The organism is Limnothrix sp. FACHB-1083 (assembly GCF_014696485.1).
Taxonomy (GTDB): Bacteria; Cyanobacteriota; Cyanobacteriia; order CACIAM-69d; family CACIAM-69d; genus CACIAM-69d.
In genome coordinates this window covers 1-47,733 of sequence record NZ_JACJQD010000020.1, presented here as the reverse complement: position 1 = coordinate 47,733, position 47,733 = coordinate 1, and the positions used below count along the sequence as shown (strand labels likewise).

The window sequence follows — 47,733 nt, the reverse complement described above, 5'->3', positions numbered from 1 at the left end:
GAGAATAGGTTTGACGATTTGAGAGAATGAGCGTAACATTGGTGTATTACTTTTTGATTGTTTGGGGTAAGAATTACATCTTCTTACCCCTTTTTTATAACCTGAATCTGTCATTCAACACTTCTGCCCCACGGCCTCTTCTTCCTCATTGGTGAACGCCGCCACGGTTTTGCCCGCCACCAAATAAGTGCCGTTGGAAAGTTTCACATTCACCAAGGCCGCCGGGCCATGGCAAACAGCGCCCACCACGGCACCTTGTTCATACATTTTGGCCGTCAGTTGCGCCATGGCTGAATCATTGGGCAAATCCCACATCACGCCATGACCCCCCGCAAAGAAAATGGCTTGATAGTCGCCGGGGTTCACTTCAGCAGGCGACAGGGAATCTTGCACCTTGGCCATCACCGCTGCGTTGTCCACAAATTGCCGGTTTAAGGGATCGCTCAGATCCAGACTTTTGGGGTCGATCGGAGCAGCATTGCCCGTCGGACTCACGAAGTCCACTTGATAGCCTGCTTGGGTGAAAACCGCGTAGGGATGGGATGCTTCGGACAGATAAAATCCCGTGAGTTGACCCGTATTTCCGAGTTGAGCATGGTTGGTCAACACAATCAAAACTTTGCGATCGCTCGCTTTAGGAGCACTCAATTCTTGACGGCTCGCCACAGCATCATGAAAGCCAAAATGACTCGAAACTTGTGCTTCAGCACCCAGGGAGCCCAGGATTAATGCTCCACCGATCGCGCCCAGGGTGCTGATTAAACCAACGTTAGCGATCGTCACGATGAACCTCCATGTTGTAGACCTAGCACGATGTCAAACTCGTGCGAAATTGCTGCAACGGTTGACCGGCTAAACGGTTTGGATGCGGTCTACTTCATGCTAAAAGCAACGTATCTAAAATACAAATCATAAATATTGGCATTTGCCATAATTTTATTTATGGCTTATTGATGAAACCATAGCGATCGGCAGCTTTGATGGTGAATTTGGAGTGGTACCGCAGCTTTGTGGAGATCTATCGCGTGGGCACGGTTTCCGGGGCTGCCACCCTGTTGCATTTGACGCAACCTGCCGTGAGTCAGCATTTAGCCGGGCTGGAATCGACCCTGGGCACAACGCTATTTGAGCGCCAACCTCGCCGCATGGTGCCCACGGAAGCGGGCAAGCGCCTCTACACCCGTGTGGTGGCGGCGATCGAAACCCTCGAAGCTATTCCCGCCAAAGCCACCAGCGATCGCCCCTGGCCCATTCGCTTGGGCACGCCACCGGAATTTTTTAGCGAATATCTGTTGGCGCAATTTACTCCGGGCGATCTCGCTTTGATCACGGTGCAATTTGGGTTGGCACCCGCCCTAATTGATCGCCTATTAGCCAATCATTTGGACTGCGTAATTGCCACCCAAAAAATCATTCATCCCCAGGTGGCTTACCAATTACTGTTTGAAGAATATTTTTGGTTAATCGGCCCGCCGGGTCACACCGTTCCAGCAGCGATCGCGCGCGATCGACCCCACTCATCCCTAGATGTGGCAGCGTTGGACTCTTTGGCAGCCTGGCTGAAAGAGCAACCCTGGATTGCCTATGGCGAAGATTTACCGATTATTCGGCGATTTTGGCGAGTGGTGTTTGGGCAGCGATTGGATGTGAATCCGCAATGGATTATTCCCGATTTACGCAGCATTCGCAGTGCGATCGCCCAGGGGTTAGGCTATAGCATTTTGCCCAATTATTTATGTGCGGATTGGCTCGATCGCCAGCAATTAACCTTGGTGTTGCAGCCCGAAACGCTCCAGCCCGATCGCGCTGTCACCAATGCCATTTGGCTGGCCTACCGCCAAGCCGATCGCCAAGCGCCTTTTGTGCAGCAAATCCTGGCCGGATGGGGGCGATCGTCAACTGGGCGATCGTCATTGGATTTTGACTGATTCCAGCCGTTGTTCATCCGACGGCAGTGCCTTAATTCAGCAATGATGAGTGGGTGAGAGCCTTACAGCGCAAACAGTGGTTAGCCAACAATCATCGCCTCCCAGACACTACCGGATGTTGCCAGTGATTTACACTGATCTGAAGAGATTGAAGCAATTACAAGAAAAATCTTATTAGGTTTTCTTCTATGTGACAAGATATTTAGAGGGCAAATTTGTCAAAACTAAAGTAGCGTAACTTGCCACATCCCCACCCCTCTTTATGACTGATCTGAATCAAAACCCAGAGCAGCAGGCACGAGATCAAATTGATGCCCAGCTTCGGCAGGCTGGGTGGGATGTGCAGAGCAAGAATAGGATTAATTTGAATGCAGCTTTAGGAGTGGCAATTAGAGAGTACCCTACCGATGTTGGCCCTGCTGACTATGTGCTGTTTGTCGATCGCCAACCAGTGGGCATTATTGAAGCCAAGCGGGAACATGAAGGTCACCGCCTCACGGTGGCGGAAAATCAAACCCAGGGCTATGCCACAGCCAAACTCAAGCATATTAGTAATAATGAGTCGCTTCCCTTTCTGTATGAAAGTACAGGGGTGTTGACTCGTTTTACCGATCGCCGTGATCCTAAACCCCGATCGCGCCCAGTCTTTTCCTTTCACCGCCCCGAAACGTTTCAAACATGGCTTAAAACCGATCGATCCTTAAGGGCGCGGTTACTCGATCTGCCTGGACTGGATACAACCGGATTGCGGGACTGTCAAACACGGGCGATCCAAAATCTAGAGCATTCTTTTAAGGACAATCGCCCCCGCGCTCTGGTTCAGATGGCGACTGGCTCCGGTAAAACGTTTACCGCCATCACCGCTGTATATCGATTGCTCAAGTTTGCCAAGGCGGAACGGGTGTTGTTCCTGGTGGATACCAAAAATCTGGGGGAGCAGGCTGAGCAGGAGTTCATGGCTTTTTCCCCAGTGGACGATAACCGCAAGTTCACGGAACTCTACAACGTGCAGCGGTTGAAGTCGCGCTATGTGGCAACTGATAGCCAGGTTTGTATCTCTACGATTCAGCGGCTCTACTCGATTTTGAAGGGGGAAGAGTTGGATGAGAAAGCTGAAGAAGTGAACCCGAATGAGTTGATACAGCCCAAGGCTCCGATGCCCGTGGTGTATAACCCCAAAATCCCGATCGAGTTTTTCGATTTCATCATTATCGATGAGTGTCACCGCTCAATCTACAAACTGTGGCGGCAGGTGTTGGAGTACTTTGATGGTTTCTTAATTGGTTTGACGGCGACTCCGGATCAGCGTACTTTTGGCTTTTTTAACGAGAATATCGTCAGTGAGTATACCCACGAGGAAGCGGTCACGGATGGGGTGAATGTGGGTTTTGATGTCTACACGATCGAAACTGAGATTACCAAACAGGGGAGTCGTTTGGTTGCTAAGGAATTTGTGGATAAGCGGGATAAGCTCACCCGGAAGCGTCGCTGGGAACAGCTTGATGAGGATTTGACTTATTCGGGCAAGCAACTGGATCGGGATGTGGTTAATCCCAGTCAGATTCGCAATATCATTCGTACTTTTCGGGATAAGTTGCCAGAGATTTTTCCGAATCGGCAGGAAGTCCCCAAGACGCTGATTTTTGCCAAAACGGACAGTCACGCCGATGACATTATTCAGACTGTGCGGGAGGAGTTTGGGGAGGAGAATGCGTTTTGTAAAAAGGTGACGTACCAATCTACGGAAGATCCGAAATCGGTGCTGGCTCAATTCCGGAATGACTACTATCCCCGCATTGCGGTGACGGTGGACATGATCGCTACGGGAACGGATGTCAAACCGTTGGAGTGTTTGTTGTTTATGCGGGATGTGAAGTCTCGGAACTATTTTGAGCAGATGAAGGGACGGGGGACGCGCACGTTGGGGGAGGATGACCTCAAAAAGGTGACTCCTTCGGTGCGTTCGCGTAAGACCCATTTCGTCATTGTGGACGCGATCGGGGTGACGAAATCCCTCAAAACCGATAGCCGCCCGCTGGAGCGTAAGCAGGGTGTGTCTCTTCGGGACTTAATGATGGGTGTGATGATGGGCGCTCAGGATGAGGATTCGTTTACGTCCCTGGCGGGCCGCCTTGCGCGCTTAGAGCAACAGATGAACCCCCAAGAGCGGGAACAACTTGTGGAGATGACCGGGGGCTTAAATGCTGGAGAGATGGCCAAAGCCCTGCTCCGTGCCTATGATCTGGATGTTATTGCGGATCAAGCTCGAACGGATGGTGGTTTACCGAGTACGGCAGAGCCATCGGCGGCGGCGATGCAAGCTGCCCAGCGGGGTTTGATTCGCGTTGCTGCCAGTGCTTTTACGGGTGAGGCGATCGACTTTATTGAGAATGTTCGCCGGGTGCATGAGCAGATTATTGATGTTGTCAATCTCGATCGCGTCACTGCTGTGGGGTGGGATGTCCAGGCTACAGAGCGGGCGATGCACCTGATTGAGGATTTCACGGCTTTTATCGAGCACCATAAGGATGAGATTACCGCGCTGAAGATTTACTACAATCAGCCCTACCAACGGCGTGACCTAACGTTTCAGATGATTCGTGAGGTGTTGGAAATCCTGAAAGCCGAAAAACCGATGCTGGCTCCTTTGTCGGTGTGGCAAGCTTATGAGCAGGTGGAGGGCAGGAAAGCGGGTACGCCGATCAGTGAGTTGACGGCGTTGGTGGCGTTGATTCGTAAGGTGGTGGGGCTGGATCAGGAGTTGACTCCCTATCAGGAAACGGTGAATCGCAATTTTAAGCGGTGGGTGTTTCAGAAGCAGGCGGGGGCTGCCCCAAAGTTTACGGAGGTGCAGATGGAGTGGTTACGGATGGTGAAGGATCACATGATTAGCTCGTTCCATCTTGAGCGGGATGACCTGGACTATGCGCCGTTTGATGCTCAGGGTGGTTTGGCGATGATGTATCAGCTTTTTGGGGATGAGATGGATGAGATTATTGATGAGATGAATGAGGTGTTGGCGGCGTAATGTCAAGGCGAGATGGTTTACATTTTTCCCTCCGATCTACTCTAGAAGCGGATGGATGGATAATCACAGATGATCCGTTAGTTCTGGTTTTGGAGCGAACCCTTATAAAATTAACTTATTGGTTTATGAGCCACTTCAGGAGGTTGTTTTGCAATGGATCACGCCGTAAAGTTGGGCTATGCTGACATTCTCAGAAAGACTGTGCGAGTTGCGACGGTGAATCAACCACGTCTCCAAGCGATTAGGCTTTATCCTGTTTGCGATCTTGAGTCGGGTCACTTTCTGGTTTTGGCGACGGGGTGGGATAAACAGCGATGGATGGATGCGATTTTATTTCATGCCCGTTTGGTTGGTCATCAGGTTGTGATTGAGGAGGATAATTTTGAGGAGGGTCTAACCCAAGTGCTGATTGATGAGGGTATTGATAAGGCGGATATTGTGAATAGTCGCCAACCTGGTTCTCTATCTTCAAAACTAGAGAAAGAGGACTTTGGGTAGGAGATGGATGAGATTATTGATGAGATGAATGAGGCGTTATCAGCTTAATCAAAAGATATGGAAACTAATAAACTTGATTTGCAAAAAATACCAAAGGGATGGGAAGTTCTTGATTTTAAAGAGGCTGTAATCAAGATTTCAACAAATAAAAAGAAAATTAAACAAAAAGAATACTTAGAGCGTGGAGCTATTCCAGTTATTGATCAAGGTCAAGAACTGATAGGAGGTTTTACTAACGACAGGAAAAGTGCAATTGATTGTGAGTTGCCTGTACTAGTTTTTGGTGACCATACAAAAGCAATAAAGCTAGTTACTTTCCCATTCGCACCTGGAGCTGATGGAATTAAAGTAATAAAGCCGCTCAGTATTTTTCTTCCGAAGCTTTTCGCTTCATTTGTTAGAGTCATAGTCCATAAAATTCCAGATAAGGGATATGCACGCCATTTTCAGCATTTAGAGAAAACCAATCTTCCTCTCCCTCCCCTCGCTGAACAGCATCGGATTGTAGACAAGATTGAGGAATTGTTTTCCGATTTGGATGATGGAATCGCGTCCCTGAAGAAGGCACAGCAACAGCTAAAGGTGTATCGTCAGGCGGTGCTGAAATGGGCGTTTGAGGGCAAGCTTACCGCCCAATGGCGCGAGGAACAGAAACGGCAAGGAAAGCTAGAATCTGCCGAAACTCTACTAGAGCAAATCAAGGCGGATCGGGAGCGGCGCTATCAGGAAAAACTCGCCCAGTGGCAAGCTGATGTTAAAGCTTGGGAAGCAAATGGGAAGGCAGGGAAAAAGCCGGGTAAACCGAAGGCATATAAGGTAGCAACACTACTTTTAGACAATGAGCTTGCCGCCATAGGAAATATCCCCAGAGATTGGCAGCTTACCAGGATAGGTGACATAACGCTATGTCTTGATAACATGCGTATCCCAATCAACAAGAAAGATAGATCCAATCGTGAAGGCAGCATTCCATACTACGGTGCAAATGGGCAAGTTGGATGGATTGATGACTATTTGTTTGATGAACCTCTAGTACTAGTAGTTGAAGATGAAACCTTTGTAGGAAGAGAAAAACCTTTTTCCTACAGAATCAAGGGAAAATCTTGGGTTAATAATCATGCTCACATTCTCAGACCTGAAAATAAACTCAATATAGACTTCTTAAATTATCAACTTCAATACTATCCATTCACTCCGCTAACAACAGGAACTACTGGTAGACGCAAGCTGACCCAGGCTGCTTTGATAGAAGCATCTTTCAAAATTTGCTCGTTAGCCGAACAAAACAAAATCGTTGAAGAAATCGAATCCCGCCTCTCCATCTGCGACAGCCTAGAAACCACGATCACCGAAAACCTCCAACAAGCCGAAGCCCTGCGCCAAAGCATCCTTAAACAAGCCTTTGAAGGCAAACTCGTCCCCCAAGACCCCAACGACGAACCCGCCTCCGTCCTACTAGAACGCATCCGCCAAACACGAAATAAACAAGGGCAATTGAACCTCAAAAATCTCTAACCCCTCCCAACCAACCCAACCCATCTAGTAACCCTAAAGCAAAATTTCTATGAGTAACGCTACAAGCATCATTTCCAAAGTCTGGAGCTTCTGCGATGTCCTACGAGACGACGGTGTAGGCTATGGCGACTACCTAGAACAATTAACCTATCTGCTCTTCCTGAAAATGGCAGATGAGTACAGCAAACCCCCCTACAAACGCCAAACCGGAATTCCCGCCGGGTACGACTGGGAAAGCCTACGCACCCTACGCGGCGCAGAACTAGAAACCCACTACCTCGAAACCTTGCGAACCCTCGGCCAGCAAAAAGGAATGCTCGGCCAAATCTTCACCAAAGCCCAAAATAAAATCCAAGACCCAGCCAAACTCTCTCGAATTATCGACATGGTAGATAAAGAGAACTGGGTGATTATGGGAGCCGATGTCAAAGGCGACATTTACGAAGGACTTTTAGAGAAAAACGCCGAAGACACCAAAAGCGGAGCTGGTCAATACTTCACCCCACGAGCACTAATTTGGGCAATGGTCGAATGTATCCGACCCGAACCGCAACGGGCGATCGCCGATCCTGCTTGTGGGACTGGGGGCTTTTTCCTCGCCGCCTACGATTTCCTCGTGAAAAATTATCAGCTCGATCGCGATCAAAAAGAATTCCTCAAATTTCACACCTTCCGAGGCAACGAAATCGTCGCCAATACCCGCCGCCTCGCCCTGATGAATATGTTCCTCCACAACATCGGCGACATCAGCAGCGATAGCATGATCTCCTCTCAAGATGCGCTCATCGCCGATAGTGGCGATCGGTTTGACTACGTTCTCGCCAATCCCCCCTTTGGCAAAAAAAGTAGCATGACCTTCACCAATGAAGAAGGGGAGCAGGAAGAAGAAGATCTGACCTATAACCGCCAAGACTTCTGGGCAACCACCTCAAACAAACAGCTTAATTTTGTTCAACACATCCGCACCATTCTTAAGACCACAGGAAAAGCCGCGATCGTCGTGCCTGATAACGTCCTGTTTGAAGGCGGAGCCGGAGAAAAAGTCAGACAAAAACTGCTCCGCGACACCGATTTTCATACCATTCTTCGGCTTCCGACTGGCGTATTTTATAAACAAGGCGTAAAAGCCAACGTTATCTTTTTTGATAACAAACCTGCCGCCAAAGATCCCTGGACAAAAGAAATTTGGTACTACGATTTCCGCACCAATATTCACTTCACCCTCAAAAAGAACCCCTTAAGGCGAGAAGACCTCAGAGAATTTATCGAGTGCTATAACCCCACAAACCGCTATCACCGAGAAGAAACCTGGTCAGAAACAAATCCTGAAGGGCGCTGGCGTAAATTTACCTACGAAGAACTCATCGCCCGCGACAAAACCAGCTTGGATATTTTCTGGCTCAGAGATAAAAGCCTCACCGATTTGGACAACCTGCCCGATCCAGATATTTTAGCTCTAGAAATTATCGAGAACTTGGAAGCCGGACTAGAGAGCTTCCGGGCGATCGCCAGCAGTTTCCAGATGGATTAACAGTTATCTCAACTAGTTCAATCTTTGAGGTTGTTACCAGTCTGCTAGCTTCACCATCATGTGGATTAGGACTGGTCAATCCAGGTTTGGCGGTGCTGACTTAGTTGCCAGGAACCGGGCCAATAGCCGGGAGCCACCACCAACGGCGGCCGACCGTGGGCAGCCAACACCGCTTGCACCCGATCGCAGGACTCTGGGAGGCGATCGAACGGGATCTTAGAAAAAGCGTGATGCACCGCAGCCTGTGAAGCGTCAACCCGTGGTCTAGTCGAGTAACTTCGGTTGTTCGGTTAGGGCCGGAATCCCTAAGCCTTTAGGCTGGGGAGGATGTCAAGCAGGTTCCGCACCAAAATCCCGATCTCCCCCAACCCAAACAGGTTGATCTTCCATACGATGGCGAAAATACCAGCGCCGCCAGTCCCTAACGATGCCAGAGGTCTCAGGGATCGTCCAGCCAAAGTGCCGCGTCGCCGGCCAGGGCTAATAGGATCGATCGATGGGGTGTGCCGATCGGGCGCATCTGTTGCAAACGGGGCGACCAACATTCTCCCGCTTCCAAATCGGCGATCGTGCCCCAAGCCAAATCCTGCCCTTCGTTTAATTCCAACTCCGTGAGCGGCACAGTGAGCAATCCGTGAAAGAAAAAATGCTGGCGGCCGCTGTCTTGCAAGGTCGATCGAAACGGACTTAACCGGGGCGGCACAAAGCCAATTTCCTCTTGTAGTTCCCGCCGCAGACCTGCTTCGGGCGCTTCGCCGGCCTCCAGGTGTCCACCAAACAGGCCCCAGTGACCGGGATAGAGAATGTGGGGAAAATCATCCCGCAGTTGCAACAGGAATCGATCGCGCGAGGGAGGATAGAGCAAAGCAAGGGCCACGGCTTCCATTCCTGATCTCGTTCCTGTTTCGGCCTCTGGGGATGAACTGTCCCTGTTTGACTCAGATCCTGATTGGGATCTGGGGCTTGAGCCGGGGTCTGATGGACACATGGCTAATTTAAGGCTCCTCGATCGCGTAAATTTCGCCCATCTCCTGCTGTCCCACTTGGATCGGTTGATAGCGAAGGGAGGTCTTGAGTTTCACCACTTGCCCTAGCTCAAGCTCGGTTCGATCGCCCTGAGACAGCACCCAAATCCAGCCCGTTGGATCTTCAATTCGGTAAATGCGGCCGTCGAGCAGGGGCACTCGTTCGACGGCTTTGCCTTGGATATAGACCGATCGCCCATTGAGCGATGCAGCCGGTTGTTGTTTTAACTCCCCGATCGCAACGGTTGGCGTGCAGCCCACCATTAACCAGGTGAACCCCAGAACTACCCCATGCCACCCCTTGTTTTTTTGTCCTTTTGGCCGTGGTGGGACGGGTGAAGCCAAACGCCGCAACATCTGAGACATGAGCTGCTGAGACATTGCCGGTATGGTGATTTTCAATCAGATCCTGTTGCTCGTTATGGTTGCGCAATCGGGCCCTCAGTGACCACGATTCTTAACTTTAACTTTTGCATTGGCTGCTTCATGGGTTTTCACATGGGTTGACGAAATCGTTGAGGTGCGGAAAATCCTTTAGATTTTGACGCTGAAATGGTCAAAACGCATGATCAATTCTTTACAGTTTGAAGCGTTCCCTCTAGTCAATATAAATGCAGCGAGTCATCGCAGCACCAACATCCAGACACAGCAAAGCGATCGCCCGTAAATACGAGCGATCGCTTGGGGTCACAAAATTACTGAGAACACGGCCTATGTAATAAGGGATGCAACCAGCTCGAAAAATAACAACCGGGCAGCGTAGCCAGCGCACCTGGAGCGAGCAAGCCTAATGGGCTTAGTTGACTTCTCTTGATCGAGCCGATCGCCCAGCAGCTTTCCAATTTGATTTTTCGGCCGGGCCCGCTCAGGTTCGATCCGAGTGAAGATCCACTGCCAAAGAGCACGACGGCATAAATCAGATCCACCAACGACCTGGACGCGCTTCATGTCGCCTGATTCTTCACGCCCAGGAGCACAGCCCAAGGCCTTGGTAAATCGCCTCAAACTGAGATGACGTTTGGTTGGGTTACCAGACTTGCGACCCTTGCGAATTTTGATTTCTGGTTTCCCATCGGGCCCCAAGTAATTTTCCAGCGGATAAATCTGCGAAATCAGCAAGGCTTCTATCCTCATGCCAAACCCAAATCGGGCGAAAACCTTACGGTAGGGCGCAAAATCGGGATGTTGCAGGAATTGATAGAGCTGACGTTCGATCGCGCATTCTTCAGCATGAAGATTGCAGAGTCGCGCGGCATGGTTGCGCGACAGCTCATCCAATCCCAGCCCGCAGGTCGCCGCGTACAGGCGATCATACTTATCCGATTTCCGCAGCCCAGCCATCCAGCTCCATAGAAGCGGCGGCAAATCTGAGAGCAAAACCCGCCTTGATTTGACATGGGCCACCTCTGGGAATTGCCACGCGAGATCCTGACGCAATCGGTTAATGATCGGAGACTGCACCCGGTTGAGGTGGCAAAGTCTCAGCACCAATCGCCTGATTTGCACGATCGCCTCAGTGCGATCGGACACAAACCGCCGTGGTGAGTCGCAATAGTCCCAGTAGTAGCAGGCCAGGGCCAGAGAGTCGGCATCGTCATCTTTATCGGGCAATCCGAGATGGCCCGCACGATAACCCCGAAGTTCCTTATGCCCCACCAGCACCACCCGCACACCGGCACGGGCGAGCTGAGTTCCCCACAGTTTTGAATAGTTCACCCCCGTGGGTTCCATGACGGCCACATCGGCCCCCAGGTCGATTAAGGCCCTGATGCCGGCCGCGTTGGCAGGCAAACTTAGGAATTTTGCATCGTAATAAAATTGTCGAGGTTCAGCCGGTCTAGAGTCTGTGACGCAAGCTGTGACCGAGGACTTACTTACGTCAAGGCCAACAATTCTCATGGCATGATTGGGTGTTAATTTATCCCACGCGCCGAGCCTATGAATCACCCAAAAGCCAGGGACTATGCCCAGCTCAATTCCCTCTTGAGGCATTTACCGGCTTTTGGTTATGGGCCGGTTGCGTGGGTTAAACCGTCAATTGATCGCGCCGAGCCTATGAACGCTTAAGAGCGCGAAAGCTCGATTCTTCCTTCAAGCCCTAAGCGCGATCGCCAGACGGTTGGAGCAGGTTTGGACGCTGCCCCAAGCTTGCCCGGTGAGTCAGACCGAGCAAGTTTGGGGCATGTCTAAAACTCAAGTTCGTCTAGGATGTTGTTTTCCAACTCCACTGGCTCCGGATACTGACCTACGCCCCAAAGCTCCTGAAACCAGTCGGGTAGAGCGGTGTGCAAATCTTGCATCACTTCCACCGCCAGGTTTTTCCCCTCACACCGTTCCTTGAGCGCATTGAACAAGCCCACGGCCATCGTGCCACTGAGGTTCAGGGTGTCCCCATCGGCCCAAACGATGGTCAGCTCGCCAGTTTTTGCTTCAGCATGGATCTGCCGGATCCAGTCGAGATTCAAAAAGCGATCGCCCACCCAAATCACTGAATTCATGAAACGGTGACCTCCGATACCTCAAGTGGATACATCACGATCGTTTGGATGGCCCCGCTAACTTCGATCTGGACAAAATCGATCTCGGCAACGGGCACGGGGAAACCGCGATCGAGCCTGCTTAGTGTTGCCTCGCGGTCAAGTCCTTCCCGCTCCATTGACCTGACCAAGATTGATTTTTGCCAATCGGTCAGCTCTTGGTCAGATAGTTCATAACACCAGCACTCGGCCTCACCTCCAATTGGCACATCCAGCCGAGGCCGCACCGATCGGATCGGTACGCCAGGATGCAGCGGCGATAGTCGGCCAGAAGGTCTCAAGGCATGAAGCCACGTGCGGCGACCAATCTTAGGCACGGCCAGCAATCTGATCATCAGATGACCTCCCTTGAGTGTTTTCAACCGTTAACCAGAACGCCATGTCGGGATTGAGTTTGACCCAGGCCCGGACGAAGAGTTGAGCGTGAACGTAGCTCGTAAATGCGGCCTGACGGATCCGCAACCGCTGGCCATTGCGGTTGAGACGGCCCAACCGGTAGACGACCCACGGCAGGGACGGACTGCGATCAATTAGCTCGCAATTGTCTAGACTGTCGAGATCTCGCTTCATAGTTTTCAACAGCAGCAACAAACCGCTGAATAGTTGAAGAAATCGTGAGCTTATCGGATGTATCGGCCGGCCCCTCAACGTGCCACCCGTCACCCGGCGAATAGACCAGGAGCGCCCATTTTTTGCTAGGCGCGATGATCTGCCACTCAGGCCGCTGATTCCGCTTGCGCATCTGGTAGCCAAGCTCTTTCAATGCCTTACGCACCTTGGCCACCAACCGAGACATTTGATCGGCACTGAGAATCACGGCCTCAGTGCGGTCGTCGTAGATAGATTTCTGCATAGGCAATTTTCCGAAGTTTGGGGGGAAGGAAAGTGGGCGATCGTCCGTGTGGTGAATCGCCCGCCGCAAACCAATCTCTCAACACCAATCAGGGACGCAAATTCACGCGGTGATCTCGGGTGCAAGGTGGCCGGCCGCCGTTTGTGCCGGTCTCCCCCAAATCCCGCGCTGGTCATAGACCGCGCCATCAGGGGCGCTTTGCTCAATTTCAATTTATCCCTGATACAATTCAAATAGTAAATCAATCCGGGATTAAAAATCAAGCATTATCCCGGATAAAATTGGGGGATAGTTATGGGGGACTCTTTCAATGCGAGCAGGACGAAAACCAACCTACGGCGAGCAAAAAAAGGTTTACGAACTGACCCTGACTCCCACTGCCCGCAAATTGCTGACAGTGAAAGCCAAGGCGCTACGAACCAGCGCCAGCGAGCTAGTAGAACGCTTTGCACGGGATCTTCTGGGCAACGACCTAAGCCGCGAACTCACGGGAAAACCCTGAGCTACTTGATTGCGGAATTGCGAGATCAGATTGAGGATTGCCAATTAGACAGAGAGCGCCTGGAGCAGAGGGAGCAGCGCCTCAAGGATCGTCTGAGCAATTTAGAGCAAGTTCTCGCGGAGTGGCAGGAAACTGTAGAAACGCTCGCACCTGAAGATCCGCCGACCCCAACCGAGTAGCGCCCAAAAAAAACGAGCGATCGCCCGACACGATCGCTCGTTTTGCTTAGTTGTGAAAAGGCTCTGTGGTTTGGTAATTCTACCCCGGGAGAAATGAGAGAGCAGCTCGCATTAGGTTTTGGGAACATCCCAATTTCGGCAGAATTGAAGCCCGATCGCAAAAGCAGGGAGCTTGACCCCAGTTGGGGGCCTGCACCACCCGCACCACCTGCACCACCGGAAGCCGATCGAAAGATCGATCGGTTGTCGATCGCCATCCAGGCCGCCGCCAAACTATCCCCCTCGGAGCTGCTGTTATTGCAGGACGCGATCGCGGGATTGTCCCAAGCTCTTAGGGAGCAAGCCCCCGCCGAAACCCAAGAAAACCGCTCCCTAAGTTGTGGAAAAGCCGAAAAATCGGCACAACCGAGCGGTGGATATTTCGAGCTAAAAAAAATTGGCCGCCATGGGCCATATCTGTATCTGCGATGGCGATCGGCAGGCAAACTGCGATCAACCTATCTAGGCAAAATTACAGACAGTTGAGCCGCGAAGGTCAAAACAGCCGGTGAGCGATCGCCCGCAGCAGTTCCCCCCAGCCCAACAGATCCACCAGTAAATCAACCGCGATCGCACTCACCAAAATCAGGAAGCCCCAACCGCGCCAACCCCCGGGCATGGCTTGGGCCGCCCGGGCCGCCCGGGCCGCCAACACCAGTCCGGTTTCACCGGCCCGGGCCAACAACTGTTCGATCGCGTTCACCCGGCCATCGATGTCGTTCACCTGATCCGTTAGGCCAGTGACACCCCCCAACTTTTCACGGATTTCACCCAGCTCGAGCAAAATCGCGCGATCGCCCTGATTCACCGTTTCTTCTAAATGCTTTAGCCGATCGCTCAAGAAACCCACAGCATCCATCGCCTGTTACTCCGTGTAAATTTCAACCTGGATCGTGAATTTCGATCGCTCAGTGTCATACCACCAGGGATATCGAGTGACTTGCTCGCCTGTGGAAGTAAGGATCGTGACCGGCTTAACCCCGCGTTTTTTGGGCACGGCCTTAACCCCGATCCAGGTTTCTACCGCCGTCCGCAGCTCGAGATTACCCGCCGCGTCACGTTGCCAAATCGTAGACCCCTCAACGGTTTGGCCCGTTGTGTGGTCGTAAGTATTGCCCTGCGGCCCGAAGTTAAAAACGATCGATTCATCCTGCGAATAAGACAACCGATGCGTTGCAACTTGATAGGCCTCACCCGGGCCCGGATCTTTTAAAAATTGCCCCAACAATCCCGTGATGGTAGGGTATCGCTGCTTACCGGCAACCATCACGACCCCATCGGTATAGGTCACCCGCACCGCAAAGTGATCGATCGGCGACAACGGCAACACCAGGAATGGAAATTCCCAAGCATTGCTGGTCATCAGATCCAGCTCATGCAACCCCAGAAAAGTCCAGCCCATAATGACCGCGCCCCTAAGTTAAATCCAGCCCGATCAATTCTGTGTTGGCGATCGCGATCGCCAGGTAATCATCCATCTGTTGGCCATTGGCCTCCAAAATGTCGCAAAAATCACTTTCGCTCAGATTGCCGTACAGAAATTGATCGAGCGCCTGATTGATCGTCCAGAGCTGCTGGCAGGCTGCCAAAATGTCGCTGTCCTCCAACTCGGGGAGACAGACCAGCTCAGGCCGAAAGCAGTCTTCCAGCGGCTCCAGATAACGCATCGTTACGAGTACATTCGCTCAGGCTTAAAGCTGACCGATTTGATGTTGGTTGGGGAAGATGCAGCCGTCACGGCAGCGACGATAACGGCCTGACGCTCAAACTCACCCTCCCCCGTGACCTGACCAAAAGGCAACGTGAAGGAATCGCTGCTGGTCGGCTTCTTGTAAGATAGCCCCGTGATGCCGCTGACTTTAGGAGCCGATCCAGATGATCGATCAGTCAGAACAGCCTTTGCAGGCAAAAAGCCCCGATTTTTGACCGTTGAAGCGTCAACATCATCAAGAGCCAGGATGGTATCAGTAACCCCGAATCCCGCTTGAGCCGCGGCCGCTCGGCCCGTAAAAGACACCAGTAGAGACACCGGCACAGTAGCAGCGTCACCAAAAGGATTTAGAGCCTTCTTGATCGTGCCGTTGCGATTCACCACCTTGGTAATCGTGATTGGACTGGCCCCGGACTGATAACTGAGGTACTTAGTTAGGTATCCGCCAGTAGCCCCGTTTTTAATTGCTTGCTTGATCCGATTAAACCGTCGCTTGCGCATTGTCTTGCCCTACCACTTAAAAAAAACAGTCATAGAGCGGGTTTGATGCCGTCAAACCCACTCAATCCTTAAGACCGAACCGCTTCGACTTGCTGCATTTCAACCGGCTGCACCACTCGGATCGTGGCTTGGTTGATCACACCCCGAACGCCTGGCGCAATTTGTTGCAAGGACGTAGATTCAACCACCGATAGGGAGTTGACCTTTTTAGTGCCAGCAGGCGGAACCCATGCATCTTCGGCCTTGGAGACCACCTCCATCAGGCGATACAAGAGACCCATCAAAAGGTCATCTCCAATGGCCTCCGCCGAAGTAGGTACGGTTACGGGGCCCAGCAGATCAGCAACCTTGACACCGATCCATTCGCCGTCTGCGAAGATCAGTCCCGGTTTATCCTCAAGCATCTTTTGAACGAGCGAGTTAGCCATTACCTAAGCCCTGAAAGCAGGTGCGTGATTGAATTCTGCTCTCAGCCTGGCACGGCTCGGAACTCAAGAAAACTCCCGGATACCTATTAGGTCTCCTAGTAAACTCCGGCCGATCGGCCTTGGGTACAGGCGATCGCCGAGTCATCGAAACTAATCCCTGACCAGTGCAGCCCCAAAGCGCCCCGTTGTGTCGTAAATCGGAATGGGGGTCGAGATAGACCAAAGATGCGCCACGGCATATTGGAGCTTCACCCTGGCCAGCGGGCGGCGGCGTGGCAGTTTCCGAGATCGCCCCAACACCGTATCGGAGCCAGGAACCACCGGGTAAGCCGTCCCTTCCTGTTCGTTTTGACTAAAGTGAGCCTTAGACCAATCGGGGGCTTCCCCCAAAACTCGAAAAATCGCCTCCACCATGTCGCGCCCAGCAGCTTTTGAGGCGCAAAGGATTTTGAGCTGAATGGGTGGGTTGCGTTCCAAGTCACGGTAGGCCATACAGTCACGGCCCTTTTGCCAGTGACTTTCCGCCCGAGGTGGAAATTCAGACTTAATCCTGCGGCCGATCGCCTCTAAAGCCGATTCCGAGAGCGACTCACCCGATTTCAATCGAAACGAAACCTCACCCGTAATCGGGGTCTGACCAGGTTCAAGATCCTGACGGCTTTCCCGAAAAAACAGGGAGATTTGGGGCAAAAATTTAACCGACTGCTGAAACCCAGGGATTGGCAAACCGTAGATCGGTGGATTCACAAGCTCATCACGTCTGGTCACCAGGTAAAACAAAATCAACCGCCCGATCGTTAGGTCGATCGTGTCGGGTTCGAGATGGGAGCAAGCCAGTCGGATCGACGCTCTAGGACTCTTTGACAGATCGCCTGCTTGTCCAGGAGTCCAAGACTCATCGCCAACGTCGCGAAAATAACGAGCCACTTCGGGATTAACTAACCGCTTCACTTGATCCTGAAAGTGTTCAGTCGGGGAAAAATTCTTAGGTAATTGGTCTGAGGGGAAACGGTTAGGTGTTGGCATAATTAATCTCCAAAATCTAAATCATCTGAACTTAAATCACTCGCCTTGCTAGCTTCTTTTTCAACCTCTGATTTTATTGTTTGAGATACATTATCCCCTGCTGCTGTTTTGCCAATTGGTCGTGGCAAGTTTGGATCGTAGTTTTCATCTTTAATCGTCTCTTCAGCGTTAGCAATTTGCGCTCTGAAATTTTGCTGATTTTGAGCCAGCAACAAGGTCTCTTCATCAATCGATAACGGTTTTTTGCCAAATAGAGTTGTTAAATCTGGCAGTTCTATAACACCACTACCCGTTAGAGCACCAAAGAGCAAAAGTGATCGACCAATCAAGCCCGTAATACCGACAGGCATCCATTTATAGTCATTTTCACCAACAATTCTTGATTTCTTTAAGGCATTCCCGATTCGACTAACATTATTGGTTAGCACCTCAGCAACAGCATTAGTGCCCTGAAAATTGGTAGAGAGGCTACTGAATAAGTTGGCAGAACTGGTAACAATCCGATTCTGATTCAGTAGTTTTGATAGAAAGTTAGCCCAATTCTCTTGACCAATCAACGCATTGACAAAGCTTGTGAAACTTTGCTGGATAGTTTCTGCAAAATCGGGTGGCGCGATTGGGTCATCAGTAGCAGTTAAACTAAATTCACTGAGGAAGTTACTTAGAAAACCAGAAAATGTATTGGTTACTGATTCAAGAAAGTCAGAAGACTGAATCAAACCATTGTGAATTTCGAGTAAATTGACGAAAGAAAATTGCGCTTGCTGAATTTCAAACCGCCGCCTAATGGTCTCGATCCGCTTGGTTAGGGTCATCCCCTGCATGGGCCCAACCAGCTCAATACTGCCGATTGCGGCCAAGGCCCGATCGTTGGTGCGCAGAATCTCAGAGAGGTCGATCGCCTGAAAGCGACAGACGATCGCCGCGCTGGGGCCGTAACCAGCTTTAGGCCCATCGGACGCGATCGGCGGTGAACTAATTGCCGGGAAAGGCGAGCCGATCAACGGCAGGCCCGGAAGGGTAGGAATGCCCGGAGTGCCCGCGAGTCCAGGTGCAAAGGGCGTATCAAGGGCGGCCGGTTTGTCTACCGGAATATTGGCCGGGAGCGGGATCTCAATCGGGGGGTTCGCCGCCCCTGGAACTGGGGTGGGCAGGGCTGGCACATCGGGGCGATCGTCCGGTTGGGGGATAGCTGGCTGTGGCAGCGCGGCCGGGCGACCAAGCACAGGTGCTGGATTCCGAGAGGGGTAGGGGTCTACTCCTGGCTGAGGTGGTTTGGGTTGCCGATCGGGTAACCATGGTTCCGGCAACCCGTCCACCGCCGTGATCGCCCATGAGGCCGTGGCGAAATAAGACCCGTCAGCCAGGTAATGAGTTTTCCCGGCTCCATCCCTAACGTAAATATCCATCCACTCGCTGGGCAGCGCGTCTGGATCGTAGTTGGCCCTGATTGATGGCAGGATCGGAACCTGAACCACGGTGAGCGGCCCTTGCAACGTCAAAACCGAGTTGCCGCCGTTGAGCCACCGTTGGAACCGATAGCGACCGGTGGCCGGGTTCCAAACGCTTTGGGCCACCGTCGCCCATTGATAGGCAACCCAGTAGGGCCGAGCCGATGAGCCGATCGGCGCTCTCTCTCCCGGCTCGCCTGGAATGTCGGCCGGTTTTGCGGCCGAGGGTGAGGCCCCTGTTGGCTTGGGCCGCACATCACTAGGCGGCCGGATGCCAGGTTTAGGCCAGCCCATGGGCACAGCCGGCGGCCCGGGCCAGGCTGGCCAATCCGGGAGGGGTGGCAATTGCGGTAGGGCGATCGACGGCAGCGCCGGGGGCGATCGCAGCCAATCGGGCAAATAATCCCACGGGTTTGTGGGCGGTGGTGCGGGTGCGGCTGGTGGCGGCGGGATATCTTCCGGCCTGGGCGGGGCCGGATCCAAATCATCGTTAGCCCTGGACGGATCCGGATCCAAATCATCACCGCCGCGGCCACCGCCCGATGGGATGGGCACGGGTGGTAGGGGGATTTTGATCGGCTCCCCGATCGGTCTGGCTTGGGCCCCCGATCGGATGATCGGATCGTTTAGGACTCTGTAGCCTTCAGGGCTGTCGAGAGAAGATAAACCCATGGTCGGCTTACCCCTTAGGCGGTGGATCGCCTAGAAACTCCCAAGGTGCGTCGTCGCTAAAAAGGTCAAGAGTGGAGATGTCGCTTGCCTCACTGGCTTTTTTGGCCGACTCAGCAATTAGAGTCTGTGGCACGTTTTCTGGATTGAAACCAGAGCCAACAGGTCGGATCTCGCCTTCAGGCAAGTCCTCTTTATTTAAAATTTCTTGCGCACCTGAAAGCTGCTTGGTTAGTTCCGCCTGAGCTTTGGCCAACTCGCGCGATTCGTCGCTAATGTTAACGACCTCACCCGCAATTCCTGTTAGCACATCGGTCAATTCAGTTGCGTTATTAATTGTGTCATACAGCTTTTGAATCCTACCTGAGTTTGCATTGATACCCGTTGGCATCCATTTATAATCATTCTCACCAACAATTCTTGATTTCTTTAAAGCATTGCCAATGCGACTAACATTATTAGTCGCAATTTCAATCAGCCCTCTAGTCCCATCAAAAATTGATTGAACATTGAAATAAACGTTGCTGGCACTTTGCAAAATGCGATTAGCAGCATCGATTTTGGCTTGAATCAAAATCCATTGCTCTTTTCCGAACACATCAATCATCAAAGCTTGCCAACCTTTGCTGATCAGGTCTGCTACATCAATTTGAGCATCTTCATCGGGATCCGATAGCCGAAAAACTCTCATAAACGCTTGCAAACCAACGTCCAACAATCCCGTTACCGATTCAGTCAGATTACGAGATAACATCAAAGCGTTATGCAGGCTAAAAAATACGCTCAAAACGTTTAGTGTTTGGTTGAGCCATTGCATCTTCTGAACGTTTTGAACTGCACCAGACAGCCCGTATTCACCGCCCTTCTTACTTTTGATTTCAGGCCCGAGACGTTTCAGAATATCGTCTTGGTTTTTCAAAATCTTATCGAGATTAGCCTTTTCAAATCGGCATTGCGACACGGATCCACCCCCTGGAAAACGACCGGTAGAACCGGGAGGAACAGCAAGCGGAGGCCAGCCCCGATCGGGTGGCTTACGGATCGGCGGGTTATTGATGTCGAGGCCCCCACCGCCAGGGAAATCAGGAAAATCAGGAACCGGGGTGCTATCGGGATCCTCGCTGGAGACGATCTCGATCGCCGCAATGCAGCCCCAGGAGGCAAACCCAAGCCGGATGGTGCGAGCTTCAGGGTCTAACGGCACGGCTTCATAAAGCCGTTTTGCACCGCTTGGGGGCGATCGGTAACGGCCAGCATATTCCGGTTCAATCGGTAAGATCCGAAAGCGATAGGGCCCGGCTGGTAGATCTGTCACACGGCTGGAGTAAAAAACCCAGCCCCCAAAGTCGTAAAGCTGCGATTTTGGGTCATAGATTGCCTCAGCCGTCCAAAAAGTGAACTTAATCTTGGATTTTCGATAAGGAATCGCAAATTCTTCAGGCCCATCGCCCGGCCCTGTACCTGGATCCTCACCCGGCGATCCACCGGTTGGGGCCGGTAACCGATCGCCTGGATGACGGCCGCTTGGGGATGATGGTGAACCGCCCCCAACTGGATTAATCGGGCCCCCCGATAGCGCCGGGGGCAACGCAGGGACGATCGGCTTAAGCACTGGAGCCAGCGACGGAGCCTCCCACGGCCGGCCCCGTGACCATGCATCATCGATCTGCCGCTGCAAGTCCTGGGCGCTGGATTGAGTTGCAGCCTCGTTAGCAGTCGGGTAAATCGAACCGGGTAATGGTATTTCTGGCATGGCGATCGCCTGACAGATTAGCGATCGTTAATCAACTCGGAATCCCAACGGAACTTCCGCCGTGCTCAAGGCACGGGCGAACATCCAAAGTTTTTTGCTTTGATCAGCGACATAGGCAGGATCCAGCTCGATCGACTGCCTGATGATGCAGCGCACCGTTTCATCGGCCGCCCGAAAAACTTGAAATTGAGCCGCGTAAACCAGCAGTGAATTTTCTTGCTCTTTGATTTGTTTTGTGCCGGTCACGTTATCCAACAGAGTGCCAGTCCAAACGGCCAACTGTTCCACTGTTGCAATCGAAGGTGGGATCTGAGTGCGGTCTAAGAGCATTTTTAATGCCAAACTCTGATCAGTAATCTAATGCGTTTTTAAACAATGCAAAAATTGCCTCAACTATACAAAAGAGGCTATCTTAAAAAGAGCTGAGATCCTTATGAGGCAAGCCTTAGAAGCTTTGAAAACTGAAAGGATCTTATCAAGATACCTAATTAGTTGAGCAGAGCGAAAAAGAGGCATGAAAATCAACCGATCGGGACGTTCTACACCCTTAACAGATCAATTATTTCTTAAGATTTTGGAGTCGTTTGTTGAAAAATCACATCGACTTTATTGGGCGATCGCTTGGTATACAGGCGAGCGACCCACGGCAATCTTGCGGTTACCCCAAGCGAGCGTTTATGGCAGTGGTGGCCAGCCGCTGAGGGCGATCGTCTTCAGCGGGCGATCTCGAAAATGTGGCAGAACACGCGAAGTGCCGATCGCTCGCAAACTACACCCCTACCTGCTGGCCTACCGGCCAGACCCAGGGCTGCTCATGTTCCCCGCTGCCCGATCGCCCGATCAGCCGGTCAGTCGTCGCACCATGGATGCAGCCTTTAGGCGAGCATTGGGCCGGGCCAAGTTAACCGGCTTGGGCCTATCGCTCTATTCAGCGCGGCGAGGATTTTGCTCTGGATTAGCCGCCAAAGGCGTTGGCTTGTCCACAATCCAGACGTTAACCGGCCATCAATCTCTATCGGTGCTGTCCAGATACATAGAGACAGACCCCATGGATGAGCGGTCGATCGCGGCGATCAATTTGCTCTAAAACAGACCCGTCGATCACGGCAGCTCGATCGCCCCAGCAGTGAAGGCCCGCCGATCGAGTTGCTGCGATCGCACCGGCGATGATAAAAGGTTGGGGATTCTTCCTAGAATTTCTCCCCTCATGACTGCGCGCCTGCTGGACGGAAAAGCCCTTGCCGAGAAAATTCAAGATCGCCTGAAGGTGGAAATTGCGGAACTCCAGCCCGATCGGGGCCGTGCGCCTGGCCTAGCCGTGTTGATGGTCGGGGACAATCCCGCCAGCGCCGCCTATGTCCGCAACAAAGAACGGGCCTGCGAACGTTTGGGCATGGTCTCCTTTGGTCAGCACCTGCCCGCCACGGCCACCCAAGCGGAACTAACCGCCATCATTCATCAGCTCAACGCCGATCCGAACGTGGATGGCATTTTGGTGCAACTGCCTTTGCCGGACGGGCTGGATGGCAACGCCCTGCTGTTGGAAATTGACCCTGACAAGGATGCCGATGGGTTGCACCCGGCCAATTTGGGGCGGTTGGTGCGGGGTGAGCCTTGTCTGCGCAGTTGCACCCCGGCCGGCGTGATGGAAATTTTGCGAGATGGGGGCATTGATCCGGCTGGCAAAAAGGCCGTGGTGGTGGGGCGCAGCATTTTGGTGGGCAAGCCGATCGCCCTGATGCTGCTGGAAGCCAATGCCACGGTGACGATCGCCCATTCGCGCACCCCGGACTTGGCGGCCGTTTGCCGAGAAGCCGATATTTTAGTGGCGGCGGTGGGACGGCCCCTGATGATTGGCCCGGACTACATCAAGCCGGGCGCGACGGTGATTGATGTGGGAATTAATCGAATTACCGATCAGACCGGCAAGAGCAAGCTGGTGGGGGATGTGGATTTCGATCGCCTGTTGGATGTGGCCGGCGCAATCACGCCGGTTCCGGGTGGCGTGGGGCCAATGACGGTGACCATGCTGTTGGCCAACACCGTGGAGAGCTATCGTCGCCGCCTGGCCTAGCTGTCCTGACTAATCATCCCGACCAATTGTCCCGATCGCACTCAGGGAATCTTCTGCATCTGAATGCTCTGGATCGGGGCTTTCTTCATCCAACCGGCTGGATTGAGATTTCCTTTGTCCAACCGGCTGGATTGAACCAACTGAGGATTTTGGGGAATAGGTCAGAGATCCTCTCGATCGCTGCGGTGGATCCAGCCGGAATAGGTTGATGAGTATCAGTTCAAGGATGGTTTGCAAAGGTTCACAAAACCTCTGAAATTGACTGGACATTCGCTCGAAATCAGCCCTAAATTCACGCAAAATCTGACTAAATCTGATCAGAATCCGGTTTGTCCCCTCGGGGCGATCCCCTCAGGCGGTACAATGCCCCTCAAACCAACTTCTGACGGTGGTGGTTGTGGTTCAGCGGTTGTTTTGCTAGGCCAAAAGCGCACCGTAACCAGGCCGGATTCCGCCTGTGGCGGCGATCGGGTTCGGTAAGGAAGATTTCTTGCTGTTCTGTTGTGCTTGTCCCATGACCGCTAGCGCGCCTACTGCTCCCTCGACGGGCTTTGATCTCAAAGGCTATCTTCGCGAACGCCAAGCTTTGGTTGAGGCCGCCCTCGATCGATCGATCTCGGTGGTCTATCCCGAAACCGTTTATGAGTCGATGCGCTATTCCCTGATGGCGGGGGGCAAGCGGTTGCGACCGATTCTGTGTCTGGCGGCCTGTGAGCTGGTGGGTGGGACGATCGAATCGGCCATGCCCACGGCCTGTGCCCTGGAAATGGTTCACACCATGTCGCTGATTCATGACGATTTGCCGTCCATGGATAACGACGATTTTCGGCGCGGCAAACCCACGAACCACAAGGTTTATGGGGAACCGGTGGCGATTTTGGCCGGGGATGGGCTGTTGGCCTATGCCTTTGAATTTGTGGCAACCCAAACCCAAGGCGTGCCGGCCGATCGAGTGGTGCGGGCGATCGCCCTGTTAGGAAAATCCGTTGGGGCCGCCGGCCTGGTGGGTGGTCAAGTGGTAGACCTGGCCAGCGAAGGCAACCCGAACATTTCCCTCGACACCCTGCACTTTATCCATCGCCACAAAACCGCAGCCCTGTTGGAAGCCTGTGTGACCACCGGGGCCACGATTGCCGGAGCCGATGAAGCCACCGTGGGCAAACTGGCGCAATATGCCCAGGACATTGGTTTAGCTTTTCAGATTGTGGATGACATCCTCGATGTGACTGCCACCACGGAGGAGCTGGGCAAAACCGCCGGTAAGGATTCCGCCGTGGAAAAAGCCACTTTCCCGAAACTCTATGGCTTGGATCGATCGCGCGAAATGGCCAAGGAATTGATCGATCGCGCCAAGGCCAGCTTGAACGAATTCGGCGCGGCCGCGGCCCCTTTGCAAGCCCTGGCCGACTACATCGTCAGCCGCAAAAACTAGCAACCACGAGGGCGATTGACTCTGGGTATCCCGCCCGATCTCGGTAGACAAGGTGCTCAAGCATCTTGCCCCCCCGCTGCCGGGTTAGCTCCCCGCGATCGCTTACTCACCCACCGTCCCCAACTCGATCGCCCCCCGCTCGACCCATGGACGACTTTAGTCACATTCTCGATAACCGCATTCTCCTGGTTTCCTTGGGGTCTTGCATCCTGGCCCAGGCCATCAAGCTGGTGGTGGAACTTGCTCGCCAGCGTAAGTTTGACGTTCGCACCCTGGTGACCACGGGTGGAATGCCCAGCGCCCACTCCGCCCTCGTGGCCGCCCTGGCCACGGGCATTGGCCAAACCGTTGGCTGGAGCAGCATTGAATTTGCCATGGCTACCATCTTCGCGATCATCGTCATGTACGATGCCGCCGGGGTGCGCCGGGCCGCGGGCAAACAGGCCGCCGTCTTGAACCAAATCATTGATGAGTTTTTTGAAGGCGACCACCAACTCAGCGAAGAACGCCTGAAGGAACTGCTGGGCCACACACCGTTTCAGGTGATTGTGGGTTGTGGCCTCGGGATTGCCTGTTCCCTGCTGCTGGTTCCGAGTATCGCGATCGGGAGCTAAACGGGAGCTAATCGGGGCGATCGCTCCGGGAATCCCATTCGGGCGCGATCGCCAAAACCCGGTACAATGACTCGGTTAATCTCTTCACGGTGTTCTGGAAACATCGACAAGACAGGCATGATCGACCGCTACACGCTGCCTGAGATGGGCAATCTCTGGACGGACGCATATAAGCTGCAAACCTGGCTGCAAGTGGAAATTGCGGTTTGCGAAGCCCAAGCAGAACTGGGATATATCCCTGCCGAAGCCGTCGAAGAGATCAAAGCGAAAGCTAACTTTGACCCCCAGCGCGTTCTGGAAATTGAAGCGGAAGTGCATCATGACATGATCGCCTTCCTGACCAATGTGAATGAGTACGTGGGCGACGCGGGTCGCTACATTCACCTGGGCTTGACCAGTTCCGATGTGTTGGACACGGCATTGGCCCTGCAATTGGTGGCCAGCATCGATACGCTGCTCAAGCGGGTGGAATCGCTGATCCAAGCCCTGCGCTACCAAGCCCAGGAACACCGCAACACGATTTGTATTGGCCGCAGCCACGGCATCCACGCGGAGCCGATGACCTTTGGTTTCAAGCTGGCGGGCTGGCTGGCGGAAATGTTGCGCAACCGCGATCGGCTCGTGCAACTGCGCGATCGGGTGGCTGTGGGCAAAATTTCCGGCGCAGTGGGAACCTATGCCAACATCGATCCGCGCGTGGAATCTTTGGCCTGTAAGCTGCTGAACCTGGAACCGGACACGGCTTCCACTCAGGTGATTTCGCGCGATCGCCATGCGGAATACGTGCAGACCTTCGCGCTGGTGGCCGCTTCCTTGGAGCGATTCGCCGTGGAAATCCGCAACCTGCAACGTACCGACGTTCTGGAAGTGGAGGAATTTTTCGCCAAGGGTCAAAAAGGCTCCTCGGCCATGCCCCACAAGCGCAACCCGGTGCGATCGGAACGGATTACCGGGATGGCACGGGTGATTCGCGGCCATGCCGTGGCGGCCCTGGAAAACGTGGCCCTCTGGCATGAGCGGGACATTTCCCACAGTTCCGTGGAGCGGACAATTCTGCCCGACTCGTCAATTCTGCTGCATTTTATGGTGGTGGAAATGACCAACTTGGTGAAGAACCTGTTGGTTTATCCCGAAAACATGAAGCGCAACATGAACTGCTATGGCGGTGTGGTGTTCAGCCAAAAGGTGCTGCTGGCCCTGGTGAAAAAAGGCTTGACTCGCGAGGATGCCTACGCGGCCGTGCAAGGCTGTGCGCACCAAGCTTGGAACAATGAAAGTGGCGATTTCTATAAGCTCATTTGCCAAGATGCCACGGTGAAATCCCTCCTATCCCAAGAGGAAATTGATGAGTGCTTTGATCCGCAACAGCACTTGCGCAACCTGGATGTGATTTATCAACGTTTGGGCATCTAAATTCCCCGTTTGGAAACGTTGAATCCAATCGATCGAGACCGGAGCCGGTGGGCAATGGTCTCGATTTTGGTTTGGGCAATTTTGAGCTTGATCGCCCATGATGGAAGCGATCGCGTTGAGGTTGGGGGGCGCAATGGATCTGGAAAGCTGGTTAACCTACGGAGCCATGGGATTAGCAGCGGCGATCGCCCCGGTTTGGTGGTGGGTGGCCACCTCGGCGGGCAGTCAGGCGGCCGCGATTGTGGCGGCGGGTTTCGGCGGGGCGATCGCGCTGTTGGTGTTGCTGTGGTGGTGGCTGCGACAGCGGCGATCGGCTAGCTACGGGTCGTATCCTTTGAATTACCGTTCGAGTTCTTCTGGATCGAGTCGATCGACCCTTCACAACCCGATCGATTCCCTGCCCATTAATCAGGATCAGGTGATTGATGCGGTGGGCGAAGCGGCTGAGATTGTGGTGAATGAGGCGATCGAAGAGTTAGCTGAAATTGCGAGCCAACAAATGCAGGATTGGATTGAGGAGCAGACCGCCGAACCAGAGCCGATCGCGGCGGAGTCGGGTAATTTTGCAGATATTTTTGAGGCAGCAGAATCAGCGGCTGATCATGGCGGGGCGATCGAGTCTGACAGCTCCAGCGACTATTCCAGCAGTGATTCCGGCAGTGATTCTAGTTGGAGTTCCAGCAACTATTCAAGTGATAGTTCCAGCGATTATTCCAGCAGTTCCAGTGACTATTCCAGCAGCGATTATTCTAGTACCTCCAGCGACTATTCCAGCAGCGATTCCAGTAGCGATTCTGGCTGGAGTTCCAGCGATTAATGCTGGTCTAAATTGATCGACTTTCCCAAAATTCGTGATGAAAAATTGCGAGAACCCATAACGATCCTCACCTACAAAAAATGATTTCCAGGTAGGGGCGCAACGCCTTGCGCCCTCCGAGAACGTTGATTCGTTGATGCCCCATCAAAAACCCCCGCGATCGAACTAGGCGATCGCGGGGGTGATGAGTCTGACGAGAAACTGGCTCTATTGCTTGGTCAACTGGGTCAGCACTTGGTTTGATCGCGACACAAACGACTTCATGCCATCCGCATCAAAGCCCTTTTGCGCCATCAACGCCAGGTCATAGATGTGGTTGCAAAGCATTTTGCCCAGCTCGGCGGCCGGTGATTGGCTGCCATCGGCCAGGGCGATCGAACCGCCACTCAAGCTCAACAGGTTTTCCACCAGCGGGTGCGACGAATTCACCAGCAGCACATGGGTATCGGGGAAGCTAGCAGCCTTGCCCTCAAACATCGCCGTCATGTCTTGAATTCGGCGCATTGCTTCCGGCAACAACACCATGGCCGGCGGTGCAGATTCCTCCGCTTTCAGGGCTTCCACGCGCACGGTAACGCTTGGTTTGCCCAGGGCTTCTTCAAACAACTTCTTGATTCGATCGCTGCGGGTTTCGTTGGTGTTGGGGTCAACAATTTCCGCCTCTTTCTTGGAGGAATCCAGCAGCGCTTCATCGAGTTCCGAATCCACTCGCGAGAACTTCACCTCGGAATATTCCCGCTCCAAGAAACTGACGAAATGCGTGTCAATGAACGAATCCAGGAACAGCACTTCTAAACCCTGGCTCTTGTGCAATTCCACATAGGTAGCTTGGGAGGCCGGATCGGTGCAATAGAACACGCGATTTTCGTGTTTTTCTTTGTTCCGCTCCAGATATTCCTTCAGGGTGGTGTAGTAGAACCCGTTAGCATCCTTGGCTTCTTGGGTTTCGGCGGGGTTCGACCAAGCATCACCCTCTTCCGTTTGCACTTCCACTTGCACTGCGTCACTACCGCTGCCCAATTCTGCTGTGGTGCGATAGATCAAAATGTCTTCTACTTGTTTCTTGAACTTGTCATCGTTCAAGGAGCCGAACTTAACAAACGTGCCCAAATCTTGCCAGCAACGGATGTATTCGGGCAGGTCACTGCGGTAAAGATCCTTCAGTTGGTCGCCGACTTTTTTGGCGATGTAGTTGGCAATTTGGCGAACGGTGCGATCGGCTTGCAAGTAGCTGCGCGACACGTTCAAGGGAATATCGGTGCTGTCGATTACGCCGCGCAGGGGCAACAGGAATTTGGGGATAACTTCTTCGCAGTTATCGCTGACAAACACTTGATTGCAGAACAGTTTGATATCACCCTTGGTGGGGTCAACGTCCGGTTTCAGTTTCGGGAAATAGAGAATCCCGTTGATCACAAAGGGATAGTCGGTGTTCAGATGAATCCACAGCAGTGGCTCATCTTGGAAGGGATAGAGATAGCGATAAAACTCGAGGTAGTCTTCCTTAGTCAGGTTGCTGGGCGACTCTTTCCAAGGGGCTTTTTGGCGGTTGATTTGTTCCCCGTTCAGCTCGATCGGGTAGGGCATGAAGTCGCAGAACTTCTTCACCAAACCGTGAATCCGTGCCTCTTCTAAATACTCGGCTTCTTCTTCGAGCAGGGTAAGGGTAATTGTCGTGCCGCGCTCGGTGCGATCGCTCGTGTCGATTTCAAATTCCGTGGAACCATCGCACGTCCAATGTACGGCCTGCGCGCCCTCTTGGTAGGAGAGGGTATCGATTTCCACAGTGCTGGAGACCATGAAGGCCGAATAGAACCCCAAGCCAAAGTGGCCGATGATGTTCTGATCGGAATTCTTGAATTTCTCGACAAATTCTTCGGCGCTGGAGAAGGCGACTTGGTTAATGTACTTCTCGATTTCCTCGGCGGTCATGCCGATGCCGGTGTCGGTAATCGAGAGTTTTTTGTTGTCTTTATCCAGGGCGATCGTGATTTTCGGTTCGCCCACATCGGCGCTGGTTTCGCCCATCATGGCGATCGCCCGCAGCTTAGAAATCGCATCCACGGCGTTGGAAATCAACTCCCGCAGGAAGATTTCATGCTCCGAGTAGAGCCACTTTTTGATAATCGGAAAAATATTTTCGGTGTGAACCGTGATATTGCCTTTCTTTAGCACGCTGCTCATAGGAAACGGCTGGTTGGTGTAGGGAATTGGGACGGCCCTAGGCTAGCGCGATCGCCCCGTGATCTGAAATTTCGGATTTCCCTACCCGCTCGGTTTAGGGGCTGGTTTGGGCGATCGCCTCGCGGATCAATTGCGCCGTGGCCGGAGCCAGCAACACGCCGTTGCGATAGTGGCCGGTCGCCAGCCAACTGTTGGCACTCAGCGGCTCAATCACCGGAGCCGATCGCTCCACCGGGCGCGGCCGCAACCCCGACCAGGTTTCGACCATTTCCGCCTGGGCGAGGGCGGGAACTAGGTTGATCGCCCCTTGCCACACTGCCCCCCACTCGGTCCCATCGGCGACCGGCGGCTCGGCCCCGGCAGGAAACTCCACTGTTGCGCCTACCCAATAATCCCCGCCACCGAGGGGCACGATATGGATGTCATTGCCCGTCAGCACCGGCTCCGGGCGATCGCTCAGGGGGCGCGGCAACCGCAACCGCTGGGCCTGACCCAACACCGGCTGCAACTTCAGGGGCTTGGCCGCATCCGGGGCGATCGCCCGGGCCAGATCCGCCGACCCCAACCCAGCCGCCACCACCAGCCGATCGCAGGCCAGCTCCCCCGCCGTCGTAGTTAGGCTGACGACCCGATCGCCCGCCGTCTGCACACCCGCGATCTGGGCCGGGGCGATCGTGGCCCCCTGTTTCGCCGCCGCCTCCCGCAAAGCCACCGTCAGGGCCAGCGGCTGCACCTGCCAATCCTGGGGCGAAAAAATTCCAAAGGCGACTCCATCCATGGCGGCTAAATTCACCGTTGGGAAGCGATCAAGCACCGCCGAAGGTGACAGCAACTCCAGCTCAAATCCCTGGGATTTTCGCAACGCCGCCAAGGCATCCCAACTGGGGCGATCGGCTTCCGTAAACACCAGCTTCAAAATGCCATTTGAATTGTGGGGAATGGGGCGATCGAGCAAGGTTTCCAGGTCTTGAATCAGGTGTGGATAACGTTGAATACTGTCACGCCGCAGGTTCCAAGCGCGCCCCTTCGTTTTCTTGCTGATTGCACCCATCAACACGCCCAGTGCGGCCCCCGTGGAGGTGGGGCGATCGGGGGGCAACGGCGACGCGATCGCCTGGGGATCAATCAGCGTGATTTGCCAGTCCGGCTGCCCGCTCAGTTCGTAGGCAATCATTGCCCCGACAACGCCCCCACCTGCGATCGCAATCCTCATCCGCGACATCCTCAACCACCCCAAAAACTGGTTATCATCATAATGTCGATTAAGTTTTCCTTGGAAAGAGACTCGTGAGCATCGCTAAAAGCTGATTCTCGAAATCGTATTGTATCAACACCAACTACTTTTCAGAAATCACTTCTTGGCAAAATTGATCGCCATCTACATTTTAAAGAATAAAGATTCATAAATGGCTAAGGATATTTATCATAACACCGTGCGAGTCGCTCTCGAAAAAGATGGTTGGGTGATTACAGATGATCCACTAGTTTTGCAAATTGGTAAACGATCAACTTACATTGACCTAGGTGCTGAAAAGCTGCTAACTGCTGACAAGGCAGGAAAACAAATCGCAGTTGAAATCAAGAGCTTTTTAAGTCGATCACCAGTGAAAGATCTAGAAGCCGCCTTAGGTCAATATGTTTTATACAGCGGTTTGCGTAACTATAGGGGACAATAAAGAGGATAAAAATCAAGGGGAACTCTATGCCAGCTTTATCTCAAGACATCAGAGAGCGGATCGTCACCACTTATGAAGGCGGAGGCACTTCTATCCGGAAACTAGCAGAACGTTTTCAAGTCAGCAAAAACGCAGTGCATCAGATTCTCAAAAGAAAGCGAGAAACGGGTTCCATTACTCCCCAAAAAGCGAGCGGCGGTAAACCAAGTCAACTGCAAGAGAAAGATGAAGAAGCCAGAGCCATGGTCAAGGACCATCCTGATTATACGCTGTCCGAATATTGTGAACTCTGGCGAGAAAGGACGGGTATAGATATCCATGAGAGCACGATGTGCCGATTCCTCCAGCAACTGCGACTCACCCGAAAAAAAACAAAAAGGAACAGTAAGGCAAGTACGGAAGAAGTACAACAGCAGAGAGTAGACTACTTGTCGGTGATTTTGGCAGAGAAGATAGAAAATTTGGTGTTTTTAGATGAAATGGGAATATTACTGGGAATCATGCGAGACATGGCTAGAAGCGAGGCGGGGACAAGAGCCTATGATTTTGATTGTGTCTATCGAGGTAAAAGACTGAACTACATCGGCGCAATGAGTATCAAAGGCATTCTGAGTCTAAAAGCCCTGCCCAAATCGCTGAATGGAGAATTATTTAAAGAGTTTATTGAGACAGAATTAGCGCCAAAGCTATGGGAAGGAGCGGTAGTGGTGATGGATAACCTGAAAGCGCACAAAGTAGAAGGGGTGGCGGAATTAATCGAAGCAAGAGGAGGGAAGGTAATCTATTTACCGCCCTATTCAGCGGACTTCAATCCGATTGAGCATCTCTGGTGGGAATTAAAAGCATTTGTGAGAAGGTACAGACCAAAGTGGGAGGAAGCCGTAGAGAAACTGCTGAAATTGGGGATGCTATTGAACACAGAGGAAATTCGTAGAAATTATTTTACCCACTGCTGCTATTGTCCCTTGTAGTCATGCAAGCCGCTGTATCAAGGAATTATGAAATTTAAGTCTATTCAATGATCACTATATTTAGCAGTTCGCGATGATACAGCCCTTGCCTATAACAAATGGCACGATATAGTTATCAGTGTAGTGGAGTTATCGTCAGGAAAACTCATGAGTCTTTATTCGCTGGACTTACGCCGAAAAATCGTAGAAGCTTACGAGAAGGGAGATACTTCGATTCGGAAAGTGGCAAACCAATTTTCGATTAGCCCCGAGACAGTCAGACGGCTTCTAAACCTATACCGCTCCACTGGAAGCTTATCACCTAAAAAGTGTGGTACGAAGCGGATGAGCATCTTATCTCAGCATGAAGAAGCTATCTTGGAAATTGTAGAGACTAATCCTGATTTTACATTGCGAGAGTACTGCGAAGAAGTTCAAGAAAAATTGGGTGTCAGTTCTAACACAAGCATGATGCATCGATTTTTAAAGCAACATGACATCAGCCTCAAAAAAAACTTACAGGAGCGAGAAAATAATCACGGCGGAAGTGCAAGCAGAGCGTGTAGACTACTGGCAGCGAATTTTGAAGGTGGAAGCTGAAAGGCTTGTCTTCATTGACGAAAGCGGTTTTTGGGTTGGGATGAATCGCCCGGTTGCGAGAGCTAAAAAAGGAATGAAAGCTTATGAAACCCAGAAGCCCTATTGCGACAAAAAGATGACAGTCATTAGTGCAATTAGGCGATCAGGAGTTGTAACAATCAAAGGTTTGAAAGGCTCAATGAAAAAGGAAGACTTTCTGGAGTTTGTCAAAGTAAACTTGGCACCGCAGATCAAAGTAGGTGATGTGGTTATCATGGACAAATTAGAGCTGATTTATAAATCAATTATTAAGCATCTAGAGCAGCCAATCTTCTCACCATCAAATGCATTAAGCAGCCATAGATCATCCCTTCACTCGTCTCCGAATACAACTCATAGTCCTTGCTCAATCGCCGAAATCGGTTCAGCTAGCCAAACGTCCGCTCGACAATCCATCGCTTGGGCAACGTCTCAAACCCTTTACTGATTCGGCTGATCACCTCCACGCGCACACTCTCACCACACACATGCTTCACAGCATCCGCAAACTTTTTCTCGGAATACCCCTGATCAACCCAAATAACCTCTAGCCGAGATAGCTTCTCCTTCACTTCCTCTAACACCACAATCGCTCCCAATCGCTCAGAAGCATTCGCTTCAGTCACCAACACCCCCATTAGGAACCCTTGCGAGTCAACGATAAGGTGGCGTTTACGTCCCTTAACCTTTTTGCCACCATCGAAGCCGTAGACCACCCCCTTTTTTCCGTGGTTTTCACCGACTGAGAATCACCGATACTGACACTAGATTGCTCGGAACGACCTAATTTGTTCCGCAGTTGCTCTCGAATCTGGTCATGCATTTGCTGCCAAATTCCTTTTCGTTGCCATTTCTGGAAGTAATGGTAGACCGTGCTGTAAGGGGGTAAATCGTGGGGCAGCATTTCCCACTGGCAGCCAGTGCGCTGGACGTAAAAGATGCCATTGAGGATTTCTCGGAAATCAACTTCTATCGGATGTCCAAAGCCTTTAGGAGCGGGCAGCAGCGGCCGGAGGAGCACCCACTCATCATCGCTCAAATCACTGGGATAGGCTTTGCGGGTAGGATTGGCAATGACTGGGAGACGACTCATGAGCTGGGTGATGCTTCGGGTAGGTCTAGCCTAAAACCGGATTTAGAGCTGCCAAATCGGCTTTAGCTTCTCTTTATAAATTAGCTCTTAATGCATTTGATGGTGAGAAGATTGGCTGCTCTAGATGCTTAATAATTGATTTATAAATCAGCTCTTAGATCGCATAGGTTTGTTTGACTTGGCTGAGACGAACGGCGAAGGTTAATGCTGCCAATAAATCTTCCGATTCTAAATCATCATAATCGGCTAACACTTCAGCATGAGTCATTCCAGATGCGAGTAACTCTAGAAGAAACTCAACTGGATATCGCAGACCGCGAATACAGGGTTTTCCGTGGCATAGTTGCGGATCGATCGTGATCCGTTGCAGGAGTAAATCAGCGTTGGGAACAGACATGATGATCGCCCCCACGGGCATAAAACGACTATGACTATTGTTGCGACTTTGATGGGAACGGGGCAAGCTGATCGCCCCCTGCGCTCCTACAAGAAATTCAAAGGATCAACGTCGATCGTGAGGCTGACACCCGGCAAGCAAGCCGATCGCACCTCTAGCAAATTGGTCGGGCGATCGCCCTCGGGGGGAATGCGGATCAGCACTTGCCAGCGGAAGCGGTTGGCAATTCGCCCCACTTGCGCCCGCTCTGGCCCCAACAGATCGAACACGCGGTCGCCCCGGGCCGTTTCCAGTAGCGCCGCCACCTGCTCGGCACTGCGCCCCACCGCCGCCTCGTCGGGGCCACTCAGCCGCAACAGAATCAGTTGCCCCACTGGTGGATAGTTGAGCGCCGATCGCATCTCCCGTTCCTGTTCCAAAAAGTTGGGGTAGTCGTAATTGGCCACCGCCCCGATCGCCGGGTGTTCCGGGCTGTAGGTTTGCAAAATCACCCGCCCCGGTTCCTCGCCGCGCCCGGCCCGGCCGGCCACCTGCAACAGGGTTTGCACCGCCCGCTCACCGGCCCGCACATCGGACAGATTCAGCAACCCATCGGCGGCGATCGCCCCCACCAGCGTCACCTGCGGCAAGTCGATCCCCTTGGTCAGCATCTGCGTGCCTACCAACAAATCCGCCTCACCCCGGGCAAAGCGATCGAGCAAAATCCGGTGGGCATCCTTGGTGCGCGTCGTGTCGCTGTCGTAGCGCAAAATTCGCAGGTCGGGCCATTGCCGCTCCAGTTCCCGCACTACCCGCTGCGTGCCACTGCCGAAATGCTTCAGGTAGGGCGACCCACAGGCGGGACAGGCGGGCGGGTGCAGTTGCCCAAAGCCGCAAAAGTGGCAGCGCAACAGGGGTTGAGCCGTTTCCCGTTGGTGGTGAAACGACAGGGACACATCGCAGTGGGGGCACATCATCACATGGCCGCAACTGCGACAGGACACGAAGGTGCTGTGGCCCCGCCGCTGCACAAAGAGGATCGCTTGGCGGCCGGCGGCGATCGCCTCGGTGATGGCCCCTTGGAGCGATCGGCTAAAAATCGATCGATTGCCGTCCCGCAACTCCTGGCGCATATCCACCACCTCGACCGGCGGCAGGGGGCGACCATGCACCCGATCGGGCAGGGACACATAGACCGGCTGGCTTGTCCAGGTTTCCAGGGAGGGCGTGGCTGACCCCAGCACCAACGGGCAACCGACCAGGCGCGATCGCCACTGGGCTACCTGTCGCGCGTGGTAGCAAGGAGCCGGGGAATCTTGCTTGAAGCTGGGATCATGCTCCTCATCCAGCAAAATCATGCCCAAATGCGGCAGAGGCGCAAAAATCGCCGATCGCGTGCCAATTACCACCTGGGGCGCGCCGTCTAGCATCTGTCGCCAGGTGTCGTAGCGCTCCCCGTCCGAGAGGCCGCTGTGATAAACGCAAACCTGAGCGCCGAACCGGGCCCGAAAGCGATCGGTCAGTTGCGGCGTGAGGCCAATTTCCGGCACGAGCACCAACGCCGACTGACCCCGCGCCAGCACCGGGGCGATCGCCTGGAGATAAACCTCCGTTTTGCCGGAACCCGTCACCCCATGCAGCAGGGCCGTTTGACCCGGTTCCAAACCTTGGATTGTTTCCAGGGCAGCGGCTTGGGCCGGGGTCAGGGTTTTGGGGCGATCGCGCTGGCCCGAATCATGGCGATCGCCGCGCAAAATTTCCCGCGCCTCCAGCAGCAACCAGCCCTTTTCTTCGAGCGATCGCAACGTGCCACTGCTGGTACGCCCCAGGGTAATCAACTCCTGAGCCAGCAGTTCGCCGCCGCGCCGCTGCAAAATGCCGACGATTTCCCGTTGGCGCGGGGTCAGCGGTTCCCCTTCACCAATCAGGATCGCCATCTGTTGGCGCTTAGGTTTGGGGGCGCTGGGCGATTCCAAATAACTGATCAGCCAGCCGCGCCGCACCAAGTCCCGCAAGCCCCGATCGCCTCCGGGAAATTTCTGTTGCAAAAAACGCCAACTGTAGTCGCGCCCCGATTGCGATCGCAGCCATTGCCACAACCGCAGGGCGATCGGACTCAGCAGGGTTTCCGCCACCCCCGCCGCCGCCGCCGCCGGTAACGGGTCTGCCAGTCGCACCCGCCGCGATGCCCGTCCCAACACTCCCGGCGGCAGGGCTACCCGTGCCACCTGAATCAGCGACGCGCAATAATAGTCCGCCACCTGCGCCAACAGTTGCCAATAGTCCGGGGCAAACAGCCCGCTGGCCACGACTCCTTCGACTTCTCGCAGCCGATCGGGATCAATCGCCTCGGGCAACTGCTGCCAACAACGCAGGGCGATCGCCCCCACCGATCGCCCGCCAAAGGGCACGGTCAGCACATCCCCCGGCCCGATCGCCTGGTCTGCCCCGATCGTGTAGGTGTAGGCCTCGGTCACGCCCGGACAGTCCACCAACACTTCCACATAGCCCGCGGCCGCCGCCAACTCGGGCAAGGCCGGCGCGATCGGCGTTTCTCGTAATTCGGTTTCGAGCATCTGCCTCACCGCTCGATCGAACCCCTACCCTACTCGATCGGCGCGATCGACCAAAAGTTATGCAGGGGGCGAATCAGGATCCATTAACCGACCGCATATACTAAAACTCATCACAGCTAGCCATTACCTGAAAAGAAAAGACCTATTCTATGAAATCTTATGCACCTAGAGGCATGATGCCTAATCGCAACCAACTCTATACCTTGACCAGTGGAAAGCTGAGTGAAGGTTGTCGAAATAGCGTTGCGTGGAAAGCCGTTGAACATCTCTTTGGAGTACCTGAGAACCTATATAAAACCCTGGATTATTTGACCGAAGAACGGTTGTCTGTATTTGTTAACTCTGGTCAATATCTAAGTCATTCGCAAGAGCACGACTTAGTGCTTTTAATGGCAACGAGTGTGGCGAATACTGAAACTCAAAGCATCCTCGAAATTATCAACAAAGATATAACCATTAGTGATCAAGATCGCGAGATTCTCAAAACGACAGTAGAGACTTTTCGCGAAACCGCAACGGCGACCTTAAGGGCTTTAGGGCAGATTCATTGGATAAGTTAATGAGCAGTCATAGTAGCCGCAGGGTGGCTCTAGGACTCGATCGCATCCTCAGTTGGTGGATGCCAGCCGCCCTGAATCCATAGTCGGCGAGCATTCACAATCGCGCCCTCATTATGGGTTTGATCATTCAGATCCAGGCGATCGCAAGTTGCACGACCAATGGGAGTTTTGCCTTGAATGACTAATCCCCCATCTTGCCAAGCAAAATGGTCATTCCACTGCTGTAATCGAGGATTAAATAACGCAACTGAAGCCTGAGATTGTGGATCGAATCCTTCTGTAAAGTTATAGCGATAGCCATTACAGCGTTGGCAAGCTAATGCCAAGTTCTCTAGGTCATCTGCTCCTCCACGCGATCGCGGATTAATATGATCAATTTCAAATCGAGCAGCACTAGCTTCTTCTAAAGAATGGCAATACTCACACAGATAACTGGCTCGTTCTCGAACCTTTTGCCTAATCTCCTTTGGAATTGACATACCTTAAGCAGACTCAGCAATGATCTTGGCGTTGAGGAGCGTGAAGATGCGATCCAGCTCTAGGATTCCAGCTAATTCAACTGTTTCATCAGGTGTCAGTTGCTCTTCCCGCTGCTTTTCATTAAGACTCTCTAGGCGTTCTTGTAGGAATTCACTAAATTTAAACAAAAGCAAGCCGCGAACTAACTGGACTTGAATTCCGGTATCAATAAAAGATGATGGTTTAATCATGAGTTGAGCGTTCATATTTTCACCTCAAAGTCAATGAAATCAACGCTTGTGAAAAATACTGGTTCCAATCAAAGAAGCTTTGGAAAGCCTAGCATGGGATAAAGGTGCTTTAAAATTCTAGTGGAGTATCAAAATCGTCTGCCATCCAGATTTTGCCCTTCAATAATCCTGCCTTACGCTTTTTTGTTGGTGCTGGTGTAGCCGCTTCTTGAGTATGCTTCTCTAGCAGAAGTTCGATGTAGTGTAGAACCTCTATTTGCAAAGACTCTGGAAGTTGTTCCAGCTTCTTCAGAAGAGCTGATTGCATCATCAGAGACCATCACACCTTGCTTTAAGTTGACTGGAAACTTTTCCCATAATAGCGCTGAGTTGATTGCCGCCGATCGCTTCAATCGGCAACGGGGTAATGAGCGATCGCCCCTTTATGGTTTGGTTACAAGTGGTTCTTTGTGGAAGTTTCTGGAATTTCGGGGCGATCAAGTGACGATCGACTTGCGGGAATATGCGATCGAACCGCTTGATCGGCTCTTTGGCATTCTGGTCAGTTGTGTAGAAGCAAAATCGCAGAACTCGAATTAACCAATCAGCGAGGTCACTAACGGTTGGCCGATTCAGTTTCAAACTGAATTTTCGGGTCAAATTCCTGGAAAACCGGTAACTGATCAACGCTGCTACAGATTCATCGAGTCGTTTGGGATTAACGGCCCGATCGAGCTTCAAGGGCAGCGCTGGCTGAGCGGCTCGATCGAATCGCTATCGGACTCATGATCAAAAGCAATCGATTTCCCGCCCGATCGACCGCCTGTGGTTGAAACGAGCGTAGTAAGATTGCCTAGGGTCATCGACCAGCCCGTAATGGTTTGGGGTCGATCGCTCTAGTCCAGCATTCCGCGCGATCGCGCAAACGCTTATGGTAGCCCTGCAAGATAGTGTCTTCTCGCTTTTCGCAGACGGTAAGCGCCTGGTGCGCGATCTCGAAACCCACGGCGCTTTAGCCTTCTATGCGCCCTTGGAAGGGGGCTACGAAGGTCGCTATATTCGCCGCATCCGAGCCAATGGTTACACCGCCGTGAAGTTGACGGCGCGTGGCTTAGGCGACCCGAATACTTACCTGACCGGGGTGCATGGGGTTCGTCCCGCCCACTTGGGCAAGAGAGACATTCAGACGTACTTTATTCCGCCCATCATTGAAACGCAGCTTACGGGCCTGTCGCCCCGTTCCAAGGGCTTGCTGATTTGGATTCTGGAAGGGTTTGTGCTCTCGCGCCAGGAAATTGAGTTTCTTTGCGCTCTGCCGAAGCTGGATCCCCGCGTGAAGGTGGTGGTGGAAATGGGGGGCGATCGGGCCCTGCGTTGGATGCCCCTGAAAAACACGCCTGTGTAGCACTCGGGTGGGCTAGGCGATCGCCTCTGACTCGCTTTGCTCGATGCTTAACCAGAACTGAGATGCATCCAGAAGGCATTCAAAAGCCATCCAAAATAACCAAAAACCAGCGGCCGCTTCTGGCTGCTGGTTTTGTGTTGTCTAGGCGATAGGGTGCTAGGGCGCGAGGGTGCTAGTTCAGGCTGTAGGCAGATTGCAGCGCCCAAACAATCAGGGCTACGATGCCGCCCAGGATGAAGGTGGCAGAGAGGGCGATCGCCACGGGGCTATCGGCTCCCTTGAATTTCATAATGCCGCGATCGAGGTCTGACATGATCTTGTGGGGGTTGCGAAAGAGTTGCGAAAGATTGAAGTAGCTCGCCCGGGGAGATCGGCCGGTGACAAAATCGAGGAGTTGCGGGCCCCGGCGAGGGGACGGGCGCTCGATCGCTCGGTCGATCGCTGCTGAATGGGGGCTAGGAGCCAAACGAAATCGTAAAAATTTCCGGTACTGATTTTAGCGAGTCCGGACAGAAAACGGCCGCCTAATTCAGCAGTGGGGTGGGACTATTCTGCTTTGATGACATGCTTGCAGTCCTCGATCGTCCCCGGTTTGAGGTGAATGGGGTGGGCGATGGATGCTCGGAGGATGCGAGGAAACCGGGGGATTGGGGGTGATCCATGAATTGGGGATCGTGGTTATCGGCTGAGGAGTTGAGGATGGTTGTGGCGCAGTGGCTCCTGTGGGGATGCTTCGGGGCGATCGCCCTATTCGCAATTGGGGAAGGGGTTTTGCGGTGGGGGTTTGGGTTTGGTCACCCACCGCTTTATGTGGCCGATCCCCACACGGGGTATCGCCTGAAACCCGATCGGCAAATTCGGCGTTTTGGCAACCGGATTACGGTGAATGCTTATTCCATGCGTAGCCCGGCCCTGCGGGAGGGAACCACGCGGGTGTTGCTGTTGGGGGATTCCATCGCCAACGGGGGCTGGTGGACGGATGATCAGGCCACGATGGGGGCTTTGTTGGAGCGGGGCTTGATGCAACGGTTGCCGGCCCCGGTGCGTGATCGCCCGATCGAGGTTTTAAATGCCTCGGCCAATTCCTGGGGCCCGCGCAATGAGCTGGGCTATCTCCAGCGCTTTGGCACGTTTTCGGCACAAGTGGTGGTGTTGCTGCTGAATACCGATGATTTGTTTGCGATGGCTCCGTCCTCATTGCCGGTGGGCTTGGATCCTAACTATCCTGATCGGGAACCTCCCTTGGCTTGGCTGGAACTGTGGCAACGGGTGCGGCCGCCCCAAATGCCCCCTCAATTGCAAAATCGCCCCCCAGAACCGGGCGATCGGGTGGGGCTGAACCTAGCCGCGATCGCCCAAATTCGTGATTTGGCCCAAGGGAACCAGGCGGATTTTCTGGTGGCAATTACGCCTCTGGTGCGGGAGGTGGCGGGCCAAGGGCGTGACTATGAGGCCAAGGCCCGAGATCGGCTGGTGGCGTTTGCCCGCCAGGAGGGCATTGAACTGCTGGATTTTCTACCGGATTGGCGGCTGGCTAATCGATCGGGCCTCTTCCGCGACTCGATTCACCTCTCGGAGTTGGGCAATGGATTGGTGAGCCAGGCGATCGTGGATCGGGTGGCCAGTTTGCTCACCCTCTCCCGATCGCGCTAGGCCGCGGGTTGGTTGCCCTGATCCTTAGCTGCGGAGGGTCGCCCCAAACTTCTCGGTAATGGCATCGCGCACCTTTTGGTGCAGCGGTTCCACATCCTCATCGGTCAAGGTGCGATCGGGACTGCGATAGAGCAGGCGGAAGGCCAAACTGCGTTGCCCCTCCGGTACCCGATCGCCCCGATATTCATCAAACAGCTCCACCTGTTCCAGCAAAGGCCGACCAGCCTTGGCCATGGTGCGCTCCAGCTCGGCCACGGTCACCTTAGTTGGCGCAAAGAAAGCCAAATCGCGGCTACTGGCGGGCAGGGTGGCATAGGGCGCAAACTTCGGTTGCGGCGGTGCATCGTCGATCGCCACCTTGTAGATCGTTTCCAGATCTAGCTCAAACACGTAAATCTCAGCGGGCAGATCCCGCGCTTGGCATAGCTCCGGGTGCAGTTGCCCAAAGGTTCCTAGGCGGTTGCCCCGCAGCCACAGGGAAGCGGTGCGCCCTGGATGGAGCCGAGCATCGGCGCGATCGGCCTGGTATTCCACCGACAGATTCAGGCGATCGAACACTGCCTCTAAAATGCCCTTCGCCTCATACCAAGTCAGGGGTGACTCCTTGCCGCCCGCCGTCCAACGGCCGCGCCGCGCATCGCCCCCCAGGATGCCGCCGAGCTTGTCTGCCTCAAACAGTCCATCCTCCTCAGACCAGAACACACGGCCAATTTCAAAGCCGTTCAGCCCGCCGTTGCCCTGTTCCAGGTTGTATTGATAGGCATCCACGAGGCCAGAAATTAGCTCCGTGCGCAGGGCCGAATATTCCGCATAAAGGGGATTGGCCAAGGTCACTTGGCGGCCGCCCGCTGGCTTGCAAAGGGAATAGTGCATCAGTTCCGTCAGGCCTTCCGCCCGGAACAGTTCCCGAATCTGACGCAGCAGGGCAATGTCTGGCGGCAAGCAGCCAAATTCGCTCTTGGGCGGCAGGGTGCTCGAAAAGCGGTTGTAGCCAAACAGGCGAGCCACTTCTTCAATTAGGTCAATTTCCCGCTCCAGGTCTCGATAGCGATAGGGCGGCACGATCACTTCCCACTCACGGCCGCCACCTTCGGGGGTTCCGGCGGTGGTCACGCGCAGTTGGCAACCCAAGCTGCTCAGGATTTGTTCCACGGCCTCGGCGGGCACAAAGTCGCGCAGGTCGCTCGCTTCATCAACCTTTTCACCCTCGGGCGGTTGCAGGGGCCCCAGGATTTGGTGCAAGCGATCGAGCCGGAGATTCAGGGTGCGGCTGAAGGTTTCCAGGGGCGGACGAGCATCGGCCTGGTCGCGGGCCACCACTTGCCCACCCGCCAATTGCAGAATTAGATCGATCGCCCGTTGCAGGGCCAAACCGAATTCCACCTGATTGGTGCCCCGTTCATAGCGGGTGGAAGCCTCCGTGCGGATCCCGATCGAGCGAGCCGATCGCCGCACCGCCGCCGGTTCAAACAGGGCCGCTTCCAACAGCAAATTGGTCGTGCTGCTATCAACCTCCGTTTCCTCACCACCCATCACGCCGGCCAGGGCGATCGGGCGATCGTTCCCCGTAATCAACAGTGCCTGGGGCGAGAGCGATCGCTCCTGACCATCCAGAGTTTTCAGCGTTTCGCCCGCCCGGCCATAACGCACCCCGATCGCCAGCTCCGAACCACCGCAGATCCCTTGCAGTCGATCGCGATCAAAGGCATGGAGCGGCTGACCCCACTCCAACATCACCCAGTTGGTCACATCCACCACATTGCTAATCGGCCGCACGCCCGCCGACTGCAAGCGGCGCTGCAACCAATCCGGCGACGGGCCGATCGTCACGCCCTCAATCACCGTCCCCACATAGGTCGGACAAGCCTTGGATTCGCTAACCCGCACCGTCACCCCCGATCCCAGGCGATCGGGCAAAGTCGCCGTCGTTGGTGGCAGTGTCACCGCACCCCCCACCAGCGCCGCCACTTCCCGGGCAATTCCCACCATGCTCAACGCATCGGCCCGGTTTGCCGTTGAAGTCACGTCCAAAATCACATCGTCCAGCCCCAACAGCGGCCGCACATCCATCCCCGCCGCCAGAGACTCGCCCTCCGCAAACACGTGGATCCCTTCCGACTCCTTCGCCAGGCCCAGTTCACTCAGGGAACAAATCATGCCCGCCGAGGGAACCCCCCGCAGCTTCGTGGGTTTCAGCTTCAAATCCACCGCTGGCAGATAGGTGCCCACCGTTGCGACGGCCACCGTTTGCCCCGTCGCCACATTCTTCGCGCCGCAAACAATTGTTAAGGGTTCCGCCTGACCCACATCCACCGTACAAACACTCAGGCGATCGGCGTTGGGATGTTGCTGGCGATCGAGCACTTTGCCCACCACCACCCCATCAGCCAACGCCCGCAAATCCTCGATGGATTCCACCTCAAACCCTGATAAGGTCAGAGTTTCGGCTAACTGCTCCGCCGTCGCGTTGAAGGGGACCAGTTCACGCAGCCAGTTCAAAGAGATACGCATGAATTCAGTCTATCGATCGAGAATTGAATACTTCAGGTGGCGTGGTACTAGCCGAAGAACGGTAGTGGTTCTGTTCCATCCCAGCCCCAGACGCATAACCAACCCACTGCCGCTAAACCTTGGTCTCTAAACCTTGGTCTCTAGACCTGGGCTAACCCAACCCGACGGGACACCATCCGCTGGCCATCTCCCGTTGGGTATCCCCCCTTAGGCATCATTGAGCGTGCTTGAGCGACCCACCCTGAGCCACAAAAGTCACCCACAAAGCTACAAAGTGTTCGGAAAGGTCAGCCAATTGGCGCAGCAGCACAGTAGGCTAGGAACGTCAGAGGCGCATCACTGCTCCCGGATGAGCATACTGCTGGGGGAACATCCCGGAAACTAGGCGTGATTGCTGCTAAATCTAAGCAACTCGAACAATCGAACACACCATTCCCTGAGGGGTGATCACCCTTCGGAAATTGATATTCCGGGAACCAACCAACCCCATCACCCAAGACGGAGGGCAGTTTGCCAAGGGACTATCTTAGCGCTCTTGGTTGGGCCAAGGGCTGATTTTCCGGGTGTCTGTGGGATCCCGCCCGATCAAAATCAGCATCACAACCCCTGCTTCGCTGGCCATAAGTCATCACCACCCGGTGAACGGGGGCGGAATTCAGGTCAGCGAAGTGGACTGAATCCTTGGCGAATCACGCCTTTGTCAATGGCATGGTGAATGGCAAGGTTGTGTGAAATTTGGATGAAGCTAACCCGTCATCCCAGATCTCAATCCCAAATCTATCTGTGTCATTGATAACTCGTATGCTCCGAAAGAATACGTAAACAGCCCTAGCCACTGAATCCCAAAAACGCTGCCAATTAACGCTTTATCCGAGTCTGTGAATAGTTGGTGCTGATCCGCAAGAGCAATCCTTAAGCAATCAAAGTCACCACTACCCAACTCCTTCAAACCCGTGCAACGATGAGCGCCTTTGGTATCGTAGAGATGAAAGATGCTGCTCGGGCTTGCAACGCATCGACCCCGCAACCGGATCGACTCTGCAATCCTTGGTGATGCCGGATGAGCTATTGCCTAAACCCTGCCTGTCCCCACCCCGAAAATCCCGACGAGGCCGAACGTTGTCAAACTTGCGGCTCATCGTTGCTACTGGGCGATCGCTATCGCATCCTCCGTGCCCTTGGCCAGGGGGGGTTTGGCGCGACGTTTTTGGCAGAAGATATCTCCCTGCCCGGTAGCCCCAAGTGCGTCATTAAGCAATTACGACCCGCCACCACCGCGCCCCATGTATTTGAAATGGCGCGTAATCTTTTCCAGCGGGAAGCCAAAACCCTGGGCAAAATTGGCAATCATCCCCAAATTCCCCAACTCCTGAACTTCTTTGAACGGGATAAGGAGTTTTATCTTGTTCAGGAATTTGTGGATGGCATGACCCTGAAGGGTGAAGTGAAAAAGAACGGCCCCTACAGTGAAGCGGCTGTTCGACAATTTCTCAGCGAAGCCCTGCCCATTCTGCAATACGTCCATTCCAATAAGGTCATTCACCGAGATATCAAGCCGGATAACCTCATTCGACGGGAACAGGATAAGCGGCTGGTTCTCATTGACTTTGGCGCGGTAAAAGATCAGGTGCAAACGGGCCCCGTCTCTGACCAAACGGCCTTGACGGCGGTGTCGGTGGGAACCCCTGGCTATGCTCCACCGGAACAGCTCTCCCTGCGCCCTGTTTATGCCAGTGATATCTATGCCTTGGGTGCAACCTGCATTTATTTGCTAACGGGGCGATCGCCCAAGGATTTGGACTATCACCCCACCACCGGTGAAATGATGTGGCAGAAATACGTCCACATCAGCGCTCACTTGGCCAATGTGCTGAAGAAAATGCTGGAAATTGCCGTCAAAAACCGGTACCAGCGTTCTGAAGACATCCTGCGGGCCCTCGACCTGGAGCCTTACATGGACGACTTGGCACAAAGTATGGCGCTACCGGTCAGCACCGAGCCAACCCGTCCTTCTATGGGAGGGAATTTTGGTGGGCCGCCCGTTGCCAACAACACTTCCCGTTTAGCCCAGTCCATCCGTGCCCGTCGATCGCGCCCTGAATTAACTGGTGGTCTCAGCACGGGTAGCTCCTTATCGGGGGCAGCCGGCAACAGCGGTCGGGTGAGCGGCGGCAACAAACCCAAAGCCGGTGGCCCCATGCCATGGCTCAAGGGCAATGAAGTTCAAACCTATTACGCCAAAGGCCGCCGGGATTTTGCCGCCCACAACATCAGTCGTGGGGAACTGCCAAACGTCAACCTATCCGGCTGTATTTTTCGAGAGTCAAAGCTCGATAAGACAAACTTGCAGGGATCGAATTTAACGGAAGCAAACTTCGCCAAAGCCAGCTTGCTAGAGGCTAACTTACGCGGGGCCCAGCTCATTCGCGCCTATTTCCATACGGCGAATTTAGCCAAGGCCGACTTCCGCAAAGCCGACCTCAGCTACGCCAATTTTACGAATGCCAACCTTTCCGGGGCTAACTTCTGTGGCGCGAACCTGACCGGGGCCAAGATTGACGAGGAGCAGTTGGCGGTTGCTAAAACCAACTGGATGACCATCATGCCCAGTGGTAAGCGCGGCTTTATGTAGAGTGCGCTGGATCGGGTTTTTGGGATCAGATTTTTGGAATCGGGGCTGATCGATCGCGCCTCCCGCTTTGCCCAGTCGCTCATTTGCTCCCTCGAATCAACCCCTGATCTCAGTGGTCATGGCAGCGTGGTGATCTCGGCAGCCTACTGGGTGTCAGTGTTTTGGATGCGCATACTGATATCCAGCCAACGAGATTGGGTCATCGGCGCACTGGTGGAAACGTAATCTACGCCGGTTTGCGCGATCGATCGCACCGTAGCCAGCGAAACATTGCCCGAAGCCTCAATTTTGATATGAGGAGCCTTGGCGCGAATCATGGCCACCGCCTCCCGCATCATCGCCAGCGGCATGTTGTCCAACATGATGATGTCTACCCCCGCTGCGATCGCCTCTGCCACTTGCGCCAGGGATTCCGTTTCCACCTCGATCGTCAAGGGATAGGGACAGAGCGATCGAACATGTTCCACCGCCACCGCCACCCCACCAGCCGCCGCCAAGTGGTTATCCTTCAACATCACCGCATCATCCAGCCCCATACGGTGATTGACCGCACCCCCAACCTGAGCTGCATATTTCTCCAAAATCCTGAGTCCTGGAATTGTCTTCCTCGTATCCGCTAGCTGTGTGGGAAGTCCAGTCAGTTGCTCCACATACTGACTAGCCAGCGTTGCCACCCCGCTCAAGCGCATCACCAAATTCAACGCCACCCGCTCGCCACTGAGAAGCGCCTCCAATGGCCCTGACACCTGGGCCAGCAGTTGTCCAGGTACACAGGCAACACCTTCCTCTACTTCAGCACTCCACACCACCCGATCGTCCAGCAATTGGAAAACACGCCCCGCGATCGGCAGCCCAGCAATCACGCCCTCAGCCTTCGCAATCCAAGTCGCCTGTCCCCATGGCTCCTTCGCCGCACCTCGAACCACCGCCAACGTTGCTCGATCGCCCCGCCCCAAATCCTCCAGCAACCACCCTCGCAGTAGCCCATCAACCTGTAGCCAACCCGGCAACATGCCCTTAGCCATATCCACACGCCCTTCAAAAACAACGCGCCCAAGCCTAACTCGACTTGAGCGCCCCACCGCAACCGGTCAATCAAAAATTTTTTCAGCGTTCAAAGCATTGCTGTAAGGGAGTTTGGGGAATTTGGGGAATGTGCGCGAAAATTTTTTTTCAAAAAGTGTTGACAAGTTCGAGAAAGGTTGTTAATTTAATAAAGCGCTGAGGGGGAAGCGAAAGCGAAGCGAACCGGAAACGGCGGCTGAAGCGAAGCGACCGAAGCGCGG

The 47,733-nt window shown here is 53.7% G+C and carries 48 protein-coding genes and 3 pseudogenes; 23 read left to right on the top strand and 28 right to left on the bottom strand.

Annotated elements, in window-relative coordinates; translation table 11 throughout:
- Nucleotides 1–114: 114 nt before the first annotated feature.
- Nucleotides 115–783, bottom strand: a complete 669-nt coding sequence (locus tag H6F46_RS18210; protein ID WP_199310895.1) for a type 1 glutamine amidotransferase domain-containing protein — start codon at nt 781–783, stop codon at nt 115–117.
- Between the two features lie 197 nt (nt 784–980).
- Between H6F46_RS18210 and H6F46_RS18205 the strand changes: the two genes are divergently transcribed.
- The 6 genes from H6F46_RS18205 (at nt 981) to H6F46_RS18180 (ending at nt 8,500) form a co-directional block, all read left to right on the top strand.
- Nucleotides 981–1,928 (top strand): LysR family transcriptional regulator, encoded by a 948-nt coding sequence (locus H6F46_RS18205; RefSeq protein WP_190356198.1) that lies wholly within the window; start codon nt 981–983, stop codon nt 1,926–1,928.
- 262 nt (nt 1,929–2,190) lie between these two features.
- On the top strand, nt 2,191–4,956 hold the full coding sequence (locus tag H6F46_RS18200; RefSeq protein WP_190356197.1) for a type I restriction-modification enzyme R subunit C-terminal domain-containing protein: 2,766 nt from the start codon (nt 2,191–2,193) through the stop codon (nt 4,954–4,956).
- Nucleotides 4,956–5,141: an element excision factor XisH family protein gene (locus tag H6F46_RS19955; protein WP_190356196.1), complete on the top strand. Its 186-nt coding sequence runs from the start codon at nt 4,956–4,958 to the stop codon at nt 5,139–5,141. Before H6F46_RS18200 ends, H6F46_RS19955 begins: the two co-directional genes overlap by 1 nt.
- Nucleotides 5,110–5,454, top strand: coding sequence for an element excision factor XisI family protein (locus H6F46_RS18190; RefSeq protein ID WP_190356195.1), 345 nt, complete (start codon nt 5,110–5,112; stop codon nt 5,452–5,454). The genes H6F46_RS19955 and H6F46_RS18190 overlap by 32 nt, the downstream gene beginning before the upstream one ends.
- Before the next feature lie 57 nt (nt 5,455–5,511).
- Nucleotides 5,512–6,969, top strand: a complete 1,458-nt coding sequence (locus H6F46_RS18185; RefSeq protein ID WP_190356194.1) for a restriction endonuclease subunit S — start codon at nt 5,512–5,514, stop codon at nt 6,967–6,969.
- Between the two features lie 49 nt (nt 6,970–7,018).
- A complete protein-coding gene (locus H6F46_RS18180) occupies nt 7,019–8,500 on the top strand; it encodes a class I SAM-dependent DNA methyltransferase (RefSeq protein ID WP_190356193.1) in 1,482 nt (493 codons plus the stop codon).
- A gap of 65 nt (nt 8,501–8,565) precedes the next feature.
- On the opposite strand, the gene H6F46_RS18175 is transcribed toward H6F46_RS18180, so the two are convergent.
- The 6 genes from H6F46_RS18175 to H6F46_RS18150 form a co-directional block, all read right to left on the bottom strand.
- The gene (locus H6F46_RS18175; protein WP_190356192.1) at nt 8,566–8,736 is read right to left on the bottom strand and encodes a hypothetical protein; all 171 of its coding nucleotides are present in this window, start codon (nt 8,734–8,736) and stop codon (nt 8,566–8,568) included.
- A 203-nt stretch (nt 8,737–8,939) separates the two neighbouring features.
- Nucleotides 8,940–9,386: an NUDIX domain-containing protein gene (locus tag H6F46_RS18170; protein ID WP_190356191.1), complete on the bottom strand. Its 447-nt coding sequence runs from the start codon at nt 9,384–9,386 to the stop codon at nt 8,940–8,942.
- Between the two features lie 109 nt (nt 9,387–9,495).
- A complete protein-coding gene (locus H6F46_RS18165; RefSeq protein ID WP_190356190.1) occupies nt 9,496–9,906 on the bottom strand; it encodes a hypothetical protein in 411 nt (136 codons plus the stop codon).
- 330 nt (nt 9,907–10,236) lie between these two features.
- Nucleotides 10,237–11,424, bottom strand: a complete 1,188-nt coding sequence (locus H6F46_RS18160) for a transposase (protein WP_190356189.1) — start codon at nt 11,422–11,424, stop codon at nt 10,237–10,239.
- 287 nt (nt 11,425–11,711) lie between these two features.
- Complete coding sequence (locus tag H6F46_RS18155; RefSeq protein WP_190356188.1) at nt 11,712–12,023, bottom strand: hypothetical protein; 312 nt, start codon at nt 12,021–12,023, stop codon at nt 11,712–11,714.
- A gap of 565 nt (nt 12,024–12,588) precedes the next feature.
- Complete coding sequence (locus H6F46_RS18150; protein ID WP_190356187.1) at nt 12,589–12,915, bottom strand: hypothetical protein; 327 nt, start codon at nt 12,913–12,915, stop codon at nt 12,589–12,591.
- 310 nt (nt 12,916–13,225) lie between these two features.
- Between H6F46_RS18150 and H6F46_RS18145 the strand changes: the two genes are divergently transcribed.
- Together H6F46_RS18145 and H6F46_RS18140 are read left to right on the top strand one after the other, a co-directional pair.
- Nucleotides 13,226–13,417, top strand: coding sequence for a hypothetical protein (locus H6F46_RS18145; protein WP_190356186.1), 192 nt, complete (start codon nt 13,226–13,228; stop codon nt 13,415–13,417).
- A gap of 272 nt (nt 13,418–13,689) precedes the next feature.
- Nucleotides 13,690–14,121, top strand: coding sequence for a hypothetical protein (locus tag H6F46_RS18140; RefSeq protein ID WP_190356185.1), 432 nt, complete (start codon nt 13,690–13,692; stop codon nt 14,119–14,121).
- Between the two features lie 10 nt (nt 14,122–14,131).
- On the opposite strand, the gene H6F46_RS18135 is transcribed toward H6F46_RS18140, so the two are convergent.
- The 7 genes from H6F46_RS18135 to H6F46_RS18105 all read right to left on the bottom strand — a co-directional run bounded on the left by H6F46_RS18135 (nt 14,132) and on the right by H6F46_RS18105 (nt 18,779).
- On the bottom strand, nt 14,132–14,494 hold the full coding sequence (locus H6F46_RS18135; RefSeq protein WP_099532354.1) for a hypothetical protein: 363 nt from the start codon (nt 14,492–14,494) through the stop codon (nt 14,132–14,134).
- 6 nt (nt 14,495–14,500) lie between these two features.
- Nucleotides 14,501–15,037, bottom strand: a complete 537-nt coding sequence (locus tag H6F46_RS18130) for a hypothetical protein (protein WP_190356184.1) — start codon at nt 15,035–15,037, stop codon at nt 14,501–14,503.
- Between the two features lie 13 nt (nt 15,038–15,050).
- Nucleotides 15,051–15,302 (bottom strand): hypothetical protein, encoded by a 252-nt coding sequence (locus tag H6F46_RS18125; protein ID WP_190356183.1) that lies wholly within the window; start codon nt 15,300–15,302, stop codon nt 15,051–15,053.
- Between the two features lie 2 nt (nt 15,303–15,304).
- A complete protein-coding gene (locus H6F46_RS18120) occupies nt 15,305–15,847 on the bottom strand; it encodes a hypothetical protein (RefSeq protein WP_190356182.1) in 543 nt (180 codons plus the stop codon).
- 68 nt (nt 15,848–15,915) lie between these two features.
- Nucleotides 15,916–16,275, bottom strand: a complete 360-nt coding sequence (locus H6F46_RS18115) for a hypothetical protein (protein ID WP_099534312.1) — start codon at nt 16,273–16,275, stop codon at nt 15,916–15,918.
- A gap of 150 nt (nt 16,276–16,425) precedes the next feature.
- On the bottom strand, nt 16,426–17,226 hold the full coding sequence (locus H6F46_RS18110; protein WP_190356181.1) for a hypothetical protein: 801 nt from the start codon (nt 17,224–17,226) through the stop codon (nt 16,426–16,428).
- Nucleotides 17,227–17,303: 77 nt separating this feature from the next.
- Nucleotides 17,304–18,779 carry a hypothetical protein gene (locus tag H6F46_RS18105; RefSeq protein ID WP_190356180.1) on the bottom strand — a complete coding sequence of 492 codons (1,476 nt, stop codon included), beginning with the start codon at nt 18,777–18,779 and terminating at the stop codon, nt 17,304–17,306.
- A 311-nt stretch (nt 18,780–19,090) separates the two neighbouring features.
- Between H6F46_RS18105 and H6F46_RS18100 the strand changes: the two genes are divergently transcribed.
- Nucleotides 19,091–19,246, top strand: coding sequence for a hypothetical protein (locus H6F46_RS18100; RefSeq protein WP_190356179.1), 156 nt, complete (start codon nt 19,091–19,093; stop codon nt 19,244–19,246).
- A gap of 185 nt (nt 19,247–19,431) precedes the next feature.
- Here the strand turns inward: H6F46_RS18100 and H6F46_RS18095 are convergent, their stop codons facing one another.
- A complete protein-coding gene (locus H6F46_RS18095; RefSeq protein ID WP_190356178.1) occupies nt 19,432–21,174 on the bottom strand; it encodes a hypothetical protein in 1,743 nt (580 codons plus the stop codon).
- Nucleotides 21,175–21,201: 27 nt separating this feature from the next.
- Entirely contained in the window at nt 21,202–21,462 is a 261-nt protein-coding gene (locus tag H6F46_RS18090) for a hypothetical protein (RefSeq protein WP_190356177.1), read from the bottom strand.
- A 286-nt stretch (nt 21,463–21,748) separates the two neighbouring features.
- Between H6F46_RS18090 and H6F46_RS18085 the strand changes: the two genes are divergently transcribed.
- The 4 genes from H6F46_RS18085 (at nt 21,749) to H6F46_RS18070 (ending at nt 25,294) form a co-directional block, all read left to right on the top strand.
- On the top strand, nt 21,749–22,261 hold the full coding sequence (locus H6F46_RS18085; protein ID WP_190356176.1) for a tyrosine-type recombinase/integrase: 513 nt from the start codon (nt 21,749–21,751) through the stop codon (nt 22,259–22,261).
- A gap of 120 nt (nt 22,262–22,381) precedes the next feature.
- Entirely contained in the window at nt 22,382–23,248 is an 867-nt protein-coding gene (gene folD / locus H6F46_RS18080; RefSeq protein ID WP_099531501.1) for a bifunctional methylenetetrahydrofolate dehydrogenase/methenyltetrahydrofolate cyclohydrolase FolD, read from the top strand.
- Nucleotides 23,249–23,762: 514 nt separating this feature from the next.
- Complete coding sequence (gene crtE, locus H6F46_RS18075) at nt 23,763–24,680, top strand: geranylgeranyl diphosphate synthase CrtE (protein ID WP_190356175.1); 918 nt, start codon at nt 23,763–23,765, stop codon at nt 24,678–24,680.
- 146 nt (nt 24,681–24,826) lie between these two features.
- The gene (locus tag H6F46_RS18070; RefSeq protein ID WP_099531500.1) at nt 24,827–25,294 is read left to right on the top strand and encodes a divergent PAP2 family protein; all 468 of its coding nucleotides are present in this window, start codon (nt 24,827–24,829) and stop codon (nt 25,292–25,294) included.
- Here the strand turns inward: H6F46_RS18070 and H6F46_RS19645 are convergent.
- A complete protein-coding gene (locus H6F46_RS19645) occupies nt 25,291–25,413 on the bottom strand; it encodes a hypothetical protein (RefSeq protein ID WP_255407476.1) in 123 nt (40 codons plus the stop codon). The two genes, H6F46_RS18070 and H6F46_RS19645, sit on opposite strands and share 4 nt — an antisense overlap.
- On the opposite strand from H6F46_RS19645, the gene purB reads away from it, so the two are divergent.
- Nucleotides 25,412–26,707, top strand: a complete 1,296-nt coding sequence (gene purB, locus H6F46_RS18065) for an adenylosuccinate lyase (RefSeq protein ID WP_099531499.1) — start codon at nt 25,412–25,414, stop codon at nt 26,705–26,707. The two genes, H6F46_RS19645 and purB, sit on opposite strands and share 2 nt — an antisense overlap.
- Before the next feature lie 97 nt (nt 26,708–26,804).
- Nucleotides 26,805–27,524 (top strand): hypothetical protein, encoded by a 720-nt coding sequence (locus H6F46_RS18060; protein WP_190356174.1) that lies wholly within the window; start codon nt 26,805–26,807, stop codon nt 27,522–27,524.
- A gap of 207 nt (nt 27,525–27,731) precedes the next feature.
- Here H6F46_RS18060 and htpG read toward each other — a convergent pair whose 3' ends face one another.
- Both htpG and H6F46_RS18050 read right to left on the bottom strand, forming a co-directional pair.
- Complete coding sequence (htpG, locus tag H6F46_RS18055) at nt 27,732–29,708, bottom strand: molecular chaperone HtpG (RefSeq protein ID WP_190356173.1); 1,977 nt, start codon at nt 29,706–29,708, stop codon at nt 27,732–27,734.
- 94 nt (nt 29,709–29,802) lie between these two features.
- A complete protein-coding gene (locus H6F46_RS18050; RefSeq protein ID WP_190356172.1) occupies nt 29,803–30,921 on the bottom strand; it encodes an FAD-binding oxidoreductase in 1,119 nt (372 codons plus the stop codon).
- A gap of 193 nt (nt 30,922–31,114) precedes the next feature.
- Here H6F46_RS18050 and H6F46_RS18045 point away from each other — a divergent pair.
- The 3 genes and pseudogenes from H6F46_RS18045 to H6F46_RS19445 form a co-directional block, all read left to right on the top strand.
- Nucleotides 31,115–31,363, top strand: a pseudogene (locus H6F46_RS18045) (element excision factor XisH family protein); the annotation flags it as partial.
- Nucleotides 31,364–31,410: 47 nt separating this feature from the next.
- Complete coding sequence (locus tag H6F46_RS18040; RefSeq protein WP_190356170.1) at nt 31,411–32,355, top strand: IS630 family transposase; 945 nt, start codon at nt 31,411–31,413, stop codon at nt 32,353–32,355.
- A 147-nt stretch (nt 32,356–32,502) separates the two neighbouring features.
- A pseudogene (locus H6F46_RS19445) lies at nt 32,503–33,253 on the top strand (IS630 family transposase); the annotation flags it as partial.
- On the opposite strand, the pseudogene H6F46_RS18025 reads toward H6F46_RS19445, so the two are convergent.
- From H6F46_RS18025 to priA, 3 genes and pseudogenes are all read right to left on the bottom strand, one after another.
- Nucleotides 33,222–34,045, bottom strand: a pseudogene (locus H6F46_RS18025) (IS5 family transposase). The pseudogenes H6F46_RS19445 and H6F46_RS18025 sit on opposite strands and share 32 nt — an antisense overlap.
- A gap of 154 nt (nt 34,046–34,199) precedes the next feature.
- On the bottom strand, nt 34,200–34,442 hold the full coding sequence (locus H6F46_RS18020) for a DUF433 domain-containing protein (protein WP_190356296.1): 243 nt from the start codon (nt 34,440–34,442) through the stop codon (nt 34,200–34,202).
- Nucleotides 34,443–34,528: 86 nt separating this feature from the next.
- Nucleotides 34,529–36,997: a primosomal protein N' gene (gene priA, locus H6F46_RS18015; RefSeq protein WP_190356295.1), complete on the bottom strand. Its 2,469-nt coding sequence runs from the start codon at nt 36,995–36,997 to the stop codon at nt 34,529–34,531.
- A 149-nt stretch (nt 36,998–37,146) separates the two neighbouring features.
- Between priA and H6F46_RS18010 the strand changes: the two genes are divergently transcribed.
- A complete protein-coding gene (locus tag H6F46_RS18010; protein WP_190356294.1) occupies nt 37,147–37,557 on the top strand; it encodes a hypothetical protein in 411 nt (136 codons plus the stop codon).
- Between the two features lie 29 nt (nt 37,558–37,586).
- Here the strand turns inward: H6F46_RS18010 and H6F46_RS18005 are convergent, their stop codons facing one another.
- The 3 genes from H6F46_RS18005 to H6F46_RS17995 all read right to left on the bottom strand — a co-directional run bounded on the left by H6F46_RS18005 (nt 37,587) and on the right by H6F46_RS17995 (nt 38,577).
- A complete protein-coding gene (locus tag H6F46_RS18005; protein WP_190356293.1) occupies nt 37,587–38,036 on the bottom strand; it encodes an HNH endonuclease in 450 nt (149 codons plus the stop codon).
- A gap of 3 nt (nt 38,037–38,039) precedes the next feature.
- Complete coding sequence (locus H6F46_RS18000; protein WP_190356292.1) at nt 38,040–38,282, bottom strand: hypothetical protein; 243 nt, start codon at nt 38,280–38,282, stop codon at nt 38,040–38,042.
- Between the two features lie 94 nt (nt 38,283–38,376).
- Nucleotides 38,377–38,577 (bottom strand): DUF2281 domain-containing protein, encoded by a 201-nt coding sequence (locus H6F46_RS17995; RefSeq protein ID WP_190356291.1) that lies wholly within the window; start codon nt 38,575–38,577, stop codon nt 38,377–38,379.
- Nucleotides 38,578–38,603: 26 nt separating this feature from the next.
- Between H6F46_RS17995 and H6F46_RS17990 the strand changes: the two genes are divergently transcribed.
- Nucleotides 38,604–38,846: a hypothetical protein gene (locus tag H6F46_RS17990; RefSeq protein ID WP_190356290.1), complete on the top strand. Its 243-nt coding sequence runs from the start codon at nt 38,604–38,606 to the stop codon at nt 38,844–38,846.
- Between the two features lie 331 nt (nt 38,847–39,177).
- On the top strand, nt 39,178–39,651 hold the full coding sequence (locus tag H6F46_RS17985) for an NAD(P)H-quinone oxidoreductase subunit N (protein ID WP_099531486.1): 474 nt from the start codon (nt 39,178–39,180) through the stop codon (nt 39,649–39,651).
- Nucleotides 39,652–39,823: 172 nt separating this feature from the next.
- Here H6F46_RS17985 and H6F46_RS17980 read toward each other — a convergent pair whose 3' ends face one another.
- On the bottom strand, nt 39,824–40,117 hold the full coding sequence (locus H6F46_RS17980) for a hypothetical protein (protein WP_190356298.1): 294 nt from the start codon (nt 40,115–40,117) through the stop codon (nt 39,824–39,826).
- A 233-nt stretch (nt 40,118–40,350) separates the two neighbouring features.
- On the opposite strand from H6F46_RS17980, the gene H6F46_RS17975 reads away from it, so the two are divergent.
- The gene (locus H6F46_RS17975; RefSeq protein WP_190356289.1) at nt 40,351–41,304 is read left to right on the top strand and encodes an SGNH/GDSL hydrolase family protein; all 954 of its coding nucleotides are present in this window, start codon (nt 40,351–40,353) and stop codon (nt 41,302–41,304) included.
- Nucleotides 41,305–41,328: 24 nt separating this feature from the next.
- On the opposite strand, the gene pheT is transcribed toward H6F46_RS17975, so the two are convergent.
- Entirely contained in the window at nt 41,329–43,815 is a 2,487-nt protein-coding gene (pheT, locus tag H6F46_RS17970) for a phenylalanine--tRNA ligase subunit beta (protein WP_190356288.1), read from the bottom strand.
- Nucleotides 43,816–44,875: 1,060 nt separating this feature from the next.
- On the opposite strand from pheT, the gene H6F46_RS17965 reads away from it, so the two are divergent.
- On the top strand, nt 44,876–46,447 hold the full coding sequence (locus H6F46_RS17965) for a serine/threonine-protein kinase (protein WP_099531481.1): 1,572 nt from the start codon (nt 44,876–44,878) through the stop codon (nt 46,445–46,447).
- Nucleotides 46,448–46,590: 143 nt separating this feature from the next.
- Here H6F46_RS17965 and nadC read toward each other — a convergent pair whose 3' ends face one another.
- Nucleotides 46,591–47,472, bottom strand: a complete 882-nt coding sequence (gene nadC / locus H6F46_RS17960; RefSeq protein ID WP_190356297.1) for a carboxylating nicotinate-nucleotide diphosphorylase — start codon at nt 47,470–47,472, stop codon at nt 46,591–46,593.
- Between the last annotated feature and the right edge of the window lie 261 nt (nt 47,473–47,733).

Coding starts and splice junctions, on each gene's coding strand:
- H6F46_RS18205 (WP_190356198.1), top strand. CDS start 981: ATGGTGAATTTGGAGTGGTACCGCAGCTTTGTGGAGATCTATCGCGTG.
- H6F46_RS18200 (WP_190356197.1), top strand. CDS start 2,191: ATGACTGATCTGAATCAAAACCCAGAGCAGCAGGCACGAGATCAAATT.
- H6F46_RS19955 (WP_190356196.1), top strand. CDS start 4,956: ATGTCAAGGCGAGATGGTTTACATTTTTCCCTCCGATCTACTCTAGAA.
- H6F46_RS18190 (WP_190356195.1), top strand. CDS start 5,110: ATGGATCACGCCGTAAAGTTGGGCTATGCTGACATTCTCAGAAAGACT.
- H6F46_RS18185 (WP_190356194.1), top strand. CDS start 5,512: ATGGAAACTAATAAACTTGATTTGCAAAAAATACCAAAGGGATGGGAA.
- H6F46_RS18180 (WP_190356193.1), top strand. CDS start 7,019: ATGAGTAACGCTACAAGCATCATTTCCAAAGTCTGGAGCTTCTGCGAT.
- H6F46_RS18170 (WP_190356191.1), bottom strand. CDS start 9,386: ATGGAAGCCGTGGCCCTTGCTTTGCTCTATCCTCCCTCGCGCGATCGA.
- H6F46_RS18165 (WP_190356190.1), bottom strand. CDS start 9,906: ATGTCTCAGCAGCTCATGTCTCAGATGTTGCGGCGTTTGGCTTCACCC.
- H6F46_RS18160 (WP_190356189.1), bottom strand. CDS start 11,424: ATGAGAATTGTTGGCCTTGACGTAAGTAAGTCCTCGGTCACAGCTTGC.
- H6F46_RS18155 (WP_190356188.1), bottom strand. CDS start 12,023: ATGAATTCAGTGATTTGGGTGGGCGATCGCTTTTTGAATCTCGACTGG.
- H6F46_RS18150 (WP_190356187.1), bottom strand. CDS start 12,915: ATGCAGAAATCTATCTACGACGACCGCACTGAGGCCGTGATTCTCAGT.
- H6F46_RS18145 (WP_190356186.1), top strand. CDS start 13,226: ATGCGAGCAGGACGAAAACCAACCTACGGCGAGCAAAAAAAGGTTTAC.
- H6F46_RS18140 (WP_190356185.1), top strand. CDS start 13,690: ATGAGAGAGCAGCTCGCATTAGGTTTTGGGAACATCCCAATTTCGGCA.
- H6F46_RS18135 (WP_099532354.1), bottom strand. CDS start 14,494: ATGGATGCTGTGGGTTTCTTGAGCGATCGGCTAAAGCATTTAGAAGAA.
- H6F46_RS18130 (WP_190356184.1), bottom strand. CDS start 15,037: ATGGGCTGGACTTTTCTGGGGTTGCATGAGCTGGATCTGATGACCAGC.
- H6F46_RS18125 (WP_190356183.1), bottom strand. CDS start 15,302: ATGCGTTATCTGGAGCCGCTGGAAGACTGCTTTCGGCCTGAGCTGGTC.
- H6F46_RS18120 (WP_190356182.1), bottom strand. CDS start 15,847: ATGCGCAAGCGACGGTTTAATCGGATCAAGCAAGCAATTAAAAACGGG.
- H6F46_RS18115 (WP_099534312.1), bottom strand. CDS start 16,275: ATGGCTAACTCGCTCGTTCAAAAGATGCTTGAGGATAAACCGGGACTG.
- H6F46_RS18095 (WP_190356178.1), bottom strand. CDS start 21,174: ATGCCAGAAATACCATTACCCGGTTCGATTTACCCGACTGCTAACGAG.
- folD (WP_099531501.1), top strand. CDS start 22,382: ATGACTGCGCGCCTGCTGGACGGAAAAGCCCTTGCCGAGAAAATTCAA.
- crtE (WP_190356175.1), top strand. CDS start 23,763: ATGACCGCTAGCGCGCCTACTGCTCCCTCGACGGGCTTTGATCTCAAA.
- H6F46_RS18070 (WP_099531500.1), top strand. CDS start 24,827: ATGGACGACTTTAGTCACATTCTCGATAACCGCATTCTCCTGGTTTCC.
- purB (WP_099531499.1), top strand. CDS start 25,412: ATGATCGACCGCTACACGCTGCCTGAGATGGGCAATCTCTGGACGGAC.
- H6F46_RS19645 (WP_255407476.1), bottom strand. CDS start 25,413: ATGCCTGTCTTGTCGATGTTTCCAGAACACCGTGAAGAGATTAACCGA.
- H6F46_RS18060 (WP_190356174.1), top strand. CDS start 26,805: ATGATGGAAGCGATCGCGTTGAGGTTGGGGGGCGCAATGGATCTGGAA.
- htpG (WP_190356173.1), bottom strand. CDS start 29,708: ATGAGCAGCGTGCTAAAGAAAGGCAATATCACGGTTCACACCGAAAAT.
- H6F46_RS18050 (WP_190356172.1), bottom strand. CDS start 30,921: ATGAGGATTGCGATCGCAGGTGGGGGCGTTGTCGGGGCAATGATTGCC.
- H6F46_RS18040 (WP_190356170.1), top strand. CDS start 31,411: ATGCCAGCTTTATCTCAAGACATCAGAGAGCGGATCGTCACCACTTAT.
- H6F46_RS18020 (WP_190356296.1), bottom strand. CDS start 34,442: ATGTCTGTTCCCAACGCTGATTTACTCCTGCAACGGATCACGATCGAT.
- priA (WP_190356295.1), bottom strand. CDS start 36,997: ATGCTCGAAACCGAATTACGAGAAACGCCGATCGCGCCGGCCTTGCCC.
- H6F46_RS18010 (WP_190356294.1), top strand. CDS start 37,147: ATGAAATCTTATGCACCTAGAGGCATGATGCCTAATCGCAACCAACTC.
- H6F46_RS18005 (WP_190356293.1), bottom strand. CDS start 38,036: ATGTCAATTCCAAAGGAGATTAGGCAAAAGGTTCGAGAACGAGCCAGT.
- H6F46_RS18000 (WP_190356292.1), bottom strand. CDS start 38,282: ATGAACGCTCAACTCATGATTAAACCATCATCTTTTATTGATACCGGA.
- H6F46_RS17995 (WP_190356291.1), bottom strand. CDS start 38,577: ATGATGCAATCAGCTCTTCTGAAGAAGCTGGAACAACTTCCAGAGTCT.
- H6F46_RS17985 (WP_099531486.1), top strand. CDS start 39,178: ATGGTAGCCCTGCAAGATAGTGTCTTCTCGCTTTTCGCAGACGGTAAG.
- H6F46_RS17975 (WP_190356289.1), top strand. CDS start 40,351: ATGGTTGTGGCGCAGTGGCTCCTGTGGGGATGCTTCGGGGCGATCGCC.
- pheT (WP_190356288.1), bottom strand. CDS start 43,815: ATGCGTATCTCTTTGAACTGGCTGCGTGAACTGGTCCCCTTCAACGCG.
- H6F46_RS17965 (WP_099531481.1), top strand. CDS start 44,876: ATGAGCTATTGCCTAAACCCTGCCTGTCCCCACCCCGAAAATCCCGAC.
- nadC (WP_190356297.1), bottom strand. CDS start 47,472: ATGGCTAAGGGCATGTTGCCGGGTTGGCTACAGGTTGATGGGCTACTG.